General features: G+C 75.1%; 54 protein-coding genes and 1 pseudogene (1 of these 55 only partly in view). 32 read left to right on the top strand and 23 right to left on the bottom strand.

Going from position 1 to position 56,368, the window contains the following annotated elements; all coding sequences use genetic code 11:
* Positions 1-138, top strand: the 3' end of a protein-coding gene (locus tag H505_RS0109735; RefSeq protein ID WP_051300485.1) for a LacI family DNA-binding transcriptional regulator. It extends 945 nt beyond the left edge of the window; the window shows 138 of its 1,083 coding nt (coding positions 946-1,083); the start codon falls outside the window, past its left edge; the stop codon is at positions 136-138.
* Positions 139-178: 40 nt separating this feature from the next.
* On the opposite strand, the gene H505_RS50960 is transcribed toward H505_RS0109735, so the two are convergent.
* Both H505_RS50960 and H505_RS0109745 read right to left on the bottom strand, forming a co-directional pair.
* Positions 179-1,144 (bottom strand): hypothetical protein, encoded by a 966-nt coding sequence (locus H505_RS50960; protein WP_211238433.1) that lies wholly within the window; start codon positions 1,142-1,144, stop codon positions 179-181.
* 307 nt (positions 1,145-1,451) lie between these two features.
* A complete protein-coding gene (locus H505_RS0109745) occupies positions 1,452-2,180 on the bottom strand; it encodes a TetR/AcrR family transcriptional regulator (protein WP_026401820.1) in 729 nt (242 codons plus the stop codon).
* 92 nt (positions 2,181-2,272) lie between these two features.
* Between H505_RS0109745 and H505_RS0109750 the strand changes: the two genes are divergently transcribed.
* Positions 2,273-3,025: a siderophore-interacting protein gene (locus H505_RS0109750; protein WP_026401821.1), complete on the top strand. Its 753-nt coding sequence runs from the start codon at positions 2,273-2,275 to the stop codon at positions 3,023-3,025.
* A gap of 22 nt (positions 3,026-3,047) precedes the next feature.
* Here the strand turns inward: H505_RS0109750 and H505_RS0109755 are convergent, their stop codons facing one another.
* Positions 3,048-3,668, bottom strand: coding sequence for a TetR/AcrR family transcriptional regulator (locus H505_RS0109755; protein ID WP_051300486.1), 621 nt, complete (start codon positions 3,666-3,668; stop codon positions 3,048-3,050).
* 44 nt (positions 3,669-3,712) lie between these two features.
* On the opposite strand from H505_RS0109755, the gene H505_RS0109760 reads away from it, so the two are divergent.
* Together H505_RS0109760 and H505_RS0109765 are read left to right on the top strand one after the other, a co-directional pair.
* A complete protein-coding gene (locus tag H505_RS0109760; RefSeq protein WP_026401823.1) occupies positions 3,713-4,345 on the top strand; it encodes a maleylpyruvate isomerase family mycothiol-dependent enzyme in 633 nt (210 codons plus the stop codon).
* Positions 4,346-4,465: 120 nt separating this feature from the next.
* A complete protein-coding gene (locus H505_RS0109765; RefSeq protein WP_026401824.1) occupies positions 4,466-4,750 on the top strand; it encodes a hypothetical protein in 285 nt (94 codons plus the stop codon).
* Positions 4,751-4,772: 22 nt separating this feature from the next.
* Here H505_RS0109765 and H505_RS0109770 read toward each other — a convergent pair whose 3' ends face one another.
* Positions 4,773-5,396 carry a TetR/AcrR family transcriptional regulator gene (locus tag H505_RS0109770; protein ID WP_026401825.1) on the bottom strand — a complete coding sequence of 208 codons (624 nt, stop codon included), beginning with the start codon at positions 5,394-5,396 and terminating at the stop codon, positions 4,773-4,775.
* A gap of 67 nt (positions 5,397-5,463) precedes the next feature.
* Here H505_RS0109770 and H505_RS0109775 point away from each other — a divergent pair, with 67 nt between their 5' ends.
* Complete coding sequence (locus tag H505_RS0109775; RefSeq protein WP_026401826.1) at positions 5,464-6,345, top strand: Vgb family protein; 882 nt, start codon at positions 5,464-5,466, stop codon at positions 6,343-6,345.
* Between the two features lie 58 nt (positions 6,346-6,403).
* Positions 6,404-7,192, top strand: a complete 789-nt coding sequence (locus tag H505_RS0109780) for an RNA ligase family protein (protein WP_026401827.1) — start codon at positions 6,404-6,406, stop codon at positions 7,190-7,192.
* 39 nt (positions 7,193-7,231) lie between these two features.
* Here H505_RS0109780 and H505_RS40955 read toward each other — a convergent pair whose 3' ends face one another.
* Positions 7,232-8,833 (bottom strand): ATP-binding cassette domain-containing protein, encoded by a 1,602-nt coding sequence (locus H505_RS40955; RefSeq protein WP_051300487.1) that lies wholly within the window; start codon positions 8,831-8,833, stop codon positions 7,232-7,234.
* A gap of 72 nt (positions 8,834-8,905) precedes the next feature.
* Between H505_RS40955 and H505_RS0109790 the strand changes: the two genes are divergently transcribed.
* The 7 genes from H505_RS0109790 (at position 8,906) to H505_RS0109820 (ending at position 14,589) form a co-directional block, all read left to right on the top strand.
* Positions 8,906-9,583, top strand: coding sequence for a TetR/AcrR family transcriptional regulator (locus H505_RS0109790; protein ID WP_026401828.1), 678 nt, complete (start codon positions 8,906-8,908; stop codon positions 9,581-9,583).
* A gap of 166 nt (positions 9,584-9,749) precedes the next feature.
* The gene (locus H505_RS0109795; RefSeq protein ID WP_084550077.1) at positions 9,750-10,940 is read left to right on the top strand and encodes an AAA family ATPase; all 1,191 of its coding nucleotides are present in this window, start codon (positions 9,750-9,752) and stop codon (positions 10,938-10,940) included.
* A 60-nt stretch (positions 10,941-11,000) separates the two neighbouring features.
* Positions 11,001-11,804, top strand: coding sequence for an SDR family oxidoreductase (locus H505_RS0109800; protein ID WP_051300488.1), 804 nt, complete (start codon positions 11,001-11,003; stop codon positions 11,802-11,804).
* 183 nt (positions 11,805-11,987) lie between these two features.
* A complete protein-coding gene (locus tag H505_RS0109805; protein ID WP_084550043.1) occupies positions 11,988-12,485 on the top strand; it encodes a phage holin family protein in 498 nt (165 codons plus the stop codon).
* The gene (locus H505_RS52320) at positions 12,482-12,961 is read left to right on the top strand and encodes a DUF3618 domain-containing protein (protein WP_034517318.1); all 480 of its coding nucleotides are present in this window, start codon (positions 12,482-12,484) and stop codon (positions 12,959-12,961) included. The genes H505_RS0109805 and H505_RS52320 overlap by 4 nt, the downstream gene beginning before the upstream one ends.
* A 1-nt stretch (position 12,962) precedes the next feature.
* A complete protein-coding gene (locus tag H505_RS40965) occupies positions 12,963-13,958 on the top strand; it encodes a YihY/virulence factor BrkB family protein (RefSeq protein WP_064743572.1) in 996 nt (331 codons plus the stop codon).
* A 55-nt stretch (positions 13,959-14,013) separates the two neighbouring features.
* Complete coding sequence (locus H505_RS0109820; protein WP_026401832.1) at positions 14,014-14,589, top strand: GNAT family N-acetyltransferase; 576 nt, start codon at positions 14,014-14,016, stop codon at positions 14,587-14,589.
* A 57-nt stretch (positions 14,590-14,646) separates the two neighbouring features.
* On the opposite strand, the gene H505_RS0109825 is transcribed toward H505_RS0109820, so the two are convergent.
* Positions 14,647-15,609, bottom strand: a complete 963-nt coding sequence (locus tag H505_RS0109825; protein WP_245592475.1) for a helix-turn-helix transcriptional regulator — start codon at positions 15,607-15,609, stop codon at positions 14,647-14,649.
* A gap of 80 nt (positions 15,610-15,689) precedes the next feature.
* Between H505_RS0109825 and H505_RS40970 the strand changes: the two genes are divergently transcribed.
* The gene (locus H505_RS40970) at positions 15,690-16,517 is read left to right on the top strand and encodes an alpha/beta fold hydrolase (protein ID WP_051300489.1); all 828 of its coding nucleotides are present in this window, start codon (positions 15,690-15,692) and stop codon (positions 16,515-16,517) included.
* On the opposite strand, the gene H505_RS0109835 is transcribed toward H505_RS40970, so the two are convergent.
* Positions 16,504-17,829, bottom strand: coding sequence for a cytochrome P450 (locus H505_RS0109835; RefSeq protein ID WP_051300516.1), 1,326 nt, complete (start codon positions 17,827-17,829; stop codon positions 16,504-16,506). The genes H505_RS40970 and H505_RS0109835 overlap by 14 nt on opposite strands.
* 281 nt (positions 17,830-18,110) lie before the next feature.
* On the opposite strand from H505_RS0109835, the gene H505_RS0109840 reads away from it, so the two are divergent.
* Together H505_RS0109840 and H505_RS40975 are read left to right on the top strand one after the other, a co-directional pair.
* A complete protein-coding gene (locus H505_RS0109840; RefSeq protein WP_026401835.1) occupies positions 18,111-19,145 on the top strand; it encodes an alpha/beta hydrolase in 1,035 nt (344 codons plus the stop codon).
* A 211-nt stretch (positions 19,146-19,356) separates the two neighbouring features.
* Positions 19,357-19,725, top strand: a complete 369-nt coding sequence (locus H505_RS40975; RefSeq protein WP_211238435.1) for a LysE family transporter — start codon at positions 19,357-19,359, stop codon at positions 19,723-19,725.
* Between the two features lie 28 nt (positions 19,726-19,753).
* On the opposite strand, the gene H505_RS40980 is transcribed toward H505_RS40975, so the two are convergent.
* Positions 19,754-21,193 (bottom strand): AI-2E family transporter, encoded by a 1,440-nt coding sequence (locus H505_RS40980; RefSeq protein ID WP_084550045.1) that lies wholly within the window; start codon positions 21,191-21,193, stop codon positions 19,754-19,756.
* Between the two features lie 169 nt (positions 21,194-21,362).
* Between H505_RS40980 and H505_RS40985 the strand changes: the two genes are divergently transcribed.
* Together H505_RS40985 and H505_RS47470 are read left to right on the top strand one after the other, a co-directional pair.
* Positions 21,363-21,782, top strand: coding sequence for an acyl-CoA thioesterase (locus H505_RS40985; protein WP_051300490.1), 420 nt, complete (start codon positions 21,363-21,365; stop codon positions 21,780-21,782).
* An 85-nt stretch (positions 21,783-21,867) separates the two neighbouring features.
* Positions 21,868-24,627, top strand: coding sequence for a hypothetical protein (locus tag H505_RS47470; protein WP_157432952.1), 2,760 nt, complete (start codon positions 21,868-21,870; stop codon positions 24,625-24,627).
* Between the two features lie 4 nt (positions 24,628-24,631).
* Here H505_RS47470 and H505_RS52670 read toward each other — a convergent pair.
* The 4 genes and pseudogenes from H505_RS52670 to H505_RS0109875 all read right to left on the bottom strand — a co-directional run.
* Positions 24,632-24,751, bottom strand: a pseudogene (locus H505_RS52670) (hypothetical protein); the annotation flags it as partial.
* 27 nt (positions 24,752-24,778) lie between these two features.
* Positions 24,779-25,537: an ABC transporter permease gene (locus H505_RS0109865; protein WP_026401837.1), complete on the bottom strand. Its 759-nt coding sequence runs from the start codon at positions 25,535-25,537 to the stop codon at positions 24,779-24,781.
* Positions 25,534-27,078 carry an ABC transporter permease subunit gene (locus H505_RS0109870; protein ID WP_026401838.1) on the bottom strand — a complete coding sequence of 515 codons (1,545 nt, stop codon included), beginning with the start codon at positions 27,076-27,078 and terminating at the stop codon, positions 25,534-25,536. Before H505_RS0109870 ends, H505_RS0109865 begins: the two co-directional genes overlap by 4 nt.
* Complete coding sequence (locus tag H505_RS0109875; protein WP_026401839.1) at positions 27,075-28,010, bottom strand: ABC transporter ATP-binding protein; 936 nt, start codon at positions 28,008-28,010, stop codon at positions 27,075-27,077. Before H505_RS0109875 ends, H505_RS0109870 begins: the two co-directional genes overlap by 4 nt.
* A gap of 183 nt (positions 28,011-28,193) precedes the next feature.
* On the opposite strand from H505_RS0109875, the gene H505_RS0109880 reads away from it, so the two are divergent.
* The 3 genes from H505_RS0109880 to H505_RS47475 all read left to right on the top strand — a co-directional run bounded on the left by H505_RS0109880 (position 28,194) and on the right by H505_RS47475 (position 31,580).
* Entirely contained in the window at positions 28,194-28,856 is a 663-nt protein-coding gene (locus tag H505_RS0109880) for a response regulator transcription factor (protein WP_026401840.1), read from the top strand.
* Positions 28,853-30,022, top strand: coding sequence for a sensor histidine kinase (locus H505_RS40995; RefSeq protein ID WP_084550047.1), 1,170 nt, complete (start codon positions 28,853-28,855; stop codon positions 30,020-30,022). Before H505_RS0109880 ends, H505_RS40995 begins: the two co-directional genes overlap by 4 nt.
* 445 nt (positions 30,023-30,467) lie before the next feature.
* Positions 30,468-31,580 carry a helix-turn-helix transcriptional regulator gene (locus tag H505_RS47475; RefSeq protein WP_169528813.1) on the top strand — a complete coding sequence of 371 codons (1,113 nt, stop codon included), beginning with the start codon at positions 30,468-30,470 and terminating at the stop codon, positions 31,578-31,580.
* Between the two features lie 56 nt (positions 31,581-31,636).
* On the opposite strand, the gene H505_RS47480 is transcribed toward H505_RS47475, so the two are convergent.
* The 3 genes from H505_RS47480 to H505_RS0109905 all read right to left on the bottom strand — a co-directional run bounded on the left by H505_RS47480 (position 31,637) and on the right by H505_RS0109905 (position 34,515).
* Positions 31,637-32,152: an ATP-binding protein gene (locus H505_RS47480; protein ID WP_051300491.1), complete on the bottom strand. Its 516-nt coding sequence runs from the start codon at positions 32,150-32,152 to the stop codon at positions 31,637-31,639.
* A gap of 476 nt (positions 32,153-32,628) precedes the next feature.
* Positions 32,629-32,838: a DUF3040 domain-containing protein gene (locus H505_RS0109900; RefSeq protein ID WP_026401842.1), complete on the bottom strand. Its 210-nt coding sequence runs from the start codon at positions 32,836-32,838 to the stop codon at positions 32,629-32,631.
* 60 nt (positions 32,839-32,898) lie between these two features.
* Complete coding sequence (locus H505_RS0109905; RefSeq protein ID WP_034517320.1) at positions 32,899-34,515, bottom strand: glycoside hydrolase family 10-like protein; 1,617 nt, start codon at positions 34,513-34,515, stop codon at positions 32,899-32,901.
* A gap of 227 nt (positions 34,516-34,742) precedes the next feature.
* Between H505_RS0109905 and H505_RS0109910 the strand changes: the two genes are divergently transcribed.
* From H505_RS0109910 to H505_RS41010, 7 genes are all read left to right on the top strand, one after another.
* A complete protein-coding gene (locus H505_RS0109910) occupies positions 34,743-35,789 on the top strand; it encodes an Rv2578c family radical SAM protein (protein ID WP_026401844.1) in 1,047 nt (348 codons plus the stop codon).
* Positions 35,790-35,877: 88 nt separating this feature from the next.
* Positions 35,878-36,327: a hypothetical protein gene (locus H505_RS0109915; RefSeq protein WP_026401845.1), complete on the top strand. Its 450-nt coding sequence runs from the start codon at positions 35,878-35,880 to the stop codon at positions 36,325-36,327.
* Between the two features lie 202 nt (positions 36,328-36,529).
* The gene (locus tag H505_RS0109920; protein ID WP_034517322.1) at positions 36,530-37,192 is read left to right on the top strand and encodes a spermidine synthase family protein; all 663 of its coding nucleotides are present in this window, start codon (positions 36,530-36,532) and stop codon (positions 37,190-37,192) included.
* 199 nt (positions 37,193-37,391) lie between these two features.
* Entirely contained in the window at positions 37,392-38,003 is a 612-nt protein-coding gene (locus H505_RS0109925) for a biotin transporter BioY (protein ID WP_026401847.1), read from the top strand.
* 282 nt (positions 38,004-38,285) lie between these two features.
* Positions 38,286-39,521 (top strand): isochorismate synthase, encoded by a 1,236-nt coding sequence (locus tag H505_RS0109930; RefSeq protein WP_026401848.1) that lies wholly within the window; start codon positions 38,286-38,288, stop codon positions 39,519-39,521.
* Between the two features lie 211 nt (positions 39,522-39,732).
* Positions 39,733-40,215, top strand: a complete 483-nt coding sequence (locus H505_RS0109935) for a cation:proton antiporter regulatory subunit (protein ID WP_026401849.1) — start codon at positions 39,733-39,735, stop codon at positions 40,213-40,215.
* A 3-nt stretch (positions 40,216-40,218) separates the two neighbouring features.
* Positions 40,219-41,481 carry a cation:proton antiporter gene (locus tag H505_RS41010; RefSeq protein WP_034517324.1) on the top strand — a complete coding sequence of 421 codons (1,263 nt, stop codon included), beginning with the start codon at positions 40,219-40,221 and terminating at the stop codon, positions 41,479-41,481.
* Between the two features lie 111 nt (positions 41,482-41,592).
* On the opposite strand, the gene H505_RS0109945 is transcribed toward H505_RS41010, so the two are convergent.
* Positions 41,593-42,408, bottom strand: a complete 816-nt coding sequence (locus H505_RS0109945; protein ID WP_026401850.1) for an Fpg/Nei family DNA glycosylase — start codon at positions 42,406-42,408, stop codon at positions 41,593-41,595.
* Between the two features lie 55 nt (positions 42,409-42,463).
* A complete protein-coding gene (locus tag H505_RS0109950; RefSeq protein WP_026401851.1) occupies positions 42,464-43,549 on the bottom strand; it encodes a fatty acid desaturase family protein in 1,086 nt (361 codons plus the stop codon).
* A 263-nt stretch (positions 43,550-43,812) separates the two neighbouring features.
* On the opposite strand from H505_RS0109950, the gene H505_RS0109955 reads away from it, so the two are divergent.
* Positions 43,813-44,577, top strand: a complete 765-nt coding sequence (locus tag H505_RS0109955) for a tyrosine-protein phosphatase (protein ID WP_026401852.1) — start codon at positions 43,813-43,815, stop codon at positions 44,575-44,577.
* 167 nt (positions 44,578-44,744) lie between these two features.
* Here the strand turns inward: H505_RS0109955 and H505_RS0109960 are convergent, their stop codons facing one another.
* The 5 genes from H505_RS0109960 to H505_RS0109980 form a co-directional block, all read right to left on the bottom strand.
* Positions 44,745-45,938 (bottom strand): MFS transporter, encoded by a 1,194-nt coding sequence (locus H505_RS0109960; protein ID WP_157432953.1) that lies wholly within the window; start codon positions 45,936-45,938, stop codon positions 44,745-44,747.
* A gap of 102 nt (positions 45,939-46,040) precedes the next feature.
* Positions 46,041-47,333 (bottom strand): cryptochrome/photolyase family protein, encoded by a 1,293-nt coding sequence (locus H505_RS0109965; protein ID WP_026401854.1) that lies wholly within the window; start codon positions 47,331-47,333, stop codon positions 46,041-46,043.
* 57 nt (positions 47,334-47,390) lie between these two features.
* Positions 47,391-49,061: a 2-succinyl-5-enolpyruvyl-6-hydroxy-3-cyclohexene-1-carboxylic-acid synthase gene (menD, locus tag H505_RS0109970; RefSeq protein WP_026401855.1), complete on the bottom strand. Its 1,671-nt coding sequence runs from the start codon at positions 49,059-49,061 to the stop codon at positions 47,391-47,393.
* Positions 49,058-49,978: an o-succinylbenzoate synthase gene (locus H505_RS0109975; protein ID WP_233617486.1), complete on the bottom strand. Its 921-nt coding sequence runs from the start codon at positions 49,976-49,978 to the stop codon at positions 49,058-49,060. Before H505_RS0109975 ends, menD begins: the two co-directional genes overlap by 4 nt.
* Positions 49,979-50,063: 85 nt before the next feature.
* Entirely contained in the window at positions 50,064-50,963 is a 900-nt protein-coding gene (locus H505_RS0109980; protein ID WP_026401857.1) for a 1,4-dihydroxy-2-naphthoyl-CoA synthase, read from the bottom strand.
* Positions 50,964-51,056: 93 nt separating this feature from the next.
* Between H505_RS0109980 and H505_RS0109985 the strand changes: the two genes are divergently transcribed.
* From H505_RS0109985 to H505_RS0109995, 3 genes are all read left to right on the top strand, one after another.
* Positions 51,057-52,235: an AMP-binding protein gene (locus H505_RS0109985; RefSeq protein WP_211238437.1), complete on the top strand. Its 1,179-nt coding sequence runs from the start codon at positions 51,057-51,059 to the stop codon at positions 52,233-52,235.
* Positions 52,236-52,301: 66 nt separating this feature from the next.
* The gene (locus H505_RS0109990; protein WP_026401859.1) at positions 52,302-53,306 is read left to right on the top strand and encodes a cation diffusion facilitator family transporter; all 1,005 of its coding nucleotides are present in this window, start codon (positions 52,302-52,304) and stop codon (positions 53,304-53,306) included.
* A 243-nt stretch (positions 53,307-53,549) separates the two neighbouring features.
* Positions 53,550-54,971, top strand: coding sequence for an RNA polymerase sigma factor (locus H505_RS0109995; RefSeq protein ID WP_026401860.1), 1,422 nt, complete (start codon positions 53,550-53,552; stop codon positions 54,969-54,971).
* An 82-nt stretch (positions 54,972-55,053) separates the two neighbouring features.
* Here the strand turns inward: H505_RS0109995 and H505_RS0110000 are convergent, their stop codons facing one another.
* On the bottom strand, positions 55,054-56,235 hold the full coding sequence (locus H505_RS0110000) for an esterase-like activity of phytase family protein (RefSeq protein ID WP_051300494.1): 1,182 nt from the start codon (positions 56,233-56,235) through the stop codon (positions 55,054-55,056).
* Between the last annotated feature and the right edge of the window lie 133 nt (positions 56,236-56,368).

Genomic DNA, 56,368 nt, shown 5'->3' on the forward strand with positions numbered 1-56,368 from the left:
CCGCTCGGTGAGATGGGCGAGCGGGTGATGGGCCTGGCGCTGCGCGAGCCCGCGGGCCGCCGCAGCCGCATCGAGCGCATCGCGGGCGAGGTCGTCCTGCGCGCCAGCACGGCCCCGCCCCGCGCGTCCGGCCGCTGACCCCGCCGTCCCGGTCGGCGTCGGTTCGGGGGCGGCGGGTTCAGCGGCGGCAGGTGCCGAGCCAGGCGAGGAGGGCGGCGGCCGCGTCCTCGGTGAGGGCGCCGGGCAGGTCGGAGCCGAACCGCCGCGCGGCCAGGGTGCGCAGCCGGTTGCCCGCGGCGGCGGCTCCGGCGGCGGCCGCGGCGGCGACGAGGGCGGGCGGCCCGTACTCGGTGCGGTCGCGCCGGGCCGCGGCGCCGGACGCGGCGGCGGCGAGCAGCACCCGGGGAAGCATGCCCTGCGGCGCGCTGCGGTCGGGGACGGCGGGGTGTTTGTCGAGGCCGAGCTCGCCCGCGGCGGCGAGGGCGTGCACGGCGCGGACACCGGGACGGGCGAGCAGCCGCGCGGGGCCGGGATCGGTGCGGCGGGACCGCAGGGCGAGCGCGGTGAGTCCGGCGGTGCTGCGGCAGCCCGTGGCGGCGCCGAGGGCCGCGGCCCGCAGCAGGGACGGGCGCCGCGCGGGCTCGGGGTCGGCGAGGCGGCGGTCGCGCTCGTCGGCCCGGAACGTCGCGGCGAGGGTGGCGTGGGTCGTCATGCCGTAGGCGAGGTGCGGGATCGCTTCGGCCGCCCAGTCCGCGCGGGTCCGGCACCGCGGGTCGGTGATCGCCAGGCGGGCGGCGGGCAGGTCGGCGGCGGCCATCGCGGCGGCGCCCAGCAGCGGCCCGCCGATGGCGGCGGGGAGCCGGACGCCGGTGGCGCGCAGGGCTCCGGCCAGGCCGCCCACGGCGAGGCCGGCGAGGGTGCCGCCGAGGGCGCCGGCGGCCTCGAGCCGGTCGCCGCGCTCGCGGTCGCCGCCCGGCACGGGCGTGCCGGTGCGGTCGGCGAGCTCGGACGCGACGGCGTCCGGGGTGCGGCTCGGGGGCCGGCCCCGCACGGCCATGTCCGCGTGGGTGGTCGCGTTGAGCGCGGTCGTGCCGGCGGCGCCGGCCGCGGCACCGCGCAGGAAGCCTCTGGTCACTGTGGTCACGGCCCGGGGACTACCCGGCCCGGCGGCGATTACCCGGGGCGCGGGTCTCGACGGCGCGACCGTCGCCGCAGGTGCGGCGGGACCTGCGGCCGCGAACCGAGAGTCCGGCGGCGGACGACCGGCGGGAGACCGCGGTCGCCGGGGCGAGGACGCCGGTCCCGCCCGGTGAAGGCGCGGGACCTGGTCGCCGCGGGCGCGGTGGTGCGGGGCCGATGCCGGCGGCGCCGCGGACGCGCCGCGACGCCCGCGGGCGAGGTCCTGCTGTGTGAGGGCCTGCTGTGTGAGGGGCTGGGGCGGTTCGGGCCGGTCAGGCGGGCGGGGTGTACTCCAGGCCGAGCATGCCGGAGAGCTCGCGGAGTGTCTCCTCGTAGATCGGGGCGACGTCGGAGTAGATGAAGTCCAGCTGGTTGAGGACTTCCATGCACAGCAGTCCCCACAGCCGGATCCAGCAGGTCATGGCGACGTGCAGGGCTTCGGGGGGCAGGTCGTGGCCCTGCGCCCGGATGTGGTCGCCGAGCTGCGCGCGGACGGACGGGTCCAGTTCGTCGGGCGCGGGGACGGGGAAGGGCGCGGTGGCCCACAGGTCCCGGACCTGCCCGAGGAAGACCATCCCGAAGTCGTTGGCGGCCCGGTTGCGGGGCGTGTCGGGGTGCAGCCGGGCGGACTGGGCGGCGGGGACCGCGCTGGCGAAGATCCACTCGAACTCGGCCGGGTGGTCGACCGCCCAGCCGCGCATGGCGCGGCAGGTGGCCAGCAGGCGCTCGCCGGGCGCGGCGTCCGCGCGGGCGTCGCGGGCGTCCTCCATGGCCGCGGTCAGCTCGCGGAAGAAGTCGGCGGTGACGGCGGCGACGAGCTCGTCGTGCGAGGAGAAGTAGTGGTAGAGCGCGGGGCCGCTCATGCCGATCTCGCGCGCGACGGCGTTGATCGTCACGGCCGCGGGTCCGCGGGTGGTCAGCAGGCGGCGCGCGGCCTCCCGGATCTCGGTGAGCGTGGCCTCCCGGAGCCTGGCGCGGCGGGTGGAGCGCTGTACGGCCAACGAACGTCCTTTCTCGGCGGCGACCTTGACACCCTACTGCCCCTATGTTTCCTTAGAGCTTCTAGAAAAATTAGAACCTCTAAGGAGGGCGTGTGGCCGTGAAGACGCTCAACCCGCTGGCGGGGGCGTTCGCGAAGTACCGGCTGGAGGCGACGGTCGCCGAGACCGGGGACGTGACGCCGACGATGCGGCGGATCCGGCTGGTGGCCGACGGGCCGATCGACTTCCCGTACACCCCGGGCCAGCACGTCCGTGTCGAACTGCTGGACCCGCGGTCGGTGCAGGGGCTGCTGCGCCCGGGAGAGACGCTGCGCACGTACACGATCTGGGACCTCGACCGGGACGCGGGTGCGGTGGAGCTGCGCGCGCACCTGTACGACGGGGACGGCATCGGCCTGCGGTGGGCGCGCACGGCCGCGCCGGGCGACCGGGTGCCGCTGTGGTGGCCGCAGGGCTCGCTGTTCACCCGTCCGGCGCCGTTCCACGTGTTCGTCGGGGAGGAGACGGCGGGCGCGGCGTTCGGGCCGATGCTGCGGGCGCTGGATCCGGCCGCCCGGGTGTTCGGGGTGCTGGAGAGCGAGTCGCCCGAGCACGACATGCCGCTGCCCGGCCCGCACCGGCTGCGGCGCGTGCACCGGCACGGCGCGCCGGCGGCGTCGTCGCCGACGCTGGCGGCGGCGGTCGCGGGGCTGGACCTGCCCGGCACCGACGGCGCCGCCTACGTCGCCGGCGAGGCCCGCACCTGCCGGCTGGTGCGCGACCACCTGGTCCGCGAGCGCGGCTGGGACCGCCGGTCGATCAAGGTGAAGCCGTTCTGGGCCCCGGGCAAGCGCGGCCTGCACTGAGGTCGGGCCGGGCCGTCGCTGTTCAGGGCGGGCCGAGGACCCCGGGCCCGGCCAGGGCGCGGGCGGCGTCGGCGAAGAACCGCTCGGTCGCGTCGGGCGCCAGTCCGAGCGTCACGCCCTGGCTCAGGCCCACCAGCAGGGCGCGCAGGGCGGTGGCCAGCCGCGCGGCCTGCGCCGGGGTGACCGCGGCGGGCGGCGGGCCGTGCCGGCGGCCGGTGAACAGCGCGGCGAGCCGCTCCTCGTGGGCCCGGACGGACGCGGCCAGGCGGGTGTGCAGGTCGGGGTCGCGCAGCGCCATGTCCTGCAGGCTGAGCTGGAACGACAGCTGCTGCGCCGCGTCGGGGGCCTCGCACGTCCGGCGGTAGTGGCGCGCGAACGCCTCGACGGCCCCGGTGAGGTCGAGGTCGCCGGGGACGGCGGCGTCGAACGCGGCGTAGTACGGGTCGAGCTCGTCGGCGAGCAGCTCGACGAACAGGGCGTTCTTGCTGCCGAACAGCGAGTAGACGGCGCCGGTGGTCAGGCCCGCGCGCGCCGCGATGTCCTCGAGCCTGGCGCGGTGGCCGTCCCGCGACACCGCCTCCCGGGCGGCCTCCAGCAGCGCCCGCCGGTTGCGCTCCTTGGTCTGCGCCCTCGTCAGTCTCATAATCCTATTATTACAGTAATCTGATTATCGAGATGGAGGCCGAGATGGACATCAGAGACGAGATCGCCGCGGAGCGGCGGGAGCTGGCCGAGATGCTGGAGGCGCTGCCCGCGGCGAGCTGGGACGCGCCGAGCCTGTGCGCGGGATGGCGGGTGCGGGAGGTCGCCGCCCACATGTCGATGGGGTTCCGGTACTCGTTCGCCAAGGTGGCGTCCGAGCTGGTCAGGGCGCGGGGGCTGCACCGGATGACCGACCGCCTCGCCCGCCGGGACGCGGCGGCGATGACGCACACCGAGACGGCCGCCGCGCTGCGCGACAACGCGCGCCACCCGTGGAAGCCGCCCGTCGGCGGGATCACCGCGGCGCTCGGCCACGACGTCGTCCACGGGCTGGACATCGGCGTCGCGCTCGGACTGGACCGCCGGGTGCCGCACGAGCGCCTGCGCCCGCTGCTGGAGAGCGTCACGCCCCGGACGGCGAAGTTCTTCGGGGCCGACCTCGGCGGCGTGGAGCTGCGCGCCGACGATCTCGACTGGTCGTTCGGGAGCGGGACGCCGCTGACGGGCTCCGCCCAGGATCTGCTGCTCGTCGCCTACGGCCGCGCGCTGCCGGCCGGACGGCTGGGCGGCGACGCCCGCGAGCGGTTCACCCTGCGGGACGCGGGCCGGGTTTCCTGACGTCCCGCTCCCTCCGGCCGACACCCGGGGGCGTTCCTTGGCCCGCGCATTGCCTTACCCGTGGGCCGAGGGGGAAGTGAGCCGTCGGAACACCCGGAAGAGCACAGGGAGCGGATCATCATGGTGAAGCAGCTGCAGAAGATGGGCTTGTCGTCGAACGTCATGTACGCGATGGGTTTCACCTCGATCGGCCTGTCGGTGGCCGCGTGGGCCGCGTCGCTGCAGATCGAGTCGGCGGGCATGGAGCGGGCGGACCGCTGGGGCATCTTCGTCGGGCAGTGGGCCCCGACCTTCTTCGCGCTGGGCTGCGCGATGCGCATGGAGGAGCAGTGGGGCGCCCGCGGCCGGCACGAGGAGTCGGCGTACGAGGCCGGGGAGATCCGCGAGCCCATGCACGTCGGCTGAACCCCGCGGCCGGTGCGGCGCGTCAGGGGGCGAGCGCGCCGGCGCGGGCGGCCGTGCAGGCCGCCGCGGCGGCGCGGTCGGCGGCCGCCTCGTCCAGCGGCTCGCCGGTGACGAACAGCCGGTAGTACAGCGGCGCCACCGCGATCCGGACGACCTCGGCGGCGTCCGTCCCGGGCGGGACCTCGCCGCGCGCGACGGCCCGCTCGACGACGACCGCGGACTGCGCGTGGCGGCGCTCGAAGAACCGGTGCAGGGCGTCGGCGGCGGCGCCGCTCTGCCCGGCGGCCAGCACGAACGCGCGGGAGACCGGGCCCTCCCGCGGGTCGGCGAACCCGTCGCGGACGAGCCGGGCGAGAGCGCGCAGGTCGCCGTCCAGGGTGCCGGTGTCGGGGACGGGCCAGGGGTCGGCGGCGGCGATCTCGAGGGCGTCGGCGACGAGGCCGTCGGCGTCGCCCCAGCGCCGGTAGACGGTCGTCTTGTGGACCCCGGAGCGGGCGGCGACGCCCTCGACCGTCAGGCCCCGGTAGCCGTGCTCGGCGAGGACGGCGAGGGTCGCGCCGCGGACGGCGTCGCGGACGCGAGCCGTCCGGCCGCCCGGCCGCGCGCGGCCCGGCCCGGCGGCGTCCGCTGGCTCCGGCGGGTTCATACCGGAAACCTAACACAACAAAAGTTGCGTTAGTCTTCTCGTCGCACACCCGGCGACCGGAGGACGCATGCCGCACGTCACGATCGAGGAAATCACGGTGTCGGGCCCCGACGAGGGCCCGTACGCGATCACGGCGGGCCCGGACGGCGCCCTGTGGTTCACGCTGGTGCACGCCGGCCGGATCGGCCGGGTGGCGCCGGGCGGGCGGGCCGTCCTGCACCCCGCCGAACCCCTCGACGGCGACCCGATGATCATCACGGCGGGCCCGGACGGGGCGCTGTGGTTCACCGAGTTCCAGGGGAACCGCATCGGCCGCGTCGACCCCGGCGGCCGGATCGTCCGCCATCCGGTGCCGGACGGCGGCGGCCCCTGCGGGATCGCCGCGGGCCCGGACGGCGCCCTGTGGTTCACCCTCATGCACACCGGCGAGCTCGGCCGGATCGACACCGACGGCCGCATCACGCGCGTGCCGGTCCGGGGCGGGATGCCGTCGATGATCACCACCGGCCCGGACGGCGCGCTGTGGTTCACCCTCAACCAGGGCAACGCGATCGGCCGCGCGACGCCCGCCGGCGACGTGGCCCTCCACCCGCTGCCGCACGCGGGCGCCGCGCCCGTCGGGATCACCGCGGGCCCCGACGGGGCCCTGTGGTTCACCGAGATCGGTGCGGGCCGGATCGGGCGGATCACCACGGACGGCGAGGTCGCCGAGTTCGCGCTGCCCGACCCGGCGGCGCGCCCGCACGCGATCACGGCGGGCCCGGACGGCGCGCTGTGGTTCACCGAGTGGGGCACCGCGCAGGTGGGCCGCGTCACGGTGGACGGCGCCGTCGAGGAGCACCCGCTGCCGACGCCCGGCTGCGAACCGCACGGCATCGCCGCCGGGCCCGACGGGGCCCTGTGGGTCGCGCTGGAGACCGGCGCCCTCGCCCGCGTCCACCCCGGTTGACCGCCCGTCCGGGGAAAACCGGTTGGCACGCCGGGCGCCGTTCGTTAGAACGGTCCGCATGCTCCGCAAGTACCCCCGCACCCGGCACATCGAGGGATCCCGGCTGCAGCCGGGCGACCACGACCTGGCGGCGGCGCCGTTCCGGGAGGTCGCCGGGCGTTTCCTGGTGGTGGAGGAGAAGCTGGACGGCGCCAACTGCGGCATCAGCTTCACCGCCGACGGGGAACTGCGGCTGCAGAGCCGCGGGCACTACCTGACCGGCGGCCCCCGCGAGCGGCAGTTCGGTCCGCTGAAGGCGTGGGCGGCGTCGGTCCAGCACGTGCTGCGGGAGCGGCTGCGCGACCGGTACGTCATGTACGGCGAGTGGCTGTACGCCAAGCACACCGTCTTCTACGACGCGCTCCCCCACTACTTCTGCGAGTTCGACGTCCTCGACACCGCCGACGGGACGTTCCTGTCGACGGCGCGGCGCCGCGAGCTGCTGGCGGGGACGCCGGTGGTGCACGTCCCGGTCCTGCACGAGGGGCCCGTCGGCGGCCTGGCGGAGCTGACGGCGCTCGTCGGGCCGTCCACGTGCCGGACGCCGCACTGGCGGGACGCGCTGCGCGCGGCGGCGGAGGCGGGCGGCGCCGACCCCGCCCAGGTGGAGAAGGAGACCGACGCGGCCGAGGAGATGGAGGGCCTCTACCTGAAGGTGGAGGAGGACGGCCGGACCGTCGACCGGTTCAAGTGGGTCCGGGCGAGCTTCCTCACCGCCATCCTGGACTCGGGGACGCACTGGCGGGAGCGCCCGATTGTCGCCAACGGCCTCGCCGACCCGGGGGTCCTGTACGCGGGCGCTCACTGAGTCCCGTTTCACCGGCCGCCCTGCCGCTCTTTTCGGCGCTCACCCTCCTTCCGGGCGAGTCGGGCCGTTCACCTGCCACGTCGGAGCGGAGCGGTGGTGGACGGCGCCGTCCGGATCGAAGACGAGGTAGCGGTCGAAGTCTTCGGCGAACCAGCGGTCGTGCGTCACGGCCAGGACGGTGCCCTGGTAGGCGGCCAGGCCGTCTTGGAGGGCTTGGGCGCTGGCGAGGTCGAGGTTGTCGGTCGGCTCGTCCAGCAGGAGGAGGGTGCAGCCGGACAGCTCCAGCAGCAGGATCTGCAGCCGCGCCTGCTGCCCGCCGGACAGGGTGTGGAAGGGCTGGCGCCGCGTGGGCGCGAGTTCGTATCGGGCCAAGGCGCGCATGGCGTCGTTGAGGGTCGTCCCGAAGTCGGTCGTGATGATCTCGTCGGGTGTGCGGTCGCGCAGGTCGGGGCGGGTATGGGTCTGGACGAAGCGGCCGGGAGCGACGCGGGCGCCCAGTCGCGCCGTGCCTCGGTGAGGGACCGAGGACGGGTCGTCGAGCAGCTTGAGGAACTGTGACTTGCCCGACCCGTTCGCGCCGAGGACGGCGATGCGTTCGCCGTACCAGACTTCCAGGTCGAACGGCTTGGTCAGGTCGGCGACTTCGAGTCGTTCGCAGACGACGGCGCGTTTGCCGGTGCGTCCGCCGCGCAGGCGGACGCGGATGTTCTGCTCGCGCGGTGGCGGCTCGGGCGGTCCCGCCTCCTCGAAGCGGGCCAGGCGGGTGCGCGCGGCCTGGTAGGACGAGGCGACGGCGTCGCTGGCGGCGGCGCGCCGGCGCAGCGTGTGGACCAGGCGGCGCAGCCGCGCGTGCTCGTCGTCCCAGCGGCGGCGCAGTTCGTCCATGCGGGCGGCGCGGTCGCGGCGCGCGGCCGGGTAGGCGGCGAAGCCGCCGCCGTGCACCCAGACCGTGCCGGACTCGACGGTGATGATCCGGTCGGCGGCGCCGGCGAGCAGGCGGCGGTCGTGGGAGACCAGCAGCACGGTCTTGGCGGTGGCTCGCAGCCGTTCCTCCAGCCACTGCTTGCCGGGGATGTCCAGGTAGTTGTCGGGCTCGTCGAGCAGCAGGACTTCGTCGGGTCCGCGGAGCAGCGCCTCCAGCATGAGGCGCTTCTGCTCACCGCCGGACAGCGTTCCCGCGGGCCGGTCGCGGACCTGCTCATACGGCAGGCCGAGCGCCAAGGTCGTGCAGGCGTCCCAGACGACTTCCAGGTCGTAGCCGCCCGCGTCGGTGAAGTCGCCGATGGCCTGGGCGTAGGCCATCTGGCTCTCCGAGGCGCCGGTCAACGCGGCTTCGGCGCGGGCGAGCGCGTCGGCCGCCGCCTTGATCTGCGGGGGCGCGACCGCCAGGAGGAGTCGGCGGACGGTGCGGTCCTCCGGAGTGAACTGGCGCATCACCCCGAGTCCGCCGGTATTGGCGATCTTCCCCGCGGAAGGGGCCAGTTCCCCGGCGATGAGCCTGAGCAGCGTCGTCTTGCCACCGCCGTTCGGGCCGACCAGGGCCGCCTTCGCGCCCTGCCCCACACGGAAGGACACCCCGCGCAGCAAGGGCCGTCCATCCGGCAGCGCATAGGCCAGGTCGCTCACATCGATGTGCCCCACAACCACCTCTGAACGTTGATCGGGTCACTAGAACGTTGATCCGGTAGTAGTTCACCGTACTAGAGTGGGCGCATGGGAACGAGCCGAGCGGGCGACATCTGGTCGAAGCAGCCGCGCGGGCGACGGGAAGCGCCGCCGCTGTCGCGGGAACGCATCGTCGCCGAAGCGATCGCGCTCCTGGACGAGGAGGGCGCGGACCGGCTGACCATGCGGCGGCTGGCCGAGCGGCTCGGCACCGGCTCGACCACGCTGTACTGGCACGTGGACACCAAGGACGACGTGCTCGACCTGGCCCTGGACACGGTGTTCGCCGAGGCCGAGGTCCCGCCGGCGACCGACGACTGGCGCGCCGACGTCACCGCGATGGTGGAACGGTGGCGCGCGGTGATGCTCCGGCACCGCTGGACCGCGACGCTGATGGGCCGGCCGATGCTCGGGCCGAACGTCCTCACGCGGACGGAGTTCCTGCACGCGGCACTGCGACGCGCCGGACTCGCGGGCGCGCCGCTCACCGCCGCCGCCTACGGACTGTCGCACTTCGTGGTCGGGGCCGCGGTCAGCCAGCTGTCCTGGCAGGGCCGGGACGAGTCGTCCATCCGCGATGCCGCCGACAAGATCCTCGCGGCGCACCGCGAGGCGTACCCGACGCTGGCCGCGCACGGGCATCCCAGCGACAACGACTGGGACGAGGCGTTCCACCGCGGCTTGGGGTACCTGATCGACGGCATCCGCGCGAACACCATCGGATAGCCGGACCACAGCCCGGTTCGCGGTGTTGGAACGCCCCGGCCTTCAGGTGGCGTTCGCACCCGGCCCCGTGACGCGCGCCGAGTCGTTCGCCGCCCTGCAGGAGCGCCGGGCGGACGCGCCGGAAAAGCGGATGACCCGCGTCCGCGGTCGCCCGTACGGTTGCCGGATGCGCTCTCGGCAGCCCGGAGGGGAGCCCTCCCCCAAGACCCTCTCCCGAACGTCTCCCGAACCGCCGCCGGTGTTCGCCGAGCTGTGCCCGGCGCCGCCGAACTGGGAGGTGCCGTGGCCGCGGATCCGGGACGCGTTCGCGTGGGTGCGCGACATGGCGGGCGTGCCGCAGGACGCCGTCTACCACGGTGAGGGCGACGTCGAGGTGCACACGCGGATGGCGTGCGAGGCGCTGGCGGACCTGCCGCAGTGGCGGGCGCGCCCGGCGGACGAGCGGGTGCGGCTGTTCGCGACCGTCCTGATGCACGACATCGCCAAGCCGCACTGCACCCGCACCGAGGACGGCGGGCGCATCACCGCGCGCGGGCACTCGCGGCGCGGCGACCTGATGGTGCGGCGGATCCTGTGGGAGATGGGCGCGCCGGTCGCGTGGCGCGAGCACGTCGCCGCGCTGATCCGGCACCACCAGGTGCCGTTCTGGGCGCTGGAGCGGCCCGACCTGCAGCGGATCGCGTTCCGGGTGAGCCTGCTGGCCCGCAACGACGACCTGGTGCTGCTGGCGTCGGCCGACATCCTCGGCCGGATCTGCCCCGACACCGAGGAGCTGCTCGACAACGTCGGCCTGTACGGGGAGTACTGCGCCGAGCAGGACTGCCTGGACGGGCCGCGCGCTTTCCCGTCCGACCACGCCCGGTTCTGGTACTTCCGCAAGCCCGACCGCGACCCCGCCTACGCCGCCTACGACGACACGCGGCTGACCGCGACGATCCTGTCGGGGCTGCCGGGCGCCGGCAAGGACACCTGGATCGCGGCGAACCGCCCGGACGTCCCGGTGGTGAGCCTGGACCGGCTGCGCGCGGAGATGGGCGTCTCCCCCGCCGGCGACCAGCGGGCGGTGGCGGCGGCCGCGCACGAGCTGGCGCGCGAGCACCTGCGGGCGGGACGGTCGTTCGTGTGGAACGCCACGAACGTGTCGCGGTCGCAGCGCGAGCTGTGCACGGGCCTGGTCGCCGGGTACCGGGGGCGGGTCGAGGTGGTGGCGCTGGAGGCGCCGCCGGACGTGCTGCGGGACCGCAACCGGGGCCGCGCCGCGCCCGTCCCGGACGCGGTGATCGACCGGCTCGTCCGCCGGTGGGAGACGCCCGACCCGACCGAGGGGCACCGCGTCGACTGGCTGGGCACGGCCTGATCCGGGACCGTCCCGGGGGTCGCTTTGACAGGTGATCGCGGCGGGCGGGAAGGTCGTGCCGTGAACGATGCCGCAGGTGACGGGAACGAACACGGAACCGGACCCGACGGGACGGGCCGGGTCGCGCTGGTGACCGGGGCCGGTTCGGGGATCGGCGCGGCGGTCGCGGCCGCGCTGCTGGACGCGGGATGGCGCGTCGCGCTGGCGGGGCGGCGCCCCGACCGGCTGGAGGAGGCGGCGCGGCGGTCCCGGGCCGCGGACGGCCGCGCGCTGGCCGTCGCCGCCGACGTCGCCGACCCCGCGTCGGTCGAGGCGCTGTTCGGGGCGGTCGCCGACCGGTGGGGGCGGCTGGACCTGCTGTTCAACAACGCCGGGGTGTTCGGGGCGCCCGCGCCGGTCGAGGACTTCGGGCTCGAGGAGTGGCGCCGCGTCGTCGACACCAACCTGACGGGCGCGTTCCTGTGCGCGCGGGCGGCGTTCCGGGCGATGAAGGAGCAGGACCCGCGGGGCGGGCGCATCATCAACAACGGGTCGCTGGCGGCGCACACGCCGCGGCCCCGGTCGGTGGCCTACACCGCCAGCAAGCACGCGGTGACGGGGCTGACCAAGTCGCTGTCGCTGGAGGGGCGCCCGTACGGAATCGCGTGCGGGCAGATCGACGTGGGCAACGCGGCGACGGAGATGACGGGCGGGTTCGCGTCCGGGGCGCTGCAGGCGGACGGGTCGGTGCGCGCGGAGCCGGTGATGGACGCCGCGCACGTCGCGCGGGCCGTCCTGTACATGGCGGGGCTGCCGCCGGAGGCGAACGTGCAGTTCATGACGGTGATGGCGACGACGATGCCGTCGTTCGTGGGCCGCGGCTGACGCCGTCCCGGTCATCCCCCTTCGCGCCGGGTGGTGCGGTAAAGAACCGTTCTGCGGCGCCGCCATGCGGGGTCGATCGGGTGCGGGGCCCGCGCCCCGGGCGGGCCGACGTTTAGGTCCGGGGCAGGGGGAACGCCTCTACCGCGCTTCGTAACCACTGGACGCGGGAGGGAGCCGGAAGCGATGACGATCATGCGGCCGGCACAGGACGGCAGAGGCGGCGCGGCCGGCGCCGCCATTCACGGGGACGGGCAGGCGGCCGGTAACGCGGCAGCCGGGCGGGTGGAGACCGGGCGGCACGAGCCGGGCACCGGCGAGCTCGTCCGGCAGGCGACCCAGCAGGTCTCGGACCTGATGCGCGCGGAGCTGCGCCTGGCCGTCGCCGAACTGAAGGACAAGGGCAGGCACGCCGGGACGGGCGCCGGGCTGTTCGGCGGCGCCGGCCTGGTCGCCCTGTACGGGCTCGGGGCGCTGCTGGCGGCGGCGATCGCGGCGATCGCGCTGGTGCTGCCGGTGTGGGCGGCGGCGCTGATCATGGGCGGTGCGCTGCTGCTGGTCGCCGGGGTGCTCGCGCTGATGGGGCGCGGCCAGACCCGGCGCGCGACGCCCGCCATGCCCGAGCGGGCGGCCGAGGAAGCGCGGCAGACCGTCACGGAACTGAAGGAGAGGGCGCACCGATGAGCAGGCACGGCGCCGTTGCCGGCACCGAGGAGCTGCGGCAGGAGGTCGACCGGGCCCGCCACGACCTCGGCGAGACCGTGGAGGCGCTGGCGGCCAAGGCCGATGTGAAGGCGATGGCGCGCGAGCGCGTCGACCAGGCCCGGACCCGCGCGATGGACGCGGTGGGGTCGGCGCGGCAGGCGGCGTCCTCGCGGGCGTCGTCGGCGCGGGCGGCCGCGGCGTCGCCGCAGGGCGCGGCGCGGGCGCGGCAGGGCGGCGCGGCGGTGGGCGCCGCGGGGGCCGCGGCGGCGCTGCTGACGGTGTGGCTGAGGCGGCGCCGCGCGCCCGCGGTGCGGGTGCTGACGCGGCGTACGCAGCGGGCCCCGGTCAAGGTGCGGCGGACGGGCGCTGGCCGGACGAACTGGACGCCGGTGGCGCGCCTCACCGGGGCGCGGCGGAGCCGTTCGCGCACGCCGTCGGCCTGGACGCGCCGCTGAGATGCCCGGCGCGCGCGGCCGTCCCGGCGGGCTCACCGACATGCCCGCGTCGGGCTGGCGCGGGGCGGTCAAGCGGACGTTCGGCGAGTTCAAGAACGACAACCTGCAGGACTACGCGGCGGCGCTCACCTACTACGCGGTGCTGTCGATCTTCCCGGGGCTGCTGGTGGTGGTGTCGGTCGTCGGGCTGGCGGGCCGGTCGACCACCGACGACCTGATCGCCGAGCTGGGCGGGATGGCGCCCGGCGCGGTGAAGGACCTGCTGATCGGCGCGGTCCGGCAGCTGCAGGGCTCCGGGGGCGCCGGGATCGCCGCGGCCGCGGGCCTGGCGGGCGCGGTGTGGTCGGCGTCGGGGTACGTCGGGGCGTTCATGCGGGCGTCCAACGTCGTCTACGACGTGCCGGAGGGGCGCCCGTTCTGGAAGATGGTGCCGCTGCGGCTCGGGATCACGGTGCTGACGCTGGCGGTGCTGGCGGCGTCGGCGATCGCGGTGGTGGTGTCGGGGCCGCTGGCGCGCGAGGTCGGGGACCTGCTGGGGCTGGGGTCGGCGGCGGTGACGGCGTGGCAGATCGCCAAGTGGCCGGTGCTGCTGGTGGTGATCAGCCTGCTGTTCTCGCTGCTGTACTGGGCGGCGCCGAACGTGCGCCGCAGGTTCCGGTGGGTGACGCCGGGCGGTGCGGTGGCGGTGCTGGTGTGGCTGGCGGCGTCGGGTCTGTTCGCCCTGTACGTGGCGGGCTTTTCCAGCTACAACAAGACCTACGGCAGCCTCGCCGGTGTGATCGTGTTCCTGGTGTGGCTGTGGATCAGCAATCTGGCGATCCTGCTGGGCGCGGAGCTGAACGCCGAGCTGGAGCGGGGCCGGGCCATCCAGGCCGGGGCGTCCGCCGGGGAGGAGCCCTACGTGGAGTTCCGCGACACGCGCGCGTTCGGTGAGCAGGAGCGGCGCGGGCCGCCGGGAGGCGGGCGGCGGGCACGACCGGGGCCCGGACCGTCCTGACTCGACCGTGTGAAACGGGTCGCCCGACCCCTAACCCCCTGATTAGGATCTTTGCGTGCTGCGTCCCGCTTACCCCATCGAGACCGAGCGACTCACCCTGCGGCCCTTCCGCGAGGACGATCTGGAAGGGCTGTACGCGTACCAGTCGCTGCCCGAGGTGGCGCGCTTCCTGTACTGGGAGCCGCGGAACCTGGAGGAGTCCAGGTCGTTTCTGAAGGAGAAGATGACGGCGGCCACGGTCGAGCGGGAGGGCGACTGGCTGGTGCTGGCGGTGGTGCTGCGGGAGACGGGCGCCCTGATGGGCGAGGTCAACCTGCAGTGGCGCAGCCGGGAGCACCGGCAGGGCGAGATCGGCTACATCTTCAACCCGGCGTTCCACGGGCAGGGGTTCGCGACGGAGGCGGCCGAGGTGGTGCTGCGGCTGGGGTTCGAGGGGCTGGACCTGCACCGGGTCGTGGGCCGGCTGGACGGCCGCAACGCCGCGTCGGCGCGGGTGCTGGAGCGGCTGGGGATGCGGCGCGAGGCGCGCCTGGTGCAGAACGAGATGGTCAAGGGCGAGTGGACCGACGAGGTCGTGTACGCGATGCTGCGGGAGGAGTGGGAGCGCCGCGCCCCCCTCACCGGCGGCTGATCCCCCGCCCGGCCCCCGTCTTGGCGGCCGTCTTGGCGGCCGTCCCGCGCGGGGCGGTCAGGGTCGGCGTCCGGCCTGCTCGTCCAGGAGGCGGGCGAGGTCGCGGACGTGGCCGCGCAGCGCGTCGGGGCGGCGGACGACGAACGGCGCGCCGAGCCCGGCGAGCATCCGCGCGGCGCCGTCGAGGCGTTCGGCGCGGGCGGTGAGCACGACGGCGCCGTCGCGTCCGGTGAGCGTGGCGACCGACGGCGGGAACGCGCGGCGCGCCTCGGCGAGCGTCGTCTCCAGCACCGCCTCGATCTCGTGGGCGTAGGGGACGGCGGCCAGGGATCGGGTGACGTGCGCGACCGGGTCGACGTCGCCGGGCGGTTCGAACCGTTCGGGGCGCGGTTCGGCGGACGCGACGCGGTCGACGCGGAAGGTGCGGGTCTGGCCGCTGCGGTGGTCGTGCCCGGTGACGTACCAGCGTCCGGAGTGGAACACCAGCCCGTAGGGGTCGAGGTCGCGTTCGGTGTCCTCGCCGCGCCAGGACCGGTAGCGCAGGCGGACGCGGCGCCGCTGCCGGGCGGCGCCGGCGAGGGCCAGGACGGCGCCGGTGTCGGGGGCGTCGGCGTCGCGGGCGGCGAAGGTGAACCCGAGGGTGTCGCGGAGGGCCTGGACGCGGTCGCGCAGCGCGGCGGGCAGGACGCGCTGCACTTTGGCGAGGGCGCTCTCGGTGGCGTGGCCGGGCAGCCCGAGGCGGCGCCCGGCGAGCAGGCCGAGGACGACGGCGGCGGCCTCGTTGTCGGTGAGCATCAGCGGCGGCAGCTTGTATCCGGGCATGAGCCGGTAGCCGCCGTGGCGGCCGCGTTCGGCGGTGACGGGGACACCGAGTTCGCCGAGCCGGGCCGCGTAGCGGCGGACGGTGCGCTCGTCCACGCCGAGGCGGCGGGCGAGGTCGCGGCCGCCGAGGCGGTGGTGTGCCTGCAGCAGTTCGAGCATGGCCAGCAGGCGGGTCGTCGGGTGTTCGGGGTGTGACACGGGCCACTCACGTCATCCGGGCGGGGTCTGTCCGGTATTCACCGTAGCGTGTGCCGTACCGACGAGGGAGGGGGCCGGATATGGCGACGTTCGTGCTGGTGCCGGGGTTCTGGCTGGGCGCGTGGGCGTGGGACGAGGTCGCGGCGGAGCTGCGCGCGGCGGGCCACGAGGCGGTGCCGGTGACGCTGACGGGCCTGGCGGAGCGCGCGGGCGAGGCGGCGCCGGAGGTGGGCGTGGACACCCACGTCGCCGACGTCGTCGCGGCGGTCGAGGGCGCGGCGCGGGAAGCGGCCGAGCGGGGCGGCGGGGGGCGGGTGGTGCTGGTGGCGCACAGCGGCGGCGCGATGGCGGTGACGGGCGCGGCGGACCGGGTCCCCGAGCGGGTCGCGCGGATCGTCTACGTCGACACCGGGCCGATGCCGTCGGGGATGGCGAACATCGACTTCCACGAGCCGGGGGCCCGCGCGGAGCTGGAGCGGCGGGCGGCCGAGGACGGCGGGGGGTGGCTGCTGCCGGTGCCGCCGTTCGCGCCGGGCGGGGGTTCCGGCGAGGGCGCGGGTGATCTGGCGGGGCTGTCGGAGGGGCATCTGGCGGCGTTGCGCGAGCGCGGCACGCCGCAGCCGTTCGGGACGGTGACGCAGCCGCTGGAGCGTCCCGATCCGCCGCCGGAGACGCCGCGGACGCTGATCGCGACGTCGATCCCGCTGGAGGCGGTGCGGGCGATGGCCGAGGGCGGCCATCCGGTGTTCGCGGCGATGGCGGGGCCGGGGTGGACGCACCGGTCGCTGCCGACGGGGCACTGGCCGATGTTCTCGCGGCCGCGGGAGCTGGCGGCGCTCCTCGCGGCGGACGCGCCGGACGCCCCGGACGCGCCGGACGCGTCCGGGGAGGCGGTCAGGGGGCGGTGAAGGTGCAGGGCAGCCGCTTGTAGCCGTTGATGAGGCTGGACATCAGCCGGTCGGGCTCCCCGGCGGCGCGCAGGTCGGGGAGCCGGGTGAACAGCTCGCGGAACATCACGGTGATCTCGCGGCGGGCGAGGTTGGCGCCGAGGCAGAAGTGGGGTCCCGGTCCCCCGAAGCCGACGTGCGGGTTCGGGGAGCGGGTGATGTCGAAGACGTCGGGGTCGGTGAAGACGGTCTCGTCGCGGTTGGCCGAGTTGTAGAACAGCATGACCTTGTCGCCCGCGCGGAAGGCGTGGCCGTTCATCTCGTGGTCGCGGGTGAGGTTGCGGCGGAAGCAGATGACGGGCGTGGAGTAGCGGACGATCTCCTCGACGGCGCCGCCGATGCGGCCGTCGAAGTCCTCGAGCAGCAGGTCGCGCTGGGCGGGGTTGTCGGTGAGCAGTTCCAGGCCGTGCGCGATGGCGGTGCGGGTGGTCTCGTTGCCGGCGACGACGAGCAGCAGGAAGAAGGTGCCGAACTCGCGGGTGGTGAGCTTCTCGCCGTCGATGTTGGCGTTGACGAGGGCGGAGGTGAGGTCGCCGGTGGGCTCGGCGGCGCGTTCGCGGCCGAGGCGGGCGGCGAGGCGGTGCAGGTCGCGGCCGGCGAGGGCGACCTTGGCCAGGCCGAGGCCGGTGCGCAGGCGCCCCATGTCGGGGGTGATGCCGGTGTACTCGGGGTCGGAGTTGCCGAGCACGATGTTGGTCAGCCGCACGACCCGCGGGTGCAGCTCGTCGGGGATGCCGAGCATGTCGCAGATGACCTCGACGGGGAGGCGGACGGCGGCGTGCGCGACGAAGTCGAGGGGTTCGTCGGCGGGGCGGGACGCGCGGGCGGCGATGAGCTCGTCGACGATGCGGGCGGCGCGGGCGGCGATGTCGTCCTCGGTCTTGGCGAGCATCCGGGGGCTGAACGCGCGCGACACCACCCGGCGGATCTTGGCGTGCCGCGGGTCGTCCATGTTGATCATGGAGTTGACGTAGCGGTCGAGGAAGCCGGGCGAGTCGATGACGGTGGTGGCGTTCGGCTCGCTGGAGAAGACCTGCGGGTTGCGGGACGCCTCGGTGACGTCGGCGTGGGTGACCAGTGCCCAGTATCCGGCGCCGCGGCCGGTGAACGGGACGGGCGGGTCGGCGAAGAACGCGGGGGCGCCGCGGGCGCGCAGCGCGGCGAACGCGGCGGCGCGCTCGTCCAGGGGGCGGCCCCAGAAGCGCAGGTCGCTCAGGTCGATGTCGCGGGGGTCGATCTCGCCGATCGTCCCGCCGTCCTGCCGGGTGGTCATCGCCGCGTCCTCCTCGCCGGATCCGCCCCCCATGCTCGAGTAATCGCTTGCTTACGGTCAATACGGGCGGCTGTGACCCACGCCACGCACCGCCGACGCGCCCCCGCAGGCCCCGGCGCGCTTATCACGGCACCGCCGGCACCGGGAAGGACTCACTTCTCAACAGTGCTCCGCCGGTTTCTTATTACGGCGCCTTGTAGATCATTTAGCGGGAGGCGAGGACACTCGGCGGGAGCCGCGCGGCCCGTCCGGGGGCGGCGCCCAGTGCGCGAGGTGAGTCGATGACGCCGTCCGTCCCCAGCCAGTCACGCCCGGCCCGCGGGAGCCGCCCGGCGACGTCCGGCGCCCTCGTCGCGGTCCTCGTGGTGGGGGGCGGCGTGGGGATCGGCGCGGGCACCGCGGGCGCCGACGGCCCCGTCCGCGCCGACACCGGCGCGCGGATCGTCGCCGAGACCGGCCTGGACGGCAACGACGTCGACATCACCATCGACTCCCCCTCGCTGGGCAAGCGCGTCAAGGCCCGCGTGCTGCTGCCGGAGAACTGGACCCGCGGCGCCGCCCGGACCTGGCCGGTGCTCTACGCGTTCCACGGCGGGCAGGACGACTACACCTCCTGGGCCCGCAACACCGACATCGAGGCGTGGGCCCGCGCCTACGACGTCATCGTGGTCATGCCGGAAGGCGAGGACGGCTCCTACGCCGACTGGTACAACTACGGCAAGGGCGCCACCCCCAAGTGGGAGACGTTCCACACCGCCGAGGTCCGGCAGCTGATCGAGCGGAACTACCGCGGGGGCGCGCGCCGCGCCGCGATCGGCAACTCCTCCGGCGGCGCGGGCGCGGTGTCCTACGCCGCCCGCCACCCGGGGCTGTTCGGCTACGTGGCGTCGCTGAGCGGCGTGCTGTCGATGCGGCAGCCGGGCATCCCGGCGATGCTGATGTTCCTCAACGCCGGCAACGGTCAGGACCCGTTCGCGATCTGGGGCATCCCGTGGGCCGACGACGCCAACTGGAAGGCCCACGACCCGCACACCCTCGCGCCGAAGCTGCGCGGCACCGGCCTGTTCTTCTCCGCCGGGACCACGGGCCGTCCCGGACCGGGCGACCCGAACGTGGCGCCGTGGGACATCGGCCTGCTGAGCGAGATCGTGATCGGCGCCAACAACAAGGAGTTCAAGAAGCGCCTCGACGAGCTGAACATCCCCTACACCGCGCACATCTACGGCGACGGGCGCCACAACTGGCCGGCGTGGGTGCGGGAGAGCAAGTTCGTGTGGCCGACGCTGATGAACTCGATCGGCGCCGCCCGCCTCTGACCCCGGGCGTCCTCGCCTCACCGCGGGGAGGACGCGGGAGACCGCCCGTGCGCGGGGCGAGGACCCGCCCGCGTCGCCGCCTGCGCCCGCGGCACGGTCCAGGGGCATGGCACCGCGGTCGAGAGACGGGCGCGTGGGCCGGTGACAAGGCCCGGCGGCTCTCCGCTGCGAGCACTCAGGTGCCCGACGAACGCCCCCAGGAGGTTGACCGGTGATCACTTTGGCCGCGGTCGCCGGAGTGGCCCTGGTCGAACTCGGCATGGCCCTGACTCCGGGTCCGAACATGGTCCACCTCGCCTCCCGCGCGATCGCTCAAGGCCGCAGGGCGGGCCTGGTGAGTCTCGGCGGGACCGCCGTGGGATTCGTGGTCTACCTGCTCGCTGCGGCTGCGGGCCTGTCCGCGTTGTTCACCGCCGTGCCGGTGGCGTTCACGGTGGTCAAGCTCGCCGGAGCCGCCTACCTGGCCTACCTCGCCTGGGGCATGCTCAGGCCCGGTGGCCGCTCGCCCTTCGCCCCGTCCCGCACTCCTGTGTCCGGTCTGAGCCAGGCACGCGTGCCTGTGGCGCCTGTCCTGCTTTGAGGGACGGGTATCGGACCCGTGGCCGGCCTCACCCGTCGCGGGTGCCGCCCCCGGGCCCGTCGGCAGGTCCGTTCCCGGTGCCGTCCTGCGACCCCGGTTCGCCGCCGGGGCGGTCGCGGCGGCGCCACCGGGCGCGGCGGGCGGGCGGCTCGGTGAGGGGGTGCTCCTCGATGTCGTAGCGGCGGATGTAGGCGCCGGCGAACGCCTGGACGCTGGCGCCCAGCGGCAGCGCGAGCAGCACCCCGAGGGGCCCGACGACGGCGGCGCCGGCCAGCACGAGCCCGAACGCGACCGCGGGGTGCATGGCCATCGTGCTGGCGGTGATGCGGGGCTGCAGCAGGTAGTTCTCGAGCTGCTGGTAGCCGATGATGAACAGCAGCATCCACAGCGCGGTGGTGGGCGCCGCGGTGAGCGCGACCAGTACCGGCACCGCACCGGCCAGGTAGGTGCCGACGACGGGGATGAACTGCGACAGCACCCCCACCCACAGCGCGAGCGTCGCGGCGTAGGGGACGCCGAGCCCGGCCATCGCGATGTAGTGCGCGACGCCGGAGACCAGGGCGAGCAGGGCGCGGGAGTAGATGTAGCCGCCGGTCTTGTCGACGGCGATCTCCCAGGCGGTCAGGACCTGCCGCTGCCGGTGCGGCGGCAGCACCGAGCAGACCGTCCGGCGGAACTGCGGGCCCTCGGCCGACAGGTAGAACGTGAACAGCAGCACCGCGAACGCCTTGAACACCACTTCGAAGGCGGTGGCGCCGATCACCCACACGTTGCCCGCGAGCGCCGACAGCTGCCCCGACAGCTGCTGGGTGACGGTGGGCAGCCGCTGGAACAGCGTCTCGCGGGACAGCTCGGTGCCGAAGGTGTCGTTGATCCAGTCGATGACGCCGGTGACGTAGCCGGGGAACTCGTCGATGAGGTTGCTGGTCTGGGTGGCCAGCAGCGACCCGATGCCGCCGAGGAACCCGGCGAGGCACGCCGCGATGACCAGGAACATCAGCGCGGTGCCGGCGCCGCGCCGCCAGCCGCGCCGGGCGAGCCAGTTGACGGCGGGTTCGATCGCGAACGCCAGGAACAGCGAGGTGAGCAGCAGCACCAGCAGCTCGCGGAGGCGTTCGACGATCCACAGCCCGGCGACGAACGCCAGGGTGATCGCCCCGGCGAGCACGAACGCCTTGGGCAGCCACGGCGGCATCCGCCGCGCCTCCCGGCCGCCCGCGTACTCGTCCGGGGGGACGGCGGGCGGCCCGGCGCCCTCGGACAGGGGCCCCATGGGCATGGTGTCTCGGGGCGCGGTGTTCTCGGGCGGTCCGGCGGTCGCGCCGTGCCCTTCCGCGCCGTGCCCTTCCGCGCCGGGGGCGGGCGCGCGGGTGATCCCCCCGGCGGGTTCGCCGCCGGGGGCGCCGGGCGCGCCTTCGGGGCCGCCGGCCGGTGCGTCCTCGGGCCGGTCGCCGGGCGGGTCGGGCATGTCCGCACGCTAACCGCGGGAGGGCGCCGTGACCGCGTGCCCGCACCCTCCGTGGAGGCAACCTTTGCCGAGACTTCAGCCGCCGGCACCACCCGCAGGCACGCCCCGGGAGACCGGCGGCGCGGCTCGCCCCGCCGGGGATGCGGGGATTCGCGGGAGGATGGGCGCCATGGGAGAGATCTTCACTCACCGGCTGCGGGTCCGCTACAGCGAGTGCGACCAGCAGGGCGTGGTGTTCAACGGGCACTACCTGTTCTTCTACGACGTGGCGTTGACGGAGATATGGCGGGAGCTGATCGGCGACCCGGGCGCGATGGCGCGGGACGGCTACGACCTGGTGGTGGCGGAGGCGCGGATCCGGTTCCGTGAGGGCGCGCGGTTCGACGAGCTGCTGGAGGTGCGGATGCCGGTGGCGCACGTGGGCGTGACGAGCATGGTGGTGCGTCCGGAGTTCCGGGTCGGCGAGCGGCTCCTGGCCGACGGGGAGGTGCGGCATGTGTTCATCGACCCGGCCGGCACGGGCAAGCGGGAGATGCCGCCGCAGGTGAGGACGGTGCTGGAGGGGCTGCACGCGGTGAACGGCGGGTGACGGACGCCCCGCCCCGCGGCCCCCCGCCGCGGGACGGGACGTCGCGATGACGGCGGATCGCCCGGGGAGGACTACTATGCGCCGGGTGAGCTGGCAGGGGGCCGGGGCGCAGCCCGGCGGAACCGGGAGCGGGCCGGGCGGAGATCTGTTCGCCTCGGTCGAGGGCAACGTGCGTGAACTGGTGGCGTCCCCGTGGTGGCAGACGGCGCCGCCCGCCGAGCGCGCCGCGCAGATCGCGGCGCGGATGCTGTGGGGCGCGGGCGAGTGGTGGCTGTACGGCGCGTGGGGCCGCTGGTACCGGTGCGGGCTGGACGGGGCGTGGCACCCGTGCCCGCCGCCGGCCGACCCGGCCGACCGGGCGGTGGCGGTCCCGGCGCAGCGCGGCGCGGGGACGCCGCCGCTGCCGCCGCAGCTGTTCCCGACGGGCCCCGACCTGGCGGCGGGCCGGGTCGCGCCGCTGGGGTTCCTCGGCCCGGTGCCCGACACCTCGGTCGTGGCGCGGGTCTCGCAGGCGATCACGACGGCGCTCGCGGTGAACCCGGCTCAGTTCGCGCAGCGCGACCCGATGTTCCAGCCGGGGACGCCGTCCACGATCGCCGCCGCGTGGGGCGCGCTGCTGTGGTGCGCGGGATCCCCGGTGGTGCTGACCGAGCATCCGCTGATCGAGTCGTTCATCCCGTTCCTGACGACCCCGGCCGAGCGGCTGCACTGGATGATGCCGCCGGACTTCGGGACGCTCGCCGGCTACTACGTGCACCGGCTCGGCGCGGGCGACGGCGGCGGCGCCGCCCACATCGCGCGGGTGATGTACGAGGTCGCGGCGGGGCTGCAGGCCGACCCGCGGTTCCGTCCGGGCGCGGACGCGCTGGCGGCGGTGACGGCGGCGTCGCTGCGGATGGTGAACCAGGACATGGCGACCGTCCGGTACGGGCCGGAGGCGATCCTGCAGGAGTGGCGGCGCCGCTGCCCGGCCGAGTTCGCCACCCCGATGGTCCGCGACACCTCCCCCGGCGAGTTCCTGCGGCTGGCCCTGTACGACCTGCAGCAGATCGTCGCGCAGATCACCGGCCCGCGGCGGCCGGCGGCGGGCGGCCGCGCCCACGACGAGGTGCGCCGCGCGGGGGTGGCGGTGCTGGCGGCGGACCTGCAGGCGGCGCCGGGCGCGCTGCCGGCGCTGCAGCGGTGGCTTGACCCCGACGGCGCCCGCACGGCGCAGGCCGTCCTGAGCGACCCGGCGCACCCGGGGCGGGCGCTGTGGCCGCGGGACGGGCGGCTGCCGGAGGCGCTGCGCACCGATGACGCCGACCTGCTGGCGTCGCTGCTGGCGACCACCTACACGCTGGGGCTGACGTGGTGCCGGCTGGCGCAGGTGCCGCCGCCGGCGACGGGGTTCGCGGTGCCGCAGGCGGCCGCGGCGGAGCTGACGTCCCCGGCGATGCACAGCCCGCCGTCGACCGACGAGCTGTCGGCGTGGGACATCATCAAGGCGGCGCGCGCGCACATGGCGGCGGAGCGCGCCGCGTCGGGCGGCGACGAGCCGGTCGCGCCGCGCGCGGTAGCGCAGCGGGAGCCGTCGGGGCCGCCGCCGGCGGCCGCACCGGTCGAGCCTCCCGCGGCGCCGCCCGTCTCCCCCGCGCCCGCTCCGGCGCCGGAACCGGCGGCCCCCGCACCGGACCCGGTCCCGGCCGCTCCGGTGCCGCCGCCGGAACCGCCGCCTCCGGCGTGGCCGCAGGCCGAGCCCGCGGCCGCGGCGCCCGACGCCGGCGCCGGTCCCGAACCGCAGTGGCCGGGCGAGCCCCGCACGCAACTGGACTCCGGCGGGTTCCGCACCCAGCTCGACCCGGCACCGGCCTGGCCGGGCGCGGGCCCGGCCGCGGCGCCGCCCGAACCGGCCCCGGCGGCGGCCGACCCCGCGTCGCCCCCGCCGCCTCCGGTGCCGGACTGGGCGCGGGACGCCGACCGCGAGGCGGGCGGGGAACTGCCGCCGCCGCCCGCGCCGGTGCCCGCTCCGCCGCCGCCGCTGCCCCCGGCGCCCGCCCCCGACCAGGGCGCGCACGTCGCCGAGGCGTACGGGATCCGGTTCCTGTGCGGCGCCGACGACATCGAGCGGGTCGTCACCGAGGTGCGGCGTCGCGGCAAGTGGGCGCGGCGGCTGCGCGGGCAGCAGGTGTCGAGCGCGTCGGCGCCGGCGCTGCTGCTGATCGGCGGGCCGTCCAGCGGGCAGCGGCGGCTGGCGCGGATGGTGGCGCGGGCGCTGGCGGAGGTGGAGGCGTCCAGCGGCGAGGTCCGCGCGGTGCACGCCGAGGACTTGCGCGAGCGCGGCCCGGAGGGGCTGCGTGCGGCGCTGGAGGAGCACGCCGGGCACGTCCTGCTGCTCGACGGGCTGGACGCGCTGATCCTGGACGAGGACCAGGGCCCGGCGTACGCGACGGTGCTGTACCGGACGCGACTGGAGGGCGTGAACGACACGGCGCTGCTGGGCACGTGCGGCCCGGACCGGGTCGGCGAGCTGTCGGCGGCGTCGCCGGAGCTGGTGACGGACCTGCGTGCGGTGCGGCTGCCGGATCTGGCCGAGCCGCGGGCGCGGGCGGCGCTGGTGGGGCTGCTGGCGCAGGAGCGGTCGCTGCGGCTGGGCGCGGACGCGTGGGCGGTGGTCGACCGGGAGATCGGCGGGCTGCGGCCGCGGGGCCGGCTGACGGGCGCGCGGCTGGTGGAGGCGTATCTGGACCGGGCGGCGACGCGGCGGCTGGGCAGCGCGGAGGAGACGCAGGCGCTGGAGGAGGAGACACTGTCGCTGACGGCGTCGGATTTCGCGGGGCTGGCGGCGGAGCTGTCGGGCCGCTGACCGGTCACGGCCGCGCGCGTGTATCGGGTGGCCGCCCGGCGGAGACGTTGCGCTCCAGCAGGCTCGCCTGTGAACTCAGCAGGTCGCACAGAACCTCCCGGTCGGCGAGGGAGCGGGCCACGACGCCGGCGAACCGCTCGGCGCGCCGGCGCTAGGCGTCGCGCGTGCACAGCAGCAGACCGCCGGTCAGCAGCGCCGCGGCGGCCCACCCGGCGGTCACACCGAGCCCGGCCCAGGGGCTGATGGGCAGGCCGCCGAGATCGGTGGTGGCCTGGATGGCGAGCCCGGCGCTCATCGGCGCGATCTTCTCCAGCAGGCGCTGCCAGTCCGGGTCGCTGATGGTCCGGGAGACGATCGGGACGATGTAGAGCAGGCCGAGGACGACGCCGATGCTGGTGGCCGAGTCCCGCACCGCGGTCGCGACACCGAGGCTGAGAAGGCCGATCAGGACCAGGTAGAGGACCGTCCCGACGACCGCGCGCAGCGTCGGCCCGTCGGCCAGGGACAGGGCCCGGTCGCCGGGGTCGGGCAGGATGAGCCGCCCCGCGAGCACCGCCCCGAGGACGGCGACGGTCCCGCCGACGGCCACGACGCCGGTGAGAGCGACGGCCTTGGCCGCGAAGACCGTCGCCCGCCGCGGCACCGCCGCCAGAGTGGTGCGGATCATGCCCGAGCCGTACTCCCCGCTGACGACCAGCACCGCCAGGACGGCGACCAGCGCCTGGCCGAGGTAGACGCCCATGAGGGTCAGCTTGGTCGTGTCGCCGCCGCAGCCGCCGGCCGTGCAGTTCACCACCGACGTCGCCCCGGCGCCAAGGGCCACCGTCGCCGCGACGGTGCCGAGCAGCAGCCACAGCGGGCCGGCGACGGTCCGCATCTTCGTCCATTCCGCGTGCAGGGCGAGTCTCACGCGTCCCTCCTGCGGAGCAGGACCGCGGCCACGGTCAGACTCACCACCGCGTAAGCGGCCAACACGGCGAACCCGGCCCACGGCGCCAGCGGGTAGTAGCCGTTGTACGGCGTGTAATGGCCTGCGACCTGGTCGTACTCCACAAGCGTCTGCTGGACGGCGAAGGCCGCCCCCGGTGTCACCCGGGCCAGCCAGTCCGCCACGCTCGCGGGCATGAACGGGATGGCCATCAGGATGTAGGGCAGCACGATGGCGACGACGACGGCGGTGACCGCGGCGGCGCTGTGCCGCAGGACGGCGCCGACGGAGAGGGCCAGGACCGAGGCGGTCGCGAGCAGCGCCGCGGTCCCGAGCGCCACCCGCAGTTCGGTCGCGGACGACACCGGGAAGATGTAGACGCCGTTGTCGCGGGCGAGCCGCTCACCGAGCGGAGTCGCGAGGATCGCCCCCGCCAGCCCGGCGACGAAGGTGACGCCCCCCAGCACGATCGCCTTGGCCACCAGCACCCGGCTCCGCCCCGGACTCGCGGCCAGGGTGAGGCGGATCATCTTGTTGCCGTACTCCGTGGTGATGAACAGCGCCCCCACGACGATCACCGCGATCAGCGCGGCGAAGGTGCCGGTGAGAATGTCCCGGAGGGTGCCGCCGGTCGGCAGGGTGTCGCGGATGGCGGGCGCTATGTCGCCGGCGCCGGTCACCGTGAACCCGCCGTCGGATCCGGTGAACGACCCCGATGTGTTCTCCGGGTAGCCGGCGAAGCCGGGGGACTGCGCTCCCACCTGGTCACCGGTCCACCTCCCACCGGTCCGCCCACCATCGGCCCAGCCCCCTTGGACGCGAAGATCCCCGAAGGCGGCCGTCGAGACGCTGCCGCGCGTGCCCATGCCGTCCAGGGCGGGCGGGGACGCGACGAACAGCCCGACCTGCACGGTCGATCCGAGCCCGCTCACCCGCGCGGCGCCCACCTCGGTCCAGTTCGTGCCGTCGGTGGAGGCATAGCCGGTGATCGTGTCGCCCGAGCGGTCCAGCCGCAGCCGGCGGGGGGACTCGGCGGAGACCGGGCCGGGAAGGCCGGCCGTGTCGTTGACGTAGGCGTCCTGCATCCGCACGCCGTGGCCGCCGGTGACCATGATCGCCGCGTAGGGTGATCCCTGGCGGGTGCTCTCCTTGATGATGAGCCCGGCCTTCGCCCACGGCACGGTGCCGGGCCGCAGGTCCCCGGGTCCCTCGGGGATGCTGCTCTCGAGCTCGGAGACGGAGACGGTGATGCCGCCGTCCCCGGTCAGCGGCTGGTGCACGAAGTAGAAGCTGTCGGTGACCGGCGCACCGCCCGGCCCGGTCGGAACGGGCGGTGCGCCCTTCTGATCGCTGCTGAACCCGGCGAGCACGGCGAACAGCACCGGCAGCAGCGCCGCGGCCACCATGCCGGTCCCCCAGCCGCGGACGGTCCGGAACTTGGTCCATTCCGCGTGCAGCACCTGGAGGAAGCCGTCCCGCCCGACCCGTCGGCCGGAGCGGTGAGACGTGGCGGTGGGGGTCACCGCGGGACCTCCGTGGGCGTCGCGGCGCGGAACTCGACCGCCTCGCGGGTGAGCTCCAGGTAGACGTCCTCGAGGGTGGCGCGGTGGGCCGATACCTCGGAGAACGGCACCGCGCCCTGGCTGAGCAGCGTCACGATCCGATCCGCGGGCAGGCCCGAAACGGTGATGGTGTCGCGTCCGGTGGCCGTCGCGGTCGCACCCGCATCCGCGAGCACCCCCATCGCGTGCGTCCCGGCCGCGGTCCGCACGGCCACCCGGTTCCTGGAGGCGGCCGCGATCAGGTCGGCCACGCCGGCGTCGGCGATGGCCTTGCCGCGCCCGACCACGACGAGGTGGTCGGCGGTGTCCTGCACCTCGCTCATCAGGTGGCTGGAGACCAGCACGGCGCGGCCCTGAGCGGCCAGCGACCGCAGGAAGCCGCGCATCCAGACGATGCCGTCGGGGTCCATGCCGTTGAACGGCTCATCGAGCATGATGATCGGCGGGTCGCCCAGCAGGGCCGCGGCGATCCCGAGCCGCTGCCGCATGCCCAGCGAGTAGCCGCCGGCCTTGCGCCGGGCCGCCGGGGCCAGGCCGACCTGCTCGATCACCTGGTCCACCCGCCGCGCGGCCAGGCCCTGCGAATGCGCCAGCCACAGCAGGTGGTTGCGGCCACTGCGGCCGGGGTGCGGCGCTGCCGCGTCCAGCAGTGAACCGACATGGTTCAGCGGCCGCCGAAGACTGCGGTACGGCTTGCCCTCGATGAGCGCGGTGCCTTCCTCGACCGCGTCCAGGCCGAGGATCACCCGCATCGTGGTGGACTTCCCGGCCCCGTTCGGCCCCACCAAGCCGGTCACCACTCCCGGGCGGACGGCAAAGGACATGCCGTCGAGGGCCAGGTCCGGCCCGTACCGCTTGCGCAGCCCGGCGGCGACGATCCCCGGGGCACTCATCGCAGCGAGCCCATGGTTCGCAATGCACTCATGCCGACGGTTGTACGCGGCACCCGGGTCCGGCCCGGTCGCAGCGGCCGCGACCGGGCTGAGACCGGGGATCTGGCATCGTTGACGAATGGCACCTCGACCCCGTGGACGGATCGGCCGCCCCGCCCGCACGACGGCCGGCGGTGAGCGGTGGTGAGGGTCCTCGTCGTCGAGGACTTCGAGGTCCTCGCCCGCTCCCTCGGGACCGGGCTGCGCCGCGAGGGCATGGCCGTCGACGTCGTCCTGGACGGGACCGCCGCCCTCGACCGCCTGGCCGTCACCCGCTACGACGTGGTGATCCTCGACCGCGACCTGCCCGGCGTCCACGGGGACGAGGTCTGCCGGCGGCTCGCCCACGACCGCCGCGACACCCGCGTGCTGATGCTCACCGCCTCCGGCACGATCGAGGACCGCGTCGACGGCCTCAGCCTGGGCGCCGACGACTACCTGCCCAAGCCGTTCGCGTTCGCCGAACTGGTCGCCCGCGTCCGTGCTCTGGCCCGCCGCGCCACCCCGCCGCTACCGCCCACCCTGGCATGCGGGGACATCACCCTCGATCCGGCCCGCCGCACCGCGTTCCGGGCCGGCCGGCGCCTCGAGCTGAGCCCCAAGGAGTTCGCCCTGCTCGAATGCCTGCTCGCCGCACCGGGCCTGGTCATCTCCGCTGAGGAGCTACTCGAACGCGTCTGGGACGAGGCCGCCGACCCCTTCAGCAGCGCCGTCAAGCACACCATGCACCGGTTGCGGGCCAAACTCGGCGACCCGCCCGTGATCGAGACCGTCCGCCAGGGCGGCTACCGCATCGGGTCGACATGACCTCCCCGCAGCCCGCCAGAAGGTCCCTGCAGACACGGCTCGCGCTCGCCTACGCGGCGGGCATCTACGCCGCCGGGGTCTTCGTGCTCGTCCTCGTGCTCGTTCCGCTGGCCAGCGTCGACGCGGCCACGCCCAAGGGCCGGCCCTCATCGAGCGTGACCACCGGAGCCGGGCGCGGGATCAGCCTGGCCCAGCTCCTCACCGGGTCCGCCGTCGCCCTGGTCGTCCTGATTCCCGTCGCCCTGGCCCTCGGCTGGTTCGTCGCCGGCCGGTTCCTGCACCCGCTGCGCACCATCACCGCCACCGCCAAGAACATCTCCACCGGCAACCTGCACCGGCGCCTCGACCTCGGCGAGCCCGCAGACGAGCTGACCGAGCTCGGCCGCACCCTCGACGACCTGTTCGCCCGCCTCCAAGCCTCCTTCGACGCCCAACGCCACTTCGTCGCCAACGCCTCCCACGAGCTGCGCACCCCCCTGGCCGGGCTGCGCACCCTCCTCGAGGTCGCTCTCGCCGACCCCGATGCCGACACCGACACGCTGCGCTCGGCCTGCCGGGAGGCCCTCGCCCTCGGCGAACACCAAGAGGGGCTCGTCCGAGCACTGCTCGCTCTGGCCACCAGCGAGCGAGGTGTCACCCGCTGGGACAGCCTCGACCTCGCCCAAGTCGTCGAAGGAGCGCTCGCCTCCCGCCGCGCCCAAGCAGCGGCGAGAGGCGTCGACCTCGCCGAACACCTAACGCCCGCGGTGGCGGCCGGGGACCCGAAACTGATCGAGAGCCTCGTCGCCAACCTCATCGACAACGCCATCCGCCACAACCACGCAGGCGGGCACGTGGACATCACGACTCAGACTTCCGGCACGCGGGTGGTCCTGACGGTCGCCAACAGCGGGCCGGTCATCCCCGGCAACGAGATCCGGCGCCTCTTTCACCCCTTCCAAAGATTGGCGCCCGATCGCAACGGCCGCCGCGACGGCTACGGTCTCGGCCTCGCCATCGTCGACGCCGTCGCCCAAGCCCACCACGCCGCCCTCACCGCCGACGCACGCGCCGAAGGCGGCCTGTCCATCGCCGTACAGTTCGCGCACGTGCCCCATCCGCCCCATCCGCCCCATCCACACCTCCAACATGAGGGGAAAGGGCTTCGCGGCGCGTCCCGAAGATGAACACTCCGTGGCCTTGGCCGCCATTGCCTTGGCCGCCATAGCATCCCAAGGGACCCGCGAGACCCGAGGACTCGGCCGTTTCATAGGTCCTCGCCTGTGAAACACCGCGCCACCTGCACGCCGTGCAGCGCGTATTTCGTTTCATGGGTTGTTGCAAACGGCTCGACCCGTGCAACCGCACTGCGGAGCTGCCGTGCCCGGCCGGCGCCGGGGCCGAGCCGGCCGGCACCCGTGCATCGGGTACGCCCGTCCGCCGGTCGCTGGACACACGAACTGCTTTCCGGCGTTCGCTCCGGGGCCCGGTGTGCGTCGTCGCCGTGGCCTGGGGGTTCGCGGGGGCGGGCCGTGCCGCCGGGCGCACGCGGGCGGGTCGGGGGCCGGGGTGCGGGGATTGAGGCGCCCGCGCCGGCGCATGAAGCGGGCGCGTCGGGTGACCATGGAGGGCGTGGAACGCGCAGATCGGTTGCTGCTGCTGGTCGCCGAGCTCCGCGGTGCGGCTCCCGAGCCGCTGCGGCCGCGGGAGCTGGCGGACCGGCTGGGGGTCGGTGAGCGGACGGTGCGGCGGGACCTGGAGCTGCTGGCGGCCGGGGGGCTGCCGGTGCGGGCGGGGCCGGGCGGCGGGCATGTGCTGGAGGAGCCGCCGCGGCCGGTGGTGGGCGAGGCGGAGTCGCTGACGGGGCCGGTGCGCGACACGCTCGCCGAGGCGGTGCGGACGCGGCGGGTGGTGCGGCTGGCCTACACCGACCGGGCGGGGGCGCGGACGCTGCGGGACGTGGAGGCGTCGGGGCTGGTGACGGCCCCCCACGGGGAGTACCTGGTGGGGTGGTGCCTGACGCGGGAGGGGCCGCGGCGGTTCCGGCTGGACCGGATCGGCGCGGCGTACCTGGCGGGCCGGGGCGCGCGGGTGCGGGAGCTGGAGGAGCTGCTGGCGGCGCTGCGGGTGCCGTTGCCGCGTCCGCCGTTGCCGCGTCCGCCGTCCGCGCCGGACCGGCGGCGGGGGCCGGGCGGGGCGCGCGCGTGGACGCTGGAGCGGGTGGAGCGGGTGCGGGGGCGGCTGCGGGAGGAGGCGGCGGCCGTCCGGGACGGCGGGGAGGGCGCGGCGGCGCTGCGGGCGGTGGCGGGGCATCTGGCGGAGTGGACGCGGTGGCAGGCGGCGGCGGTGCGGGCGGCGGCGACGGGCGGTGAGCCGGTGCTGGAGGGGCGCCGTCCGCCGTTCCCGGAGGGGTTCGGGCGGGCGACGACGTACGCGGCGCGGGAGCGGATGATCCAGGACGCGATGGCGCCGCGGTCGCTGGCGGAGGTGCTGCGGGATCTGCAGGAGGTGCTGGAGGGGGCGGCGCACTGGGCGGCGGGGTGCGACGACGCGCTGTGGGAGGGGGTGCTGCCGGATCCGCGGCCGTACGGGCCGCCGGGCGGGCCGCGTCCGCTGGCGGAGCTGCTGGCGGGGCCGCGGGGGCCGCTGGATCATGTGGAGTGGCATCTGGACCGGCTGGGCGAGGGGGCGGTGCCGGACGGGCGGGGGGTGCGGGCGGTGGAGCGCTGCCCGCTGCGCCCCTGACGCGTGGGGCCGACGGGTGCGGACGGGGGCAAAAGGGTGCGGGGGGGGCGTGCGGGTCAGGGCCGGTCGGGTGCGGGGCGGGCGGCGGGGCGGTGGCCGTCGCCGGGGGTGAGCAGCCGGCTGAACCAGACGGTCTTCCCGCCCCCGTCGGTGTCGCCGTGGGCGCGGGTGCCGTAGTCGGTGGCGAGTGCGGCGACGAGGAGGAGGCCGCGTCCGGCTTCGTCCCAGATGGGGACGTCGGCGGGCGGGGGCGGGGGCGCGGCGGCGCGGCCGTCGGTGACCTCGCCGGTGAGGCGGCGGCCGGTGAGGCGCAGGCGCAGGCGGACGGGTCCGGTGCCGTGCAGGACGGCGTTGGTGACGAGTTCGTCGACGATGAGGACGACGTCGTCGGCGTCGTCGGGGTCGGCGACGCGCCAGTCGTGCAGCGCGGCCGCGGTCAGGGCGCGCGCCGCCGCGGCGGCGGCGGGCAGGGCCGGCAGGTCCCAGGAGGCCGCGCGCGCGTCCGGCCGGGCGGGCCCGTCGGCGTTCCCGATGTCGGCGGTGGTTCCGGTGGTGTCCCCCGCTGTGTCCACTGGTGGTTCTCCTCACCCGTGCGGTTCCCGGACGGTCGGTGCCGGGACGGTGGTGCCGCCGCGGTCGTCGGCGTCCTGTTCGTCTTCTGGGACGCGGGCGGGGCGGGCGCGGTGCACCCGTGCACGCAACCGTCACCGCGCGGTGAGGCGAGTGGTGTCGGGCGGTGAGGCGGGCGGCGGGTGAGCGGTGACACGCCGGGCTCGGGGGGCGGGTGGAATGAGCAGTGCCCGGTTGCCGTTACAGTGGTTGGCGTCGGTGTGGCTTGTGTCCCCCGGGCTCTACCCATCGCCTTCGAGGAATACCGCCGGTCCCTTCGCGGGCCGGGCCGGAGCTTCGTTGTGCCTTTCGCCGCGAGGCGACCACCACACCGGCCTCGACGCCGTGGCCCCGGCGGGATTTCGGTCCCGCCGGGGCCACGGCGCTTTTTCGTCGCCGCTTCGTGGTCGCCGCGCTCCCCGTCGCCGGGGCCGCGCCGTCAGGTGATGGCGGTCGCGATGCCGATCGCGATCGCGGCGACGACCGCCAGGACGGCGACGGACGCGGCCGCGATGACCCGGACGCGGCGGCCGCGGCCGGGCCCGCGGTCGCCGAGCCGGGCGAGCCGATGGGCCAGCCGCGGGTCGTCCTCGCTCAGGCGGACCTCGATCTGGGTGAGGATCCGCTGCTCCTCCATCGACAGCGCCATGCTCATACCTCCGGGGGGCGGCCGGTCAAGTGACTGGTTCTTCCCCACAGATCATGATCATTATCCTTCCGGGGCGGCGGCCGTTGCGCCGCGCGCGGGCGGGCTCTCGCGGTGGTACCGGTCGACGGCGGTGACGTAGTAGGTGTAGGTCCGGCCGGGTTCGGCGGTGGGGTCGATGATGCCGCCGCCGCGGACGTCGGCGATGAGCCGGTCGGGGTCGACGGCGGCGCACTCGTCGCCTTCGCCGTCCACCCGGTACACCGCGTGGGAGGCGGCGTCGGGCGAGGGCTTCCAGCGGACCTCGACGCCGTCGGCGTGGGCGCGCGCGGTGACGCCGTGCGCGGGCGCGGGCGCGCCGTCGCCTTCCCCGTCGTCGCCGGTGCCGTTGGGGGCGATGACGGGCGGGATGGCGGGGCGGGCGTAGTGCTCGTCGCGCAGGCGGGTGGCGAACCCGTCGGTGTTGTCCATCAGGTTGGAGGCGCTGAAGTAGACGTCGCCGTCGACTTCGGGGTGCTCGGCGTTGAGGGACAGGTGCCGGGTGAGCTCGGCGGGGTCGTTCCAGGCGCCGCCCTGCCCGACGCGGTAGGCGCCCTGCCCGATGTAGAGGCGGACGTCGGTGCCCTTGACCTGCTCGGACCACCAGCCGACGAGTTCGGCGTAGTCGGCGGCGGGGTCCCCGATCGGCCAGTACAGCTGGGGTGTGACGTAGTCGACCCAGCCTTCCTTGATCCAGGTGCGGGTGTCGGCGTAGACGTCGTCGTGGCTCTGCAGGGCGCGGGTGTCGGACCCGGCGGGGTCGGTGGTGGCGTTGCGCCACACGCCGAACGGGCTGATGCCGAACCGGACGTGCGGCTTGGCGGCGTGGATCTTCTCCGAGACGGTCCGCACGAGGGTGTTGACGTTGGCGCGGCGCCAGTCGCCGAGGTCCTGGCCCTTGCCGTGGGCGCGGTGGGTGGCCTGGTCGGGGAACGCGCCGTCCTCGGGGTAGGGGTAGAAGTAGTCGTCGAAGTGGACGGCGTCGATGTCGTACTTGTTCACCACGTCAAGGACCGAGGCGGTGACCAGTTCGCGGACCTCGGGGACGCCCGGGTCGTACCACAGGCCGTCGCCGTACTCGCGGACCCATGCGGGGTTGCGGCGGGCGGGGCTGTCGGGCGCGAGCTTTTTCAGGTCGGTCTGGCGGCTGACGCGGTAGGGGTTGAACCAGGCGTGGAACTCCAGGTTGCGGGCGTGCGCCTCCTTCAGCAGGAAGTCCAGGACGTCGTAGCCGGGGTCCTTGCCGGGCTCACCGGTGATCCACTGCGACCAGGGCTCGTGCGGGGAGTCGTAGAACGCGTCGGAGTTGGGGCGGATCTGGACGAACACGGCGTTCATGTTCATCGCGGCGGCGCGGTCGAGCAGGCGGGTGTACTGCTTCTTCTGCTCGGCGGCGGACGCGCCGGGGTCCTTGGGCCAGTCGATGTTGCCGACGGTGGCGATCCATATGCCGCGCAGCTCGCGGCCCTTCGCGCCGTCGGGGGCGGGCACGCCGGAGCATTCGGCGGGGGCCCCCGCGGCGGGCGCGCGGGAGCCGGCGCGCTCGTCGCCGCCGAGCGCGGTCAGGGCGCAGCCGGCGAGCGCGCCCGCCGACACCAGCGACGCGGCGGCGGCCATCCGGGTTCTGTTCAGCCATGACATAGCGGTTCATTGTTACCCACTTGTTGCGGTGCTGCGTCCATAACGGCGGGACAACCTGCGGCGATGTTGCGTTCTTCGAACACGTGTTCCATTCTGGTGGGGGTGCCGGCGCGATGACCGGCGGCGACGGCACCCCATCGGTCGAACGCACCGCACGACCGCGCACGGGAGCCCGCCCCGCGGGGGCGCGGGCTCCCGGCACGACACGAAGGGACAAGGGGGCCGCAATGCGCTGGGACCACCTGCGGCTCGACGACGGCGGCACCGGACGACCGGACGCACCGCTGATCGAACGCCGCGCCGTCACCCGCACGTTCGACACGCCCGGTTTCCGCGGCATGACCTTCTACGAGGTGCGCGCCCGCACGATCATCAACCGGGTGCCGGACGCGGCGCGGGTGCCGTTCCGGTGGACGATCAACCCCTACCGGGGCTGCTCGCACGCCTGCACGTACTGCTTCGCGCGCCGCACCCACGAATACCTCGACCTGGACGCCGGCGCCGACTTCGACTCCCGGATCGTGGTGAAGGTCAACGCCGCCGAGCGGGTCCGGGCGGAGCTGGCCGCGCCGCGGTGGCGGGGCGAGCCGGTCGCGATGGGCACCAACGTCGACTGCTACCAGCGGGCCGAGGGCCGCTACCGGCTGATGCCGGGCATCATCACCGCCCTCGCCGACGCCGCGAACCCGTTCTCCCTCCTGACCAAGGGCACGCTGATCCTGCGGGACCTGCCGCTGCTGGCCGACGCCGCCGCCCGCACCCGCGTCGACACGGCGGTGTCGGTCGGGTCGCCCGACCCCGAACTGGCGCGGCTGGCCGAGCCGGGCGCCCCCGCGCCGCGGCGGCGCCTGGAGGTGTGCGCCGCGCTGAACGAGGCGGGGGTGGGCTGCTCGGTGCTGATGGGCCCGGTCATCCCCTACCTGTCGGACTCCCCCGCGCAACTGGACGCGGCGGTGCGGGAGATCGCGGCGGCGGGCGCGACGTCGGTCGCCCCGATCGTCCTGCACCTGCGCCCGGGCGCCCGCGAATGGTTCCTGGGCCGGCTGCGCGAGCACCACCCGGACCTGGTCGCCCCCTACGCGCGGCTCTACGGGAGCGGCGCGTACGCCCCCGCGCGGTACCGGCGCGAGATCGCCGCGCGCGTCCGGGAACTTGCCGAGCGCCACGGGGTGGGAGCGCGGCCGGGCGCCGCGCGCCCGCCCGCGGGCGGCGCGGCCGCGCCCGGCGGCCGGCCCGAGGAGCCGGGCGGGCCCCGGCAGCTCACGTTGATGTGACCCTCCGCCCGCCCGGCGGACGGCGGCGGGACGGGCGGAGGGCGCGGGGGCGGTGGATGGGGCGGCGGGTTTCGGGTAGCGCGGAGTCATGGACAGGTTGACTCGCGGGCTGGTCGCCGGCGCCGCCGGAACCAGCGCCCTCAACGTGGTGACGTATCTGGACATGGCGGTGCGGGCGCGCCCGGCCAGCAGCACCCCCGAGCAGAGCGTGGAGAAGATGGCCGACCTGGCCGGCGTCGGGCTCGGGGCCGAGGACCGCGCCGAGAACCGCAAGGCGGGCCTGGGCCCGCTGCTGGGCTACGGGACCGGCGCGGGCGCCGCACTGGTCTACGGGCTGCTGGCCGGGCGGCGGCGGATCCCGCTGCCGGCGGCGGCGCTGGCGCTGACGGGCCTGGCGATGGCGGGCTCGAGCGCCCCGATGACGGCGCTCGGGCTCACCGACCCCCGCACATGGTCGGTGTCGGACTGGCTGATGGACGCGGTACCGCACCTGGCGTACGGGGCGGTCGCGGCGGGCGTGTACGCCGCCCTGCGCTGACACCGCCCGAGCCGCGGCCGAGGACGCGGGCCCGCCCGCGGCCGGTCGGCGCAGGGCGGGCCGCGAGGAGGACCGGACGGTCGTCGGCGGCCGCATCCGCACAGTACGTACCGACCGGCTGCGGGACGCCGAACCCGGAACGCCGTCCCGGAGGCACCGCCCCGGACACCCCCGTCCCGCGCGCGCCGGTAGGGTCGGGCCCATGACGGCGGAGGTGGTCGAGCGCGCCGCGGGCGTCGGCGGGGAGCTGGTGCTGCGCCGCGACGGCGCCCACTACGAGATCATCAGCAACGGCGTGTTCCTCATGGACACCCGCGACGGCAGGTCCGAGCGGCTGCTGGTGCGCGCCGCCGCCGACGGGCTCGCCGCCCCCGCCCGGATGCTGATCGGCGGGCTCGGCGTCGGGTTCTCCCTCGCCGAGGCCCTCGCCCTCCCCCAGATCGCGCACGTCACCGTCGTCGAACGCGAACCCGCCGTGATCGGCTGGCACCGGTCGCTGCTGCGGCCCTGGTCGCGCGGCGCCCTCGACGACCCCCGCGTCACCGTCGAACACGCCGACCTGCTCGACGTCCTCACCGGTCCCGCCGCGGGCCGCTACGACGCCCTGTGCCTGGACGTCGACAACGGCCCCGACTGGACCGTCACCCCCGGCAACGCCCGCCTCTACGGGCCCGACGGCCTCGCCCTGCTGACGTCCCGGCTGACGCCGCGCGGGACGCTCGCGGTGTGGAGCGCGGGCTCCGCGCCCGGCTTCGAGGCGCGGCTGCGGGACGCGTTCGCGCGGGTGGAGGCCCTGCCCGTCGAGGTGCCGCGCGGGGAGCCCGACATGGTCTACCTGGCCAAAGAGCCCGTCCCCGCCGCCTGACCCGGCACTTGCCCGGCCCCCGGCGATCGCCGGGCCGCCGCCGGTTCCGGGCCGCGCGCGCGGCCCCGCGGCACCGCGGCGAGCCGAACCGCGGGCGGAACCGACAAAACCGCGGCGGTCGTTTCTGTGGACCGCGACGACCACCGCTCGAGCGCCGTTCGCTAAGTTTCGACCGGACAACACCTTTATGGGAGGTTCAGTGGCTACTGCCCACGCAGCTCACGCCCACCCGGCCCAGCGCCGCCCCGCCGTGCTGGGCGACCTGCTGCCCGGTTCCCTGACCCGCGACGCCGCGCTCATCACCGGATCCGCCGTGTTCGTCGGGATCGCCGCGCAGATCGCCGTCCCGGTGCCCGGCACCCCCGTCCCGGTCACCGGCCAGACGTTCGCGGTCCTGCTGGCCGGCGCCGCCCTCGGCCCCGCCCGCGCCGCCCTGGGCATGGCCCTGTACCTGCTCGCCGGGATCGCCGGCGTCCCGTGGTTCACCGACGGGTCGTCCGGCGCGGGCGCCCCCAGCCTCGGCTACGTCATCGGGTTCATCGTCGCGGCCGCCGTCGTCGGCCGCCTCGCCGGCCGCGGCGGCGACCGCACCCCGCTGCGCACCGCCGCCACCATGCTCACCGGCACCGTGATCATGTACGCGGCCGGAGTGCCCTACCTCATGGCGGCACTGGGCGTCGACCTCGGCCGCGCCCTGGACCTCGGCGTCGTACCCTTCCTGGCCGGCGACGCCCTGAAGGTGCTCGCCGCCGCCGCGCTGCTGCCGGCCGCGTGGCGGCTCACCGGCGCGGGCCGCGACCGGTCCGCCTGACGGCCCGCCCCGCCCCGGCACCCGCCGGGACCGGCCCGGCGCGCGAACGCGGCACCCGCCGCCGCGCGCCGGGCCGACGGCGTCCCGGGCCCGCCACCGGACGGCCCGCCCCCGGACGCCCCGACCTGCGCGTTGTTCAAAGCCCGGCAGCCCGGGGAAGCGCCGACCCACGGGACGCGCACCCCCGCGGGCGCGGCGGCCCGCCCGATGTGGCCGATGCCTCACCCGGACCCCCCGACCCGCCTGTTTGAACGGGTTCAAATCTCCCGTACAGTGGCTCACGTGAAGCTCGCAGTGACCGCACCGGACCGTCTCGCCGTCCGCACCGTCCCGGTCCCCGACCCCGGCGACCTCATCGCGCGGCTTCCCCACCCCACCGCCCTCGCCTGGATCCGCCACGGCGACGGCATCGTCGGCTGGGGCGAAGCCGCCCGCATCCCCGTGCCCCCCGGCGACGACCGCTTCGCCACCGCCGCACGGCACCTCGCCGACCTGTTCGCCGCCGCCGACATCGACGACCCCGTCGCCCTCCCCGGCACCGGCCCCGTCGCCTTCGGCGCCTTCGCCTTCGACCCCGACTCCCCCGGCTCCGCCCTCATCGTCCCCCGCCGCGTCCTCGGCCGCCGCGACGGCCGCGCCTGGCTCACCACCATCGGCGCCCCCGACACACCCCCCGAACCCCACCGCCCACCGGCCGCCCCCACCGGCCTCCACTGGACCGACGGCGCCCTCACCCCCGACCAGTGGAAAACCGCCGTCGCCGCCGCCGTCACCCGCATCCGCCACGGACACCTCGGCAAAGTCGTCCTCGCCCGCGACCTGCACGCCCGCGCCACCGACCCCATCGACGCGCGCGTCCTGCTCCGCCGCCTCGCCGACCGCTTCCCCGGCTGCTACACCTTCTCCTGCGACGGCATGGTCGGCGCCACCCCCGAACTCCTCATCCGCCGCGCCGGCGGCGACATCGAATCCCTCGTCCTCGCCGGCACCACCCCCCGCGCCGCCGACCCCGCCGAGGACGCCGCCCGCGCCGCCCGCCTCACCGCCTCCACCAAGGACCGCGAAGAGCACCGCTACGCCGCCGACATGGTCCGCGACGCCCTCGCCCCCCTCTGCAGCACCCTCCACGTCCCCACCGAACCCGAACTGCTCCGCCTGCCCAACCTGCTCCACCTCGCCTCACCCATCCGCGGCCGGCTCACCGGCGACCGCTCCGTCCTCGACGTCGTCGCCGCCCTCCACCCCACCCCCGCCGTCTGCGGCACCCCCACCGGCACCGCCATGCACCTCATCCGCGAACTCGAAGGCATGGACCGCGGCCGCTACGCCGGCCCCGTCGGCTGGGTCGACGCCCGCGGCGACGGCGAATGGGGCATCGCCCTGCGCTGCGCCCAACTCGACGGCCCCCGCGCCCGCCTGTTCGCCGGCTGCGGCATCGTCGCCGACTCCGACCCCGCCGCCGAACTCAGCGAAGCCGACCACAAGTTCGGCGCCATGCGCCACGCCCTGCACAACTGACCGGCACGGCCGACCGGCACCGCCACGACCGACGCAACCCCAGGTCAACCCCGCCCCCGGCTACCGCACCACCGCCCACATCTGCGATCATGACGGGCTGTGACCCCGGCCCGACCGGGTAGCGTCGAACGGCAGAACGTGCCCGCGAAGGCCCCCACAGCCGCCCCGGGCACCACCGCCCCACCATCCGAACCGGAAAGAACACAGCACCGTGGACCTCGAACGCACAAAACTCCCCGGCATCGGCCTCCAGCACGTCATGACCACGGCACGCGGCCGCCAACTCGGCGTCATCTCCCACCGCACCGGCCGCCGCGACCTCGTCATCTACGACAAAGAGGACCCCGACAGCTGCATCGCCACCGTCGCCCTCACCGTCGAAGAGGCCAACGCCATCGCCGAACTCCTCGGCACCGGACGCGTCCTGGAGCACCTCGCCGAACTCCAGCGCCAGGTCGGCGGGCTGAACACCGAACAACTCCCCATCACACCCGGCTCCCCCTACGACGGACGCACCCTCGGCGACACCCGCGCCCGCACCCGCACCAGCGCCTCCATCGTCGCCGTCGTCCGCCAGGACCGCATCATCCCCAGCCCCACACCCGACTTCACCTTCGCCCACGGCGACACCGTCGTCGTCGTCGGCACCGCCGAAGGCACCACCGCCGTGGCCCGTATCCTCACCGACGGCTGACATATGCACTCGACCCTCCAGCTGATCGAAATCGGCGCCATCATCCTCGCCCTCGGCCTCCTGGGCGCCGTCTCCACCCGCTTCTCCATCTCCCCCATCCCCCTCTACCTCATCGCCGGCCTCGCCTTCGGCACCGGCGGCATCTACCCCCTCACCACCAGCGAGGACTTCATCTCCATCGGCTCCGAAATCGGAGTCATCCTCCTGCTGTTCACCCTCGGACTCGAATACACCGCCGACGAACTCGTCGGCACCCTGCGCACATCCGCGCCCGTCGGCCTCGCCGACCTCGTCCTCAACGCCGCCCCCGGCGTCATCGCCGCACTGCTCCTCGGCTGGGGACCCGTCGCCGCCGTCGCCATGGGCGGCGTCACCTACGTCACCTCCTCCGGCATCACCGCCAAGGTCATGGGCGACCTCGGCTGGCTCGGCAACCGCGAAACACCCGCGGTCCTGTCCATCCTCGTCTTCGAAGACCTCGCGATGGCCGTCTACCTGCCGATCCTCACCGCCCTCCTCGCCGGCGCCGGACTCGTCAGCGGCTCCATCACCCTCGCGATCGCCGCCGGAACCATCACCATCATCCTCATCATCGCGCTCCGCTTCGGATCGCTCGTGGAACGCTTCGTCCACAGCCCCAACGAGGAAGTCCTGCTCCTGAAGGTCCTCGGCCTCACCATGCTGGTCGCCGGAATCGCCCAGCAACTCCAGGTCTCGGCCGCCGTCGGCGCCTTCCTCGTCGGCATCGCCCTGTCCGGCAGCCTCGCCCACCAGGCACAGAAGCTCCTCGCACCCCTGCGCGACCTGTTCGCCGCGGTGTTCTTCGTGTTCTTCGGCCTCCACACCGACCCCTCGGACCTGCCGCCCGTCCTGCTCGTCGCCGCGCTCCTGGCCGTCGCCGGCATCGCCACCAAGCTCGGCAGCGGATGGCTCGCCGCCCGCAACGCCGGCGTCACCCTCACCGGACGCCTGCGCGCCGGCGCCGCCCTCGTCCCCCGCGGCGAATTCAACATCGTCATCGCGGGCCTGGCCGTCAGCGCCGGCATCAACCCCGAACTCGGGCCCCTCGCCGCCGCCTACGTCCTGATCCTGGCCGTCGCCGGCCCGATCCTGGCCCGCGGCGCCGAACCCATCGCCGCCCTCGCGCGCAACAAGCGAGCCCGGCGCAAGGGACGCACACCGCAAACCGACGACGACGTGCCCGTCTCCACCCAGCACAATGCCGTGGAAACCTCCGCCGGCGACGAATCCCTCACCGGACGCTGACCGCCCCCCAACCGGCGAAACGCAGACCGGCGAGCACGACACCGATGCCCGGTGCGCCCCCACGGGCGCACCGGGCATCACCGTCCTACGACCACAACCGAAACCCGGAACTCACACCGCAGACGGCTGGCACCCCGGACACCAGAACAAATTCCGCCCCGCCAGCACCGCCGACCGCACCTCCGCACCGCACACCAGACACGGCAACCCCGCACGCCGGTACACGTACACCTCACCACCATGATCATCCACCCGCGGCGGCCGCCCCATCGCCTCCGGCATGTGCTCCGCCCGCACCGTATCGATCCGCCCCGTCCGCACACCCTCCGCCATCAACACCACCAGATCCGCCCACAACGCCGACCACACCCCACGCCCCAGCGCACGCCCCGGCACCATCGGATCCACCCCCTGCCGGAACAGCACCTCCGCACGGTAAATGTTCCCCGGACCCGCCACCACCGCCTGATCCATCAACAACGCCGCCACCGGCACCCGGCTCCGCGAAATCCGCCGCCACGCCTCATCGGGATTCGCGTCCCCCCGCAACGGATCCGGCCCCAGCCGATCCCGCAGCCGCTTCACCTCACCCGGCTCCAGCAGCTCGCACGCATTCGGACCCCGCAGATCCGCGAACCCCGCCGACCCCGTCAACCGCAACCGCACCGCACCCACCGGCGCAGGCGCCGGCACCCCGCCGAACACCAGCTTCCCGTAAATCCCCAGATGCACATGCAACACCGCATCATCATCGAACCGCACCAGCAGATGCTTACCGTGCGCGTCCGCCTCCACCAGCACCCGCCCGTCCAGACGCGCCGCCCCCGCGGCGAACCGCCCCTGCGGGCTCTCGGCGGCAACGCGACGGCCGCCGAACATCCGCTGATGCTCGGCGGCCAGACGATGAATCGTGTGTCCCTCGGGCATGATCAGGCAAGCATACGACCCCGCACACCCGCCCACCGCCCCGACACCGGACCCGCTAGCGCCGCGCCGCCTCCGCCCGCAGCTCCGCACCCACCTCGCGCATATGCCCCAGCGCCTGCCGGTACGACTCCACCAGCCCCGTCTCCGTGTACGGCAGCCCCACCCGCTCGCAGTGCTCCATCACCAGCGGCCGCACCCGCCGCAGACTGCACCGCGGAATCCCCGGGAACAGATGGTGCTCGATCTGGTAGTTCAACCCGCCCATCAACCAGTCCACCACCGCACCACCGCGCACGTTCCGCGACGTCAGCACCTGCCGCCGCAGATGACCCCACCGCGCACCCGGCTCCGGCATCTCCATCCCCTTGTGGTTCGGCGCGAACACCGACCCCAGATGCACACCGAACAGCGCGTGATGCACCAGGATCAGCACCACGGCCTTCCCCGGCGACAGCAACGTGAACGCCAGCCCCAGATACGCCGCCACATGCAGCAGCAGCAGACCCCCCTCCAGAAGCTGCGCCCGACGCGACCGCCCCCGCAGGAACAGCAGGCTGCCCGCCTTCAGGTTGAACCCCTCCAGCGTCAGCAGCGGGAAGAACAGCGCCGCCTGGTGCCGCGCCAGCCACCGCAGCGGACCGCGCTGCCGCGCCGCCTGCTCCTCGGTCCACGCCAGCACCCCCTCACCGACGTCCGGGTCCTTCCCGACGTGGTTCGGATTCGCGTGGTGACGGTTGTGCTTGTCGTTCCACCACCCGTGCCCCATCCCCAGCAGCAGGTTCCCCAGCAGCAGCCCCAGCCACTTGTTGCCCCGCGCGGTCCGCGCGATCTGCCGGTGCCCCGCGTCATGCCCCAGGAACGCCGTCCGCGCCGACACCACGGCCAGCGGCACCCCCAGCAGCACCGACCACCACGAAGCGCCCGCCCACGCGATCGCCGCCCACACCGCGGCCGTCGCCGCCAGGTTCAGCGAGATCGCCCGCGCGTAGTAGGCGGGCCGCCGGTCCAGCAGCCCGCCCTCCCGGACCCGCCGCGCGAGCGGAGCGAAATCGCTCCCGCCCGCCCGGCCCGGCGGGGACGCCGGCGCGGACGGGGACGGGGACGGCGGCGGCGCGACGACGGCGGACGGGCCAGCGGGCATGGGCGCTCCAATCGGGAGGGCTGTGCGGAGAGACGACTCCGGAATACGACCAACGCCGAACACGCTATGGATGCGCGGGCCGGTGCCACTCCCCGCTGCCGAGCCATCCCGCGTCTGGCTCCCAGGTCTCGGTCCGCACCGCCGAAAGTAGTCCCTTCGACCGATACGCGAACGGCCGGCGGGGTGCGAACGTCCCTACCCCGCGGTGCGAACCATGCCCTTCCCCCTACAACCGACAGACCGGCCATATAGGGTCACAAGTCATGAGCGGTGACACTCGGTGGATCGAACTCGACGGCGCGGTCAACGCACGGGACCTCGGCGGACTCCCCACGGCCGACGGCCGCACCACCCGGCGCGGACGGGTCCTGCGCTCCGACAACCTGCAGGACCTCAGCGTCGCCGACGTCCGCGTCCTGTGCGACGACTACACCCTCAAGAACGTCGTCGACCTGCGCAGCGAGACCGAGATCCGGCTCGAGGGCCCCGGCCCCCTCAACCGCGTCCCCTCCATCACCGTCCACCAGCTCCCGCTCCTGCCCGAAGGCGGCCACCGCACCGACGTCACCGCCGACACCACCGCGGCCGCGCTGCCCGCCCAGGAACGCTCCACCGCCCACTACCTCGGCTACCTGCGCGACCGCGCCGACTCGGTCGTCGCCGCGCTGCGCGTCATGACCCGCACCGACGGGTCCACCCTCGTGCACTGCGCCGCCGGCAAGGACCGCACCGGCGTCATCTGCGCGATGGCCCTGGAGGCCGTCGGCGTCACCCGCGAGGCCGTCGTCGCCGACTACGCCCAGACCGGCGAACGCCTCGACGCCGTCCTGGCGCGCCTGCGCGCCACCGACACCTACGCCGCCGACCTCGACGGACTTCCCGCCGAAGCCCACCGGCCCGACCCCGCGATCATGGAGAAGGTCCTGGCGCGCCTCGAGGAGGAGTTCGGCGGCGCGGTCGGCTGGCTCACCGCCCACGGCTGGACCGACGAGGACACCCAGGCCCTGCAGGACCGCCTCCTCAACTGACCGGCCGAACCCGCGAAGCGAGACGAGCAAGGCCGCTTTCCGTCGTAGAAGGCTTGTGGTTTTGGGTTTATTTGTAGATCTGACACGGCCCGGGCCTTTACATAGTAAGTTGAAGGCTTGATTTTCTGTCGTGCCTTCTCATACCGGAGAGCGACGCCGGCCTCGGGTCAGCGTCGTTCGGGAGACGACGGCACCGCCTCGGGGGCCGCCGGCTCCGCCCGTCCGATCCCCTCCCCCTGCGGGGCGCGAGGAGGCCGGAGCACGGCGGCGGACAGGAAGCCCAGCGCCGCCAGTCCCCCCATCGCGGCGGTGGCGGCGCCCGCGTCGAACGCCTCCCCCACCGCCAGGCCGCCCGCGAACGCGACCACTCCCGCCATGAACCGGAGCAGGCCGTTGTAGGAGCCGACCCGGCCCTCCGGGGCGCGGCGGACGATCGTCTGGAACGCCCCCGGGTCCACCAGGCCGGTGCCGAGGCCGGTGAGGGCGGCCGCCGCCACCAGCACCGCCGTCCGCCACTCCCCTGCGACGGGCAGCGCGGCCAGGAACAGGTAGCTCGCGCCCGCGCAGAACAGTCCGCCGCGCAGCACCCACGGACGTCCGGCCCGTCCGGCCACGAACGGCTGGACGCCCGCGGTGACGGCGGCCGACGCGCAGAAGAACAGCGTGGCCGGACCGGAACCGGCGACGCTCAGCGGGACCACGGTCACCGCCTGGGTGGCGAGCAGCGTGGTGGGCGCGGCGACGACGCAGAACCGCACGAACGCACGATCGCCGACGACCTCCGCGACGCCGCGCACGAGCGAACGGGCGGGCGCACGGCCCCCGCCGGGCCGCACGACCGGACGGTCACGCTCCAGCAGGGCGAACAGCACGGCCGCGACTACCCACGCCGCCGCGGCCACCGCCGTCACGAACGCGAACCCGCCGCCGAGCAGCAGCAGCCCGGCCGGCGGCCCCGCGACCGCGGCGACCTGGCCCGACACCACGTTCAGCGCGAAGCCCCGCGGCCGGCGCTCCGGCGGAAGCCCCGCCAGCAGCGCCTGCACCGCGGGATGCAGCAGCGCTCCGCCGACGGCCAGCAGCAGCGCCGCGGCGAACAGGACCCGGACGTCGCCGACCGCCCCCAGCAGCAGGAGCGCCGCCGCCCGAAGCACGCCCGCCAGCATCCCGGCCCGCCGGGCCCCGAGCCGGTCGACCAGCGCCCCGAGCGGCAGGAACAGCGCGTACTGAACGGCCACGCGCAGCCCGAGCACCAGCGCGATCGTCCCGGCGACGAGCCCCACGTCGTCGCGCAGGTGCGCGACCAGATGGCTCATCACCGCCCAGTAGCCGAGCGCGGCGGACAGCTGCACGCAGACCACGACCGCGATCACACGGCGCGCCGCCGACAACGTTCCAGACAAGATCACCAACCGGGGAGGGGAGCGATCCGATGCTAGCGGCCCCCGGCCGGCGGCCCCGCCTCACTCCAGGTCGACGATGGGCGGCGGGTAGCCCAGGGCCCGGCGCCGCTCCTCCGGCAGCCGCCACGGACGGTGGACGTCCCCGCCCGCGACCGGCGCCAGCTCCGGCACGTACGCGCGGACGTAGTCGCCGTCGGGGTCGAACCTGGACGCCTGCCGCAGCGGGCTCAGCGTCCGGTTCGGCCGCGTGTCGTTGCCCGTCCCCGCGACCCACTGCCAGTTCCCCGCGTCGTCGGCGACGTCCCCGTCGAGCAGCCAGGCGTCGAAGTGCGCCAGGCCCTCCCGCCAGTCGACCCGCAGGTTCCGGGTGAGGAACGACGCGGTGATCATGCGGGCGCGGTTGTGCATGAACCCCTCGCGGCGCAGCTGCCGCATCCCCGCGTCGACGATCGGCACCCCGGTCGTCCCCTCCCGCCACGCGTCCAGCGCGTCCCGGTCGCGGTTCCACCGGTGCCCGCGCGGACGGTAGTCGCGGCGCGGCAGCTCGGGGAACGCGGCGGCGACCTGGTGGTGGAAGTCCCGCCACGCGAGCTGCCGCCGGAACCCCTCCCCCGCCGCGTGCTCCAGCTCCAGCGGCGACACGCACCCGAACCGCAGGTACGGGCTCAGCCGGGACGTGCGGTCGGCCGCCAGATCGTCGCGGACGTCGTCGTACACCGCGGCGTCGCGGCGCAGCCACGCCTCCAGGCGGCCGCGGCCCGCCCGCTCCCCGCCCTCGGGCACGTCCGGGGAGAAGGGCCCGGACGTCAGCGCGTCCAGCGGCGGCAGCGGCCCCGCATCGACGCCCGGCGCCACCCGCACCGCCTCCGGGACGGGCGCGACGGGGCGGCGCGGCGCCCGCTCCCAGGCCCGCCGGTACGGCGTGAACACCCGGTAGTGGTCGCCGCTCGCGGGCGCCACGCCGCCCGGCGGCACGACCGTCACACCCGGATGGACCGACACCTCCAGCGGCAGCCCCCGCAGCGCGGCCAGCCGCCGCATCGCGAACGCCGACCGGTCCTCGGCCAGCGCCACCGCACCCGCGCCCGTCCGCTCCGCCAGCTCCGCCACATGCGCGACCGGGTCCCCGCGCCGCACCACCAGGTCCCCGCCCAGCTCCCGCAGCGACCCCCGCAGGCAGCGCAGCGCGTCCAGCAGGAACCGGACCCGGTTGGGCGCGGCGGACCGCCCGCCCAGAATCGCGTCGTCGAGCACGAACAGCGGCACCACGCGCGCCGCCCGGCACGCGTGCACCAGCGCCGGATTGTCCCGGACGCGCAGATCCCGCGTGAAAAGCACGATCGAGGTGTCCACCCCGGCATCCTGCCCGCCCCGCCCCCCGGCAAGCCGCACCGCCGGGCGCGGACGCCCCTACAGTTCGAGGACCTCGCGGACCGCCGCGTACGCCGCCTTGCGCATCTGCCCGTGCAGCACCGCGTTCGCGTCCCGGTCCGTGCGGGCCTCCACGATCCGCAGCCCGTCCCCCGTGATCGCCTTCGGCAGGTCCGCGGCCGCCTCCAGCCGCCGGTACGGGACGCCGTGCGCCGCGGCGATCGACTCCACGTCCACCCGGTGCGGCGTCCCGAACACCCGCTCGAACGGATCCTGCAGCGCCGCCTGCGGCAGCAGCGAGAAGATCCCCCCGCCCTGGTTGTTCACCACCACGATCGCCAGATCCGGCCGCGGATCGTGCGGCCCCACCACCAGCCCGTTCTGGTCGTGCAGGAACGCCAGATCGCCCAGCAGCGCGTACGAGCGGCCCGCGTGCGCCAGCGCCGTCCCCATCGCCGTCGAGATCAGCCCGTCGATGCCCGACGCGCCCCGGCTCGCCATCACCCGGATCCCCCGCCGCGGCCGCATCACCTGGTCCAGGTCCCGGATCGGCATGCTCGCCGCCGCGAACAGCAGCGACCCGCCCGGCAGCGCCGCCACCAGATCCCGCGCCAGCCGCGGCTCACTGACCTCCGGGACCGCGTCCAGCACCGCGTCCACCGCCGCGGCCGCCGCCCGGTCGGCGGCCCGCCACGACCTCAACCACGCGTCGTCGCCCGACACCACCGGGATCTCCACCTCCGGCGCCACCTGCGTCGCCGACCGCACCGGATCCGGCCAGTGCGCCAGATCGGGCGCTAGCACGATGTGCTCATCGGCGCGCCGCAGCAGCGACAGCAGCGGCCGCGACAGCCCCGGCTTGCCCAGCGTCACCACCACCTCCGGGCGGTGCCGCTCCGCGAACTCCGGAATCCCCAGCAGGAAGTGGTACGACGTCAGCGCGTGGTCCCCGTACCGCGCGTTGCCGTTCGGCTCCGACAGCACCGGCCAGCCCGCCATCGACGCCGCCGCCACGTACCGCTTGACGTTCACCGCGCCGTCCCCGACGACCAGCACCCCGCGCCGCGTCGGCGGCACGTGCAGCACCGAACCCGGCGTCGCCGCCCGCACCTTCGTCCACGCGCCCGGCCCGTCGCCGTCCAGCGGCTCGCACCACGACCCGTCCCCGTCCGGGACCAGCGGCTCCCGGAACGCCGCGTTCAGATGCACCGGCCCCCGGACCGGCGCCTGCGCCAGCCCCCACGCCCGGCTCACCAGCGAACGCCAGTACGCCACCATCCCCGGGCGGTTCTCCGGCGCACCGATCTCGGTGCTCCACCGCACCGCCGTCCCGTACAGCTTCACCTGGTCGATCGTCTGGTTCGCGCCCGTGTCCCGCAGCTCCGGCGGACGGTCCGCGGTGATCACGATCAGCGGCACGCCCGACTGGTGCGCCTCGATCACCGCCGGATGGAAGTTCGCCGCCGCCGTCCCCGACGTGCACACCAGCGCCACCGGACGGCCCGACCGCTTCGCCAGCCCCAGCCCGAGGAACGACGCCGACCGCTCGTCGATCCGCACGTGCAGCCGCAGCCGGCCCGCCTTCTCCGCCGCGTGCATCGCCAGCGCCAGCGGCGCCGACCGCGACCCCGGCGCCAGCACCGCGTCGGTCATCCCGCAGCGCAGCAGCTCGTCCACCAGGACGGTCGCCAGCGCGGTCGCCGGATTCACGCCCCACCCCCCAGCAGGGCCCCGGCCTCCTCGGCCCGCCGCCGCCACCCGTCCGCGGGCGCCTCGAACCGGGCCAGCGCCGCCTCGTCCACCACCGGGCGCCGCACCGCGATCGCCCCGCCGGACGGCCGCAGCGGATCGTCCACCACGTCCCCCTCCAGCAGCGACAGCGTGCCCAGCCCGCACGCGTACGGCAGCTCCGGCAGCGCCGCCGCCAGCGCCACGCCCGCGGCCAGCCCCACCGACGTCTCCACCGCGCTCGACACCACCACCGGCAGCCCGCACGCCTCCGCGACCCGCAGCGCCGCCCGGACCCCGCCGAGCGGCTGCACCTTCAGCACCGCCACGTCCGCGGCGCCCGCCGCCCGCACCTTCAGCGGATCCTCCGCCCGCCGGATCGACTCGTCCGCCGCGATCGGCACGTCCACCCGCCGCCGCACCTCCGCCAGCTCCTCCAGCGTCGCGCACGGCTGCTCGGCGTACTCCAGCTCCCACCGGTCCAGCGACCGGATCATCCGGGCCGCGTGCTCCACGTCCCAGCCGCCGTTGGCGTCCACCCGGATCCGCCCGTCCGGCCCCAGCGCGGACCGGACGGCCTCGACCCGCTCGAGGTCGTCGGCGTCGCCCTGCCCGCGCTCGGCCACCTTCACCTTCGCGGTCCGGCACCCCGACCCGGCCGCCGCGGACGCCATCGCGTGCGCCCGCTCGGCGTCCACCGCGGGGATCGTCGCGTTCACCGGCACCCGGTCGCGCACCGGCGCGGGCCAGCCCCGCTCCGCGGCCTCCCGCGCCGCCGCCAGCCAGCGGGCGGACTCGGCCGGGCCGTACTCGGCGAACGGCGAGAACTCCCCCCACCCGGCCGGCCCCTGGATCAGGGCGCCCTCCCGGCGCGTGATGCCGCGGAACCGCGCCCGCATCGGGATGGAGTAGACCCGCACCCGCTGAACCCCCAGACTGTCCGCCGAATCACGCTATTGCAGACCACGCCGTCCGTACGACCGTTTAGTAGTACCACGGGAAGCGCGACCAGTCGGGGTCGCGCTTCTCCAGGAACGAGTCCCGCCCTTCGGCCGCCTCGTCCGTCCCGTACGCCAGCCGCGTCGCCTCACCGGCGAACACCTGCTGCCCCACCAGACCGTCGTCGATCAGGTTGAACGCGAACTTCAGCATCCGCTGCGCCGTCGGGCTCTTGCCGTTGACCTTCCGCGCCCACTCCAGCGCCGTCGCCTCCAGCTCCGCGTGCGGGACGACCGCGTTCACCATCCCCATCCGGTGCGCGGCCTCCGCGTCGTACTCGTCGCCCAGGAAGAAGATCTCCCGCGCGAACTTCTGCCCGACCTGCCGCGCCAGGTACGCCGAACCGAACCCGCCGTCGAAGCTGGCCACGTCCGCGTCCGTCTGCTTGAACCGCGCGTGCTCCCGGCTCGCGAGCGTCAGGTCGCACACCACGTGCAGGCTGTGCCCGCCGCCCGCGGCCCACCCCGGCACCACGCAGATCACGACCTTGCCCATCATGCGGATCAGCCGCTGCACCTCCAGGATGTGCAGCCGCCCCGCCCGCGCCGGGTCGATCGTGTCCGAGGTCTCGCCCTCGGCGTACTTGTAGCCGTCCTTCCCGCGGATCCGCTGGTCGCCGCCCGAGCAGAACGCCCACCCGCCGTCCCGCGGGGACGGCCCGTTCCCCGTCAGCAGCACGCACCCCACGTCGCTCGACATCCGCGCGTGGTCCAGCGCCCGGTACAGCTCGTCCACCGTGTGCGGGCGGAACGCGTTGCGCACCTCCGGCCGGTTGAACGCCACCCGCACCGTCCCGTGCTCCACCGCCCGGTGGTAGGTGATGTCGGTGAAGTCGAATCCCTCGACCTCACGCCAGGCGTCCGCGTCGAACAGCTCCGAGACCATGTGTCCTCTATCCACCTCTCCGTCGGGGGCGCCCCCATTCAACCGGCCGCCGATTCGAACGCGTTCAGCGGGGTCGTCTACCCTGATGAGATCATGGACCGCCGCCTGCACGCCGTCGTTCTCCCGCCCGGCCCCCGCCTGTTCGCCGCGCTCACCGCCGCCCTCGACGGCACCGGCCCCGCGATCTGCCCCCTGCCCCCCGGCCTGCCCGCGCCGGCCCTCGCCGCCATGCTGGACGCCCTCGCCCCGCACGCCGTCGAGACCGCCGACGGCGTCGCGCCGCACGCGGGCCGCGGCGAGCCCGTCGCCGACGGCACCGCCGTCCTCATCGCCACCTCCGGCTCCACCGGCACCCCCAAGTTCACCGAGCTGTCCGCCGCCGCCCTGCGCCACTCCGCCGCCGGCACCCTCGCCCGCATCGGCGCCGCGCCCGGCGACCGCTGGCTGTGCTGCCTGCCCACCAGCCACATCGCCGGCGTCCAGGTCCTGGTCCGCGCCCTCGTCGCCGGCACCGAACCGGTCATCATGCCGAGGTTCGACCCCCTCGACCTCGCCGCGGCCGCCCCGCCCGGCGCGCACGTCGCGCTCGTCCCCACCCAGCTGCGCCGCCTCGCCGACGCCGGCGCCGACCTGGGCAAGCTCGGCGCCATCGTGCTCGGCGGCGCCGCCGCCCCGCCCGGCCTGCTCGCCGCCGCCCGCGACCGCGGCGCCCGCGTGTTCACCACCTACGGGATGAGCGAGACCTGCGGCGGCTGCGTTTACGACGGCACGCCCCTGGACGGCGTCCGCGCCGGGCTCACCGCCGACGGCCGCATCCGCCTCGCCGGGCCGTCGCTGTTCACCGGCTACCGGCTGCGGCCCGACCTGACCGCCGCCGCCCGCGACGGCGACTGGTTCGTCACCGGCGATCTCGGCGCGTTCGACCCGGCCGGGCGGCTGCGCGTCCGCGGCCGCGTCGACGACGTCATCAACACCGGCGGCGAGAAGGTCGTCGCCGGCGAGGTCGCCGCCGCGCTGGCCCGCCACCCGAAGATCCGCGACGTCGTGGTCGTCGGGCGCCCCGACCCCGAGTGGGGCGAGCGCGTCACCGCCGTCGCCGTCCCCGCCCCGGGCGCGCCGCCCTCGCTGGACGAGCTGCGCGCGTTCGTCCGCGCGACGATGCCCGCCCACGCGGCGCCGCACGAGCTCGAGTTGCGCGAGCGGATCCCGCTGCTGCCGTCCGGCAAGCCCGACCGCGCCCGCCTCCGCGACGCGGGAGCCCACGCCCCCTGAGCGTCGGGCTCCAGGGCGGGCGTCCCCGGGGGCATGGGCCCCGGGCGCCGGGGGATGACGACCGGCATGGCCGATCATCGGGACCCGGGGAAGGCCGGGGAGAGCGGGCCGACCGTCGCGCTGGCGTTCCTGGCCAACCTCGGCATCGCCGTCGCCAAGATCGTCGCGGCGCTGCTCACCGGATCGGCGTCGCTGGCCGCCGAGGCCGCGCACTCGGTCGCCGACACCTTCAACGAGGTCCTGCTGATGGCGGGGCTGCGCCGCAGCGGCCGTCCCGCCGACCGGCGCCACCCCCTCGGCTACGGCATGGAGCGCTACATCTGGACGCTCCTGGTCGCCGTCGCGATCTTCGGGATGGGCGCGCTGTTCGCGTTATACCAGGGCGTGCAGACGCTTACCGGGCACACCGCCGAGGAGGCCGACCCGCTCGTCGGGTACGCCGTCCTCGGCGTCTCCTTCGTGCTCGAGGCCGTGTCCTGGCAGCAGGCCCTCCGGCAGGTCCGCGCCGCCGCCCGCGGCGCGGGCCTGCCGGTCGCCGCGTACATGCGCCGCACCGACGACCCGCCCGCGATCAGCGTCCTGCTGGAGGACTCGGCCGCGCTGATCGGCCTGCTGCTGGCGTTCGGCGGCCTCGGCCTGCACCACCTCACCGGCTCGGCCGTCTGGGACGGCGTCGGCTCGGTGCTGATCGGCGTGCTGCTGACCGCCGTCGCGCCCGTCCTCGGCCGCATCAACCTCGACCTGCTGATCGGCAACCAGGCGGATCCGCGGCTGGTCGCCGACGTCCGCGCCCGGCTCACCGCGGCCCCCGAGGTGGAGTGGCTCGTCGACATCGTCACGATGACGGTCGGCGCGGACCGGGTGCTGGTGTGCGCGCGGCTGGACTTCCGCGACGCGATCGCCTCCGCCGAGCTCGAGCGCGCGTGCGTCCGGATGGCGCGCGAGCTGCGGGAGGCGCACGCCGAGATCGACGAGGTGTTCCTCGAGCCGGTCCCCCGGGACGATCCTGAGCTGCGCGAACGCGTCGTCGCGCGTTATGGTCGACCATTGCGGCCGAAACGCTCGGAATGACGGAAGTCGCACCACCCGTTGCCTTTACCTAGTAAGGTACGGGGCGGGCGGGCCGCCGGTGTGAGACGGCCCGCACCGGGCACGAAATCCTGTCCGGGGCACCCTCCCGCTCCGCGGCGAGGGCGCCGATCCGGGGCGCCGGGAACAAGGACCCGGTCCCGCGACGTTCCGATAGATGCGCGCGCCACCAGCGAACGACAATCCGCGCCGCATTCACACCACCGAAGGGAGGGGGGCGTCCCCATGCCGCGAACCGCCGCAGAGACCCCGCTCACAGGGGCGACGAGCCCGGCACTCGACGACCTCCTGAAGCGTGGCCGCGCCCAAGGGCGCCTGTCGCTCGACGAGGTCCGGGGGGCCTTCGAATCGGCCGGCATCAGCCCCGCCCAGGGCCGCTCGATCCTGCGCGAGCTCTCCGAGGCCGGCATCAGCCTCGCCGGCGACACCGACGCCGGGCGCAAGGCCGCCGTCCCGGCGGCCGCCCGCGCCGAGGACCGCGCCGCCGAGCACCCGGCCGACCACCCCGCCGGAGCCGACGTCCCCTCCCCCGCCCGCAAGCACACCGCCAAGAAGACCACCGCCGGACGGGCGCGCCCGAAGGCCACCGCCAAGACCGGCGCCAAGACCGGCGCCAAGACCGGCGCCAAAGCGGGCGGAGGCAAGGCCGCCCGCGACGGCGACGGCACCGCCGACGAGGCGTTCGACGTCACCGAGGTCGAGGCCGCCGACACCCCGGCCGACCTGGACGACCAGTCGACCGCGATGGGCGACTCGGTCCACACCTACCTGAAGGCGATCGGCCGCAGGCAGCTGCTGACCGCCGAGCAGGAGGTCGACCTCGCCAAGCGGATCGAGGCCGGGCTGTACGCCGAGCACAAGCTCGAGACCGAGGAGCTGAGCCCGGCGCTGCGCGCCGACCTCGAGTGGGTCGCCGCCGACGGCCGCCGCGCCAAGGCCCACATGCTGGAGGCCAACCTCCGGCTCGTGGTGTCGGTCGCCAAGAAGTACTCCGACCGCGGCCTGTCCCTGCTGGACGTCGTCCAGGAGGGCAACCTCGGGCTGATCCGCGCCGTGGAGAAGTTCGACTACTCCAAGGGCTACAAGTTCTCCACCTACGCCATGTGGTGGATCCGCCAGGCCATCCAGCGCGGCTTCGCCGACTCGGCCCGCACCATCCGGCTGCCGGTGCACGTGCTGGAGATGCTCAGCAAGCTGAGCCGCGTCGAGCGCGACATGCACCAGCGGCTGGGCCGCGAGCCCACCCCCGAGGAACTGGCCGTCGAGCTCGACAAGAGCCCCGAGCAGGTCCGCGAGCTGCTGCGCACCAGCCGCCAGCCGATCAGCCTGGACTCCACCATCGGCGAGGACGGCGAGACCCGCATCGGCGACCTCATCGAGGACACCGACAGCCCCGAGGCGTCCGAGCTGGTGGACCGGCAGCTCATGGCCGACCAGCTGCGCCGCACCCTCGACATCCTGTCGCCGCGCGAGGCCAAGATCATGGCGATGCGGTTCGGGCTGTACGACGGGACGCCGCGGACCCTCGACGAGATCGGCCGCGCGCTCGGGCTGACCCGGGAGCGGATCCGGCAGCTGGAGAAGGAGTCGCTGTCCAAGCTGCGGCACCCCAGCAACGCCCGGCCGCTGCTCGACTTCGCCGTCTGAGCGCCGCCGCGACGGACGGAGGGCCCGCCGGACCACGGTGTCCGGCGGGCCCTCCGCGTTCGCGGGCCGGCGAGCGGGCGGTTCAGCGCCCCCGCACGGCGAACGCCAGGAACTGCGTCACCTCGCGGTCGTCGAAGTTGTCGTCGGAGCCGATCAGCAGCGTCCGCTCCCCCGTCCGCAGGCGCGGCCCCCACGCCATCGCCTCGAGGTTCTGCGCCGGGTCGGCGTACCGGCCGAGGTCGGCGACCAGCCGCTTGGCCACCGGCCGGTACGGGGCGTCGCCGAGCCGGTCGCGCCGCAGGACGTCGGTGGCGCCCCGGACGTCGAACGCGTACAGCCGCACGCGGTAGCCGACGCCCTCCATCCAGGAGCGCTCCAGCGCCAGGTAGCGGTGGTCGTCGATCGCGAGGATCTCCGAGACGCCGCTGTCGGCGTGCCCGTCCGCCGGCACCGGCGCGGCCGGGAGCGGCTCCACCCGGTAGGCGTGCTGGGCGAGCAGGCCGCCGCCGCGGTTCCACAGGGTCAGCCGGACGGCCGCGCCCCGCTCGACGGTCGGCGGGGCGCCGTCCTCGTAGCGCGGGCCCTCGGCCATCGCGGCGAGGCGGTGCGGCGCGACGGCGACGGCCTCGAAGCCGTAGTTGCGGCGCGGCCCGCGGTCCTCGGTGGTCTGCTCGAGGTTCGCCGGGAGCGGGAGGGCGCCGCGGTGCCCCCCGTCCGGCCCCGCCCACTGGACCGACAGGGGCGACAGCGCGATGCCGGGGTGGGCGGCGTCGGGGCGGTCGCCCTCGTTGCCCCACAGCAGCCGGTTCCCGCGCGGGTCGAACCGGATCGCCTCCGGGTCGACCGACCCGGGCTCGCCGAATCCGGGGTAAGGGCTGCCGTCGGGCCGCTTCAGCGTGCGGACGCCGCTGATCCGCACGCCGGAGAACGCGCCGGTGCGCGGGTCGATGTCGACGCGCCCGGTGTAGAAGCGCGCCGGGTCGTAGCGCCACCGGTCGTCGGAGATGAAGTACCAGGTGCCGGTGCGGGGGTCGCGGTCCATGCCCGAGATACCGCCGACGGTCGTCCCCTCGACCTGCATCTTGTGCGGCAGCCGCCGCTCGCCGAGGAACCGCGAGATCCGTACGCCCGCCGCCGCGTCGGCGCTCTGGGCGCCCGCCGCCGGCCGCGGGGCCGGGCCCGCGGCCGCCGCCGGAGCCGCCCCCGCCACGAGCAGCGCGGCCGCCAGCACGGCGCCGCCACGAAGAACCTTCTTGTCGTCCACCCGACCTCCGTCACCATGAGCATCCGAGCGAATGCTTTCCGTGACGTCAGTATCGCCCACCGTCCCCGCCGACGAGAGCTTTTCCGCGACGTGGCGGACCGAAGGCGGGGAGCGAGACGGGACCTCTGGCGGG

Source organism: Actinomadura rifamycini DSM 43936 (assembly GCF_000425065.1).
Taxonomy (GTDB): domain Bacteria; phylum Actinomycetota; class Actinomycetes; order Streptosporangiales; family Streptosporangiaceae; genus Spirillospora; species Spirillospora rifamycini.

Coding starts and splice junctions, on each gene's coding strand:
- H505_RS0109755 (WP_051300486.1), bottom strand. CDS start 3,668: ATGAGACTGACGAGGGCGCAGACCAAGGAGCGCAACCGGCGGGCGCTG.
- H505_RS0109760 (WP_026401823.1), top strand. CDS start 3,713: ATGGACATCAGAGACGAGATCGCCGCGGAGCGGCGGGAGCTGGCCGAG.
- H505_RS0109765 (WP_026401824.1), top strand. CDS start 4,466: ATGGTGAAGCAGCTGCAGAAGATGGGCTTGTCGTCGAACGTCATGTAC.
- H505_RS0109770 (WP_026401825.1), bottom strand. CDS start 5,396: ATGAACCCGCCGGAGCCAGCGGACGCCGCCGGGCCGGGCCGCGCGCGG.
- H505_RS0109775 (WP_026401826.1), top strand. CDS start 5,464: ATGCCGCACGTCACGATCGAGGAAATCACGGTGTCGGGCCCCGACGAG.
- H505_RS0109780 (WP_026401827.1), top strand. CDS start 6,404: ATGCTCCGCAAGTACCCCCGCACCCGGCACATCGAGGGATCCCGGCTG.
- H505_RS0109790 (WP_026401828.1), top strand. CDS start 8,906: ATGGGAACGAGCCGAGCGGGCGACATCTGGTCGAAGCAGCCGCGCGGG.
- H505_RS0109795 (WP_084550077.1), top strand. CDS start 9,750: ATGCGCTCTCGGCAGCCCGGAGGGGAGCCCTCCCCCAAGACCCTCTCC.
- H505_RS0109805 (WP_084550043.1), top strand. CDS start 11,988: ATGACGATCATGCGGCCGGCACAGGACGGCAGAGGCGGCGCGGCCGGC.
- H505_RS52320 (WP_034517318.1), top strand. CDS start 12,482: ATGAGCAGGCACGGCGCCGTTGCCGGCACCGAGGAGCTGCGGCAGGAG.
- H505_RS40965 (WP_064743572.1), top strand. CDS start 12,963: ATGCCCGGCGCGCGCGGCCGTCCCGGCGGGCTCACCGACATGCCCGCG.
- H505_RS40970 (WP_051300489.1), top strand. CDS start 15,690: ATGGCGACGTTCGTGCTGGTGCCGGGGTTCTGGCTGGGCGCGTGGGCG.
- H505_RS0109835 (WP_051300516.1), bottom strand. CDS start 17,829: ATGACCACCCGGCAGGACGGCGGGACGATCGGCGAGATCGACCCCCGC.
- H505_RS0109840 (WP_026401835.1), top strand. CDS start 18,111: ATGACGCCGTCCGTCCCCAGCCAGTCACGCCCGGCCCGCGGGAGCCGC.
- H505_RS40980 (WP_084550045.1), bottom strand. CDS start 21,193: ATGCCCGACCCGCCCGGCGACCGGCCCGAGGACGCACCGGCCGGCGGC.
- H505_RS40985 (WP_051300490.1), top strand. CDS start 21,363: ATGGGAGAGATCTTCACTCACCGGCTGCGGGTCCGCTACAGCGAGTGC.
- H505_RS0109875 (WP_026401839.1), bottom strand. CDS start 28,010: ATGAGTGCCCCGGGGATCGTCGCCGCCGGGCTGCGCAAGCGGTACGGG.
- H505_RS40995 (WP_084550047.1), top strand. CDS start 28,853: ATGACCTCCCCGCAGCCCGCCAGAAGGTCCCTGCAGACACGGCTCGCG.
- H505_RS0109900 (WP_026401842.1), bottom strand. CDS start 32,838: ATGGCGCTGTCGATGGAGGAGCAGCGGATCCTCACCCAGATCGAGGTC.
- H505_RS0109905 (WP_034517320.1), bottom strand. CDS start 34,515: ATGTCATGGCTGAACAGAACCCGGATGGCCGCCGCCGCGTCGCTGGTG.
- H505_RS0109910 (WP_026401844.1), top strand. CDS start 34,743: ATGCGCTGGGACCACCTGCGGCTCGACGACGGCGGCACCGGACGACCG.
- H505_RS0109915 (WP_026401845.1), top strand. CDS start 35,878: ATGGACAGGTTGACTCGCGGGCTGGTCGCCGGCGCCGCCGGAACCAGC.
- H505_RS0109920 (WP_034517322.1), top strand. CDS start 36,530: ATGACGGCGGAGGTGGTCGAGCGCGCCGCGGGCGTCGGCGGGGAGCTG.
- H505_RS41010 (WP_034517324.1), top strand. CDS start 40,219: ATGCACTCGACCCTCCAGCTGATCGAAATCGGCGCCATCATCCTCGCC.
- H505_RS0109945 (WP_026401850.1), bottom strand. CDS start 42,408: ATGCCCGAGGGACACACGATTCATCGTCTGGCCGCCGAGCATCAGCGG.
- H505_RS0109950 (WP_026401851.1), bottom strand. CDS start 43,549: ATGCCCGCTGGCCCGTCCGCCGTCGTCGCGCCGCCGCCGTCCCCGTCC.
- H505_RS0109955 (WP_026401852.1), top strand. CDS start 43,813: ATGAGCGGTGACACTCGGTGGATCGAACTCGACGGCGCGGTCAACGCA.
- H505_RS0109975 (WP_233617486.1), bottom strand. CDS start 49,978: ATGCGGGCGCGGTTCCGCGGCATCACGCGCCGGGAGGGCGCCCTGATC.
- H505_RS0109980 (WP_026401857.1), bottom strand. CDS start 50,963: ATGGTCTCGGAGCTGTTCGACGCGGACGCCTGGCGTGAGGTCGAGGGA.
- H505_RS0109985 (WP_211238437.1), top strand. CDS start 51,057: ATGGACCGCCGCCTGCACGCCGTCGTTCTCCCGCCCGGCCCCCGCCTG.
- H505_RS0109990 (WP_026401859.1), top strand. CDS start 52,302: ATGGCCGATCATCGGGACCCGGGGAAGGCCGGGGAGAGCGGGCCGACC.
- H505_RS0109995 (WP_026401860.1), top strand. CDS start 53,550: ATGCCGCGAACCGCCGCAGAGACCCCGCTCACAGGGGCGACGAGCCCG.